Source organism: Bartonella sp. ML70XJBT, assembly GCF_028618425.1.
In the GTDB taxonomy this organism is placed as follows: domain Bacteria; phylum Pseudomonadota; class Alphaproteobacteria; order Rhizobiales; family Rhizobiaceae; genus Bartonella.
On the sequence record NZ_JAQISX010000004.1, the window covers coordinates 115,343 to 155,988 of the forward strand.

Genomic DNA, 40,646 nt, shown 5'->3' on the forward strand with positions numbered 1-40,646 from the left:
AGCAACATTTTTGGCAAGCTTAGCCAAACGTTGTGTTGCAATAACACCAGCAAGTCCCCGTTTACGTCCTCGACACATAAGATTTGTCATAGCACTCAGAGAAATTTTACGCGCTTCATCGGAAACTTCTCCTGCCGCAGTTGGAGCAAACACTTGTGCCTCATCAACCACCACAAGCATAGGATACCAATAATCACGTTCCACATCAAACAGTGCCCCGAGAAAAGCCCCCACAGCACGCATCTGTTGTTCAGTATCCAAGCCCTCCAAGTTAAATACCACCGAAACCCGATGTTGGCGAATGCGATGAGCAATACGCGTTAATTCTAATTCGCTGCGTTGAGCCTCTACAATAACATGACCAAATTTATCGGCCAAAGTGACAAAATCGCCTTCTGGATCAATCACGCAGTGCTGCACCCACTTAGCACTTTGTTCTAAAAGACGGCGTAAAAGATGTGATTTCCCTGAACCGGAATTACCTTGTACAAGAAGACGTGTCGCCAATAATTCTTCCAAATCAAGAAGCGCTGGCATCGATTTATGCAAAGCACGACTCTCTGACATCTCACCCAAGGCAATCTCAACCTTCATAACATCTCCAGTGTTTGATTTTAAACATATTAGCGCCTATTGGTTGATTCTCCATCCGCGTAGCAATTTGTAACATTTCCTCCTTTCTAACGGTAGAAATCATCGATTTTTCCCACAACTCTTGCATCTGTGTAGAGTTTGAATTATAGAACAAACTTCTGCGTAGACACCCTTGGAGGCAACGCAGAATGGAGCAATCGCTGTTTTCTAGCGCATATCTTCATATCCATGCAAAAACTGTTATTGTTTTTGAAGGATCTCCAATCATGTAAAAAGGACTTAAATTATGAGTAAAAGCTACACTCTTAAGGCCGAAAAACGCGAGCGGGTTGGTAAGGGGTCCTCCCGTGAACTTCGCCGCAACGGTCTTATCCCTGCTGTCATTTATGGTGAAAAACAACCTCCTTTGGCAATAACAGTTCCCTATAAAGAAATTTTCTACAAAATCCAAGCCGGTGGCTTTCAGACCACCATTGCAACGATTGTTCTCGACAAGAAAAAAATTATGGTCTTGCCAAAAGATTACCAATTGGACCCTGTGCGTGACTTTCCTCTCCATGTCGATTTCTTACGCATTTCAGCAAAATCTGTTGTAGAAGTGAATATTCCTGTCCACTTCCTCAATGAAGATACAGCTCCTGGACTTAAAAAGGGTGGTGTCCTCAATATTGTTCGCCATGAAATTGAATGTACCGCTCCAGCAAATGCTATTCCTGAAGCCATTGAAATTGATCTCTCCAGCTATTCTATTGGTGATTCTATCCATATTTCAGCTGTGCAACTGCCAAAAGATGTGACACCCATTATCCAAGATCGGGACTTTACCATTGCAACCATTGCAGCGCCTGCAAGCGTAGATGTCAGTGATGAAACTTCCGAACAAGAAAAGGATGAAGACGAGGCGGAAACTTCATAAAACTCAACAGGCGGGAATTTTTCCCGCCTTAATTTATGAGACGTATACTCCCCTCACATTTTGACTGAAGGTACATATGTGGCTTATTGCTGGTCTTGGTAATCCTGGTTCGCAATATCAAAATAACCGCCATAATATCGGTTTTATGGCTGTTGATATTATTTATCAGTCTTTTTCTTTTTCTCCATGGTCGAAAAAGTTTCAAGCAGAAATCTCTAGCGGTTTCATAAATAATGAGAAAATTTTTCTTATGAAACCGCAAACTTTTATGAATCTCTCGGGGCAAGCTATTGGTGAAGCTTTGCGATTTTATAAATTAGATTTAAAGAGTTTGATCATTATTTATGATGAGTTAGACCTGTCACCGGGAAAAGTCCGTGTAAAAATCGGAGGAGGAAATAATGGGCATAATGGTATTAAGTCTATTGATGCCCATTGTGGTAGCGACTATTGTCGCATACGTATAGGTATCGGTCATCCTGGAAGCAAAGAACTTGTTCATCATCATGTTTTAGGAAATTTTACCAAATCTGATCAAGAATGGTTGCTCCCTCTCTTAGATACCATTGCAAAAAATATTGCTCTCCTTATAAAAGGTGACAAATCTCTCTTTATGAATGAAGTTTCACAAACGATAAAAAATAAAAACTTACTCTAACCTTTTATTTCTCTCACCGGTAAAATCAACATTTCTCTATAGAAACTTTATATAATATATTGATTTATAAAATTAATTTTTTTAAGCTAAATAAAAATACCTGATATCATGAGATTCATTTCAAGTCTATTGATAATGAAACAATCAAGACCATTGGCTTATACCTCACAAATTGGAAAGGTATACGGATAAAAACTCTTGAAAAAGAAAGATCTATACTCTTTTGTGAGAAAGAGAAGATTGAACAGCAAACCAAAATACTCAAATGGTTCTTTCCAATCTTCTCCCTAAAATTAAAAATCATTTGGCTGAATGGTTGACTCTAGCGGATCGTAGCCATTTGATTGTTGACTGTAAACTGTAGGCACACTCCTATTGTTTTGTAACACCACGACGCGCGAACCAACGGGAACACGATCATAAAGATCAATAATATCTTGATTGAGCAAACGGATACATCCGCTTGAGATGGCACGCCCTATTGACCAAGATTCATGTGAGCCATGAATACGGAAAAGTGTATCTTTCCCATTTTTGAAAAGATAAAGTGCTCGTGCGCCCAATGGATTATCGGGTCCTGGTGGCATTCCTTTCCCCAAATGCCCATAACGTTCTGGCTCTCGAGCCATCATTGCTGCAGTAGGAGCCCAATTTGGCCAGCGACGCTTGCGCTGTACAACCCCCTCACCTTCAAATGCTAGACCTTCCTTACCGACCCCAATCCCATAGCGTAAAGCTTTTCCATTTTCACCAATAAGGTAAAGAAAACATTCTTGCGTATCAATAACCAATGTTCCAGGTGGATAAGATGTATAATAAATCACTTCTTGTCGCCAAAACTTTGGATCAATTGTTGCAAGATCAACAGCAGGTAACGGATAAGTTTCATTCGTTACAGGACCGTACAAAGCCTGTATTTCTGGTGGAATGTATCGAGCTTGTTGAAAAGAAGCTGATGACATATCTGATTGATGTGTTGTAGCACATCCAGCTAAAGCTAAAAGTGCTGCAATTAAAAAGGCACAACGAGATAACACTCTTCTATTTTCTCCGATTAATTATTTACGCAGATTTGCGTACCATGAAAAACTTAGCACACTATTAACATTAACTCGAAGTTTTCTTAATTATCAATTTTAAGAAGAACTTTAAAAAGTAAAAAAAGCAAATTATTCATTGCTGTAGACTTTTTTCCAACTTATCACAATACAAAGACTATAACTCTTCTGAAAATGTGCTATAAAAAACTTTTATCTTGACCATAAAATCAATAGAAAAGAAAGATTCTCATGGGCTTTAAATGCGGTATTGTCGGATTACCTAATGTTGGAAAGTCAACTCTTTTTAATGCGCTCACAAAAACAGCCACTGCACAGGCGGCCAATTATCCTTTTTGTACCATTGAACCCAACACGGGTGAAGTTGCTGTTCCAGATTTACGAATGGAAAAAATTGCATCAATTGCAGGTTCAAAAGAAATTATTCCTACACGCATTAATTTCGTTGATATTGCAGGGCTTGTACGCGGCGCTTCAAAAGGCGAAGGTTTAGGGAACAAATTTTTAGCCAATATCCGTGAGGTTGATGCCATTATTCACGTTTTACGCTGTTTTCAAGATGATGATATAACCCATGTAGAAGGACGCATTGATCCCCTTTCTGATGCCACAACCGTTGAAACTGAACTCATGCTGGCGGATCTAGAAAGTCTTGAGAGACGAACCGTACAAATTCGCAAACGAGCCACTGGAAAAGATAAAGAAGCTCTCACAATTCTACCCGTTATGGAAAAAGCATTAAATATCTTGCAACAGGGAAATCCTGTTCGATTGTTGCTTAAAGATATCTCTTCTGAAGAACGCCGCATCCTTGAGAACTTAAATCTTCTCACTTCTAAACCCGTCCTCTATGTGTGCAATGTAAGTGAAAATGACGCTGTTCATGGAAATAACTTTACACGAATGGTCGAAAAAATGGCAGCAGAGCAAAATGCTCAAAGCATTATCATTTCCGCTTCTATCGAAGCTGAAATTACGCAACTTAATGAGACAGAAGCTTTAGAATATCTTAATGCTTTAGAGCTCTTTGAACCAAGTCTAAATCGCCTTATTCGTGCTGGCTACTCTTTACTGGATCTTATTACTTATTTCACCTGTGGTCCGAAGGAAACACGCGCATGGACGATCAAACGTGGTACAAAAGCTCCCCAAGCAGCCGGTGTTATCCATTCAGATTTCGAACGTGGTTTCATTCGCGCTCAAACTATCAGCTACGAAGATTATATTACCTTAGGGGGAGAAAACGGTGCAAAAGAAGCAGGCAAAGCCCGTGATGAAGGTAAAGAATATATTGTGCAAGACGGTGATGTTATGTTGTTTAAACATAACACTTAAATAGTCGTCCTCTCTTAATGTTTTGTGCCTTTTAAGCAAATAAAGAATGGGGATAGGATTTACAGATATCCTTTCTATAAAATTTTAAGGATTAATATTCTGTTTGAAGTATTTTTAAGATGCACAAAACGTATAGAGTATTTTTCTTTCAAAAAAAATTGAAACTGTTCGTTCCTTTACCTTATCAAAATCATTAAGATCTAATCTCAATTTTCCTTTGAGTTCTAAAAAAACAAAAAGAGCTTCTTGCCTAAAGTTTTTACATTTCTCAAACGCTCTATATAACAAAACAGTGCCATCACATGTTATGATAGCAACTGTTCTAATTGTAGACAATGGAAACACGAAATTAGCGTGCCCAATGCCCTTCATATTTAAATGTTGGAGCGTCTTTTAAAGAATCCTTTGTGGCATTTGTAATAAGTTTCCACTTACCATAATCATTTGTCATCTGGATTGTTTCTGGAGAAACGATTACATAACTCTCCCCTATGCCAAGAAAACCGCCAACAGCAATCACAAACCCCGCAATATTATTTTCACGTAAAATAATATCTTTTACTTCACCAATATTTTCATCTTCTATATTATAGACATTGGCGCCTATAAGACTGGAAGCAACAAAATCTGTTGCTAAAGGTGTTACATAACGCACAGACTTATCGATCCCCACCTGTACAATACCCGTTGCAGAAATTATTTCAGGTTTAGAAGGTACTTCAAAAGACTGAGCATAAGTACTAGAAACCATCAAAATTGACATAAGAATAGTACATACAATTTTCTTCATTTTAACATCTCCATTTTTACTTTGCTTTTACTTTATAAAAACTCAATGCATCATAATCAGAATTGTTCCCTACACTCTTTATACTCTTTCAAGACCAGTCTCATAATTTTTTTCTTGTAGTCTTTTACCTTCTCCTTTCATTTTTCTTCTAAACTACGCCAAATACGGTTTTTTAAAATATAAACAAGCCCTGCAAAAATGATCAAAAATAAGATAACACGAAAACCGGTTTTTTTACGAATTTCCATATGAGGATCAGCAGCCCACATTAAAAATGCAGAAACATCGCGTGCATAATGTTCAACAGTTTCTGGAGTTCCATCTTCATAAGACACAACACCATCACTCAAGGGAGGTGCCATAGCTAAAGAATTACTAGCAATAAAATAAGGATTATACCAAAAACCATCAACGATTTTTGTATTTTCTGGAGCTTCCTGATATCCCGTTAAAAGAGCTGTAATATAATCTGGACCAGCAGTATTATAATGAGTAAGCACCTCAGAAATAACAGCAGGAAATGGCAAAGATACGGCGCGTGCACGTGCTATTAATGATAAATCTGGAGGAGAAGTGCCATTTAAAATAAATCTTGCTTCTTCTTCATTCGTAAAAGGAGAAGAAAAATAATCTGTTGAGACCCCAGCGCGTTTAAAAAACTGCCCTTCTCGATTAGGACCATCGCGCACTTCATATTGCCCTGCAAAAGCTTTAATCTGTTCTTGATCATAGCCAAGAGCCTTTAAATCGCGAAAAACTACATATTTTAACCCATGGCAACTAGCACAAACCTGCTTATAAACCTTTAATCCACGTCGCAACTGTGCTTTATCATAAATGCCAAATGGCCCTGAAAAACTCCATTCCTGTTTTTTGGGGACATGTAAGGGAAAAGAAACAAATTCCTCCTCTTTATCAGAAACAGTACCAGCAAAACTGTGAAAAGGAAAGCCTATCACAACTATAATCATCAATCTGATAAAAGCTTTTACCATAGTTTATTTTGTTTCTGTTTCATATCTTCAGTAATGGAAGAAGGAAGAGGACGCCCTTTTTCAAAAAGAGGAAGGAACGGCAAAATAATCAGAAAGAATATAAAATAATAAGCGGTCGCCAATTGCGTCCATAAAAGAATGCTATCATTGATTTCCCTTGAACCTAGATAGCCAAGAAACACAACATCAGCAATAAACGCCCAAAAGAAAATTTTATAAACAGGTCGATACCTTGCTGAACATATTTTAGAGCGATCTAACCATGGAACAAGAAACAAAATGAAAACCGAACCAGCTAAGAGAACAACTCCTAAAAAAGTTGATGAAAGAACACCAATATTAAAAGTGATGGCACGCAGTATGGCATAAAAAGGCAAAAAGTACCACTCTGGAACCACGCGAAGGGGGGGCTTTAAAGGATCAGCAACAGTATAATTTTCAGCCTGTCCCATATAATCAGGCATATAAAACAAAAACCAAGCAAAAAAGACGAGAAAAACAGTAATGGCAAAAATATCTTTGATAAGCGCATAGGGTGTAAAAGGAACAGTTTCCTCATCTGATTGTATTGTAAGACCTGTTGGGTTACCCTGCCCAACTTGGTGGATTGCAAAAATATGAATCCCCACGAAAAAAAGCAAAACAAATGACAACAAGTAATGAAGCACATAAAAACGGTTCAATGTTGGTTGTCCAACACTATAACCACCAAGAAGCGTCTCATGCAACCATGTTCCCACCAAAGGAATGGCTTTCAAAAGTCCAGCAACTACTGAAGCAGCAGAAATAGACACCATCCCCCAAACCAGGACATAACCAAAAAACGCTATTGCCATCATGATGACATAAATAAACATGCCTGTAACCCAAACCATCTCACGCATATTTTTATAAGAACCATAATAAAGTCCACGGGCTAAATGAATATAAACAGCGATAAAAAAGAACGACGAACCCACACAATGCCACGGGCGAAAAAGCCAACCAAACTGCCCTTCACGCCTAAAACGTTCACCCGTTTCAAAAGCCAAATGAACATCCGGGACATAATGCAGTGACAAGACAAGACCTGTCAAAAGCTGTGATAAAAGCATAACGGTCAAAATACCGCCGAATGTATAAAAATAATTAAGATTACGCGGTACAGGAAAAATAACAAATGTATTGTAAAAAAAGCGAGGGAAAGGCAAACGTTTATCAAACCAACGAGCAAGAGCAGTTTTAGGAAAATAGGGAGGAAATTTTGCCATCACTTTATCCTATTTTCAGTAAAGTATCGGAAAGAAATTGATAAGGTGGAATGGCGAGGTTATAATTAGCAGGTCCTGAACGCACTCTTCCAGCTGTATCATAAACAGACCCATGACATGGACATAACCATCCACCAAATCGTCCCGATTGGCCAAGTGTTACACAACCAAGATGTGTACAAAGATTAATAAGAATAAGCCAATTCTCACGCCCTTTACCTGCTGAACGTGAAAAATCTGTCGCTTCTTCTTCACCTTCAAGATTAGGATTGCGGGCTTGACGATCTCTTAGAAGGCTCAATTTTGTAGCACGCGCTTCAGCAATTTCTTTTGCAGTGCGGTTACGAATAACAACAGGTTGCCCACGCCATTTCACCGTTACCGACATGCCCTCTTCAATACCAGAAAGGTCAACCTCAACAGAAGAAGATGCCAAAACAGCCTCATCTGGACGCAATTGACGGATAAAAGGCCACGCAACAATCCCCATTCCAACTGCTCCTGCAACAGCTGTTACCAAAAAGAGAAAATCCCGCCTCGTCTGCTCACCCATTGCCTTAACTTCAAAGAGACACGTTCCTACAACATCTTTTTACCATACCCTCTCCTATTGCACAATGCTTGGATTAATCACCATTGTCCTACCCCATAAAAATACCTCTGAAAAAAACTTCTACTCTTTGTATGACAGATACAAAACCTAGTTTAATGATAATTTATCATTCTATAAAGTGAATAAGAAAACTAAATACCCTAGGTTTATTTCAAATCTCTGTTTCTATTCAATCAATCAAAATCTTTCCCTTACCTGATAAAACCCAAGGCCCTTAAGGGAATCCCGAATCATTAGACTCCCTTTTATCTTAAACTAATCTTTGGCCATCACTTTTTTCCTGAAACTTAAAGTACATAAAAACTAAATACAAAAATCATATATTTCTTGACCATATTTTTTGAATAACTTACGGCACTTCTTTACAAAGTTGAAAAAAATCATATTACAGAGAACATGACACTTCATATAGCTCTTTTTCAACCTGATATTGCTGGTAATACCGGAACGATTTTACGTCTTAGTGCTTGTTTTGGTTTACATGTGCATATTATTGAACCCGCAGGCTTTAACCTATCGGATCGTAATCTCAAACGCGCAGGATTGGATTATCTCGAATATGCGTCCTTAGAACGACACATTGATTGGCAACATTTTTTAAGCTCTATGAAACACTTTAACCGCCGTCTTTTGCTTTTAAGTACAAAAGCAAAAAAATGCTATACGCAGATAGACTATCAAAAAAATGATGTTTTACTTTTTGGTCGTGAATCAGCTGGCGTCCCCGATTATGTTCATGAATCTGCCGATTACACATTGAAAATTCCTATGAAACCACAGGCTCGCTCTCTCAATATCGCCATGAGCGTAGCCATAACAGCAGGAGAAGCATTGCGCCAAATTGGTTATCATGAAGGAAACTGTAATCTATAAAAATACAAAAATTCTATCAAAGCATTAATAGAATGATCAAAATACATAAACTCCGGTTTTCTAATAAATAAAAAAACATTTTTCAAAAATTTTACAAATCTTAAAAGCGCATGCTTTTCAACGATACTTTTGGAATAAAGCCTCTAAAAGCTCATAAACTACCCTATAAATATAGTTAAAGCATGTAACACCTACCATTAAAAATAAATATTCCTTAGTGCCTATTACCTCCATTTCATATCACCACCTGTGAATGATTAAATACCTTTTATATAAAAATGCATTAACATCCTCCTCTTTATGTTCATAAAAAATACAAACCGTTATCATTATTCTCTTTAATCTGTTCTTATTTCATATGAATAATGATAAACTATTGTAAATGAATATTTAAACTTAAAAAGTAAAAATAACTGTACGCTTATACCCCATATTATAAATCAATTTTTTCTAATAAAGCATGACGATCCATTAAAAATCCATTTTCAATCCATATCATTTCTAGTTCTTTAAGCTTTTGTCCTAAAAGGATACCTTTTGAAAAACCTTTTTTTATTAAATCGTTACCATTAATGGGAAAAGTTGGAATCTGCCATTTTTGAACAAGCTGATAAAGTTTGAGATAATTTTCTTTTTTTTGCAAAGCCTCGCTTTTTTCTAGAGTATCGACATGTGATACAGCAATAGATAAGGATAATTGATCTAAAACCGGTTGTCGCCCATGAAAATAAATCAGTTTTTGCACAAAATGAGCAGAACAGTTTTGGCTTATTATTTCTAACTCTGCCCATTCTTTTAACCGTGTTGTTTCCTTATGGGATAAACGCAAACGCTTTGCCATTTCATGAAGACGCACAGGATCAGGAGGGAGAAGACTTTCTAGCCGTAACAAGGGATCAATTTTCCAACCAAGAGCCTGTTCTGTTTTCACCAATGCGTGGATTGCATCAATGCCCCATTTTTCTGTTTCAGGAAAAATGAGTGACAAAATTCTGCTTTGACGCATCCACAAAAGAGCACGTGTTGGGTCAGAAGCTAAAAGAAGCTTTTTTATTTCCGCCCAAATACGCTCAGAAGAAAGTTTTTCTAAACCGTGTTTTAAACGAACACATGCCCTCAAGCCTTCCACATCAGGTCGCCCCGCTCCATACCATGCAAAAAAGCGAAAAAAACGTAAAATACGCAAATAATCTTCGCTAATACGATTTTCTGCAACACCGATAAAACGAACTGTTCGGTTCGCAATATCGCTCAAACCTCCTACATCATCATAAAGGTTGCCAGCCGCATCACAATAAAGGGCATTAATGGTAAAATCCCGCCGTTCGGCATCTTTTTTCCAATCACGACCAAATACCACTTTTGCATGACGACCATCTGTTTCAATATCACTGCGAAGCGTTGTGACCTCATAAGAACATGAATGCGCAACCACTGTTATTGTACCAAACGCAACCCCTGTAGGAATAGCTTTAAATCCTGCTTTTTCTACACGTGCGATAATCTGTTGCGGTAAGCAGGTTGTCGCAATATCAATATCACTAATAGGCTGCCTTAATAGTTGATTGCGCACCGCTCCTCCCACGATACGCGCCTCTTCCCCCTCTAAAGATAAAATACGAAGAAGTGTTTGAATATCACTTTGTTGTAACCATGCAACCTGTTTGAAGTTCTGCCTTATATTCACCCTTTAACCTTTCAAAAAAGTTGTCTTCATTACTTTCAAAAACTCTCTTCATAAAACAAAGTTTTTAAAACATCCCTTACAAAATATACCTCTTTCTTTCAAAGAAACTTTTTTCTATCTATATATGAATATGAAAAAAATAGCTTATGATGCTTCTTTTCTTCTCATTTTCTGTTACAAACAATAAGATGTCCGTTATCATACAGAGAAAATTACTATCTTTGCGACAAACGCCTTAAGGAAAAAATATGAGTCACCGTGATCCAGCATCTAATTCTGTCAAAAAGGTTAATACCAAACAGGAGGCCCAAGCCATTATTGAGGATATTGATACGGCACACCAAGAATTAGATATTATACAACAAGAAATTGACAAAGTTATTTTTGGGCAAAGTCATATCATTGAATATGCTTTAACGGCTATTTTTGCCGGTGGTCATGCTCTTCTTGTCGGTGCTCCAGGGCTTGCAAAAACACGCCTGGTGGAAACATTAGGAGCCGTTTTAGGGCTTGATGAAAAACGTATCCAATTTACCCCCGACCTCATGCCATCAGACATTATCGGTTCTGAAATCATGGATTCCGATAAAGAGGGAAAACGTTTTTTTCGCTACGTTCAAGGCCCCATTTTTACGCAGCTTCTCATGGCTGATGAAATCAATCGAGCCTCTCCACGCACACAGTCAGCTCTTTTACAGGCTATGCAGGAATATCATGTGACCGTTGCAGGAACCCGTTACGATTTACCACAACCTTTTCATGTTCTTGCAACGCAAAATCCTCTCGAACAAGAAGGGACCTACCCACTTCCTGAAGCTCAACTCGATCGTTTTTTGATGCAAATTGATATTGACTATCCTGACCTTACAACAGAGCGGCGGATCATTTTGGAAACAACAAAAGAAAAAAAATCAAATGCAAAAGCAATTTTATCCGCTAAAAAATTGCAAAAAATTCAAAATATCGTTCGCAAAATGCCTCTTTCAGAAAATGTGATCGAAGCTATTTTAAAAATTGTCCGCTCAGCACGCCCTGATAAAAACAATAGCCTTGCTAGTACTTATGTTTCCTGGGGACCGGGTCCGCGCGCATCACAAGCTCTTTCACTTTGTGTTCGTGCTCGTGCTCTTTATTATGGGCGTTTAGCCCCCTCACTTGATGATGTTGAAGCATTGGCCTATCCCGTATTACAACACCGCATGGCCCTTAATTTTTCTGCTCGTGCTGAAGATATAACCGTAAAAGATATTATCAATAACCTTGTGAAAGATGCCTTTTAAATGGCTATTGGCAAAAAAGTTTTACAAAAGTCTCCATTGTCGCTGGCAAAAGAACTGTATAAGAATGATGGCAAAATGCCATATTTCCTTTTACAAGCGTGTCATATTGCCAATACACTGATAACCGGATGGCATGGGCAACGCAAACGCGGTAATGGAGAAAATTTTTGGCAATTTCGTCCCTATATGGAAGGAGAATCCATTACTCGGATTGATTGGCGTCGCTCAGCGCGTGATGAAAATACCTATCTGCGTGAGCACGAATGGCAAATGACACAAACCGTTTGGCTTTGGCCTGATCAGAGCCCATCAATGCATTACTGTTCGCGCTTTTCTAAAATCTCTAAAGGCAATCATGCCATCATTTTAACCCTTGCCTTGGCATCACTTCTGACACGGTGTGGCGAACATATCGCTATTCCCAACTTAGTACCCCCCACAATGACATCCAATGTCGTAGAACAAATAGCATTTGCTTTAGAAAATCATTCAGATGAAAATTCATTCCCCGATTTTTCAACGATTACACGCTTTTCACATGCCATTATAATGAGTGATTTTCTCGATCATCCTGAAAAAATCATCCAGTATTTAACTCCTTTATCGACAAAACAGGTAACAGCTCATTTAATTGAAATTTCTGATCCTGCGGAAGAAAGCTTTCCCTACACAGGTCATACAGAATTTTTTGATCCTGAAACGAAAGAAAAACACATTTTTGGAAAAGCAGAAAATCTTCGTAAAAGCTATTGTAAGCTATATCAAGCACGTCGACAAGAATTAGTAAATTTTTGTGCACGACAGGGGTGGTCTTATCACGTTAGTACGACAGATCAACCTTTAACAGAAATCATTTTGCATCTTGCAAATACAATGAATGACTCTTCATTACAAAAAAGGAGGGCACTTTGAGTTTTTCTGCTCCCTTTCTGTTATTAGGGCTCTTGTTTCTACCGGTCATTTGGTGGCTGTTGCGATTAAACCCTCCATCTCCACGTAAAGAGCTCTTTCCTCCTTTACGCTTCTTACCCAAACCAACTCATCAGCAGGAAACGACAAAACATACTCCTTGGTGGTTGCTGTTGTTGCGTTTAACCATAGCCGCACTGGTTATCATAGCTCTAGCCCGTCCCACTTGGAATCAAAAGCCAATAAGCTTTTCTGGATCTCAACCTCTTGTGCTCATCATTGATAATGGCTGGGCATCTGTAAAAGAATGGAAGAAACGTATCTCTATCGCTGAAATGCTCCTTGCACAGGCAGAAAAACAACAAAAAAATATTTACCTTGTTGCAACGGCTGAAAATGATATCTCCAATGTGGAACCCCAACCAGCGAAGATTATAAAACAGCATTTAATGCATTTGCAACCGCGTCCTTGGCCTGTAAACCGTGTGCATATCTTAAAAGAACTCAGTAAAATAAACAAAGGGCAACCTCTTGATATTGCTTATTTAAGCGATGGATTACAAACAAATGAAGATGAGAAAACTTTTGCTTTACTTGAAGAATTAAAACCTAGAAATTTCTTTTGGTATTTGGCCGATATTTCCGATTTAACCGGCATAACATCCATAAAAAATGATAATGGAAACATGGTCACGCGTATTATTCGCTCAACCATACACGGTACAACGCCCGCTACACTCAGCCTTTACGATTCAAACAATCAACTTCTTGGTCAATTTACGAAAAATTTTTCTGAAGGTCAAACAACAGCACTTGTTCCTTTTGATATCCCTCTTGAATTACGCAACGATATCGCTTGGATAAAAGTCAATGACCAAAACCATGCTGCTGCAACTTTCTTAGTAGATAGCCATAACAGGATAAGCCGTGTTGCTCTTCTCTCTCCAGATACCAATGAGATGACTCAGCCTTTACTTTCTCCATTTTATTATATTATCAAAGCATTACAAGGTCATACACAGCTTATAACTTCCGATGGAAGAGAACTTTCAACAGATATTGATCTTTTGCTTAAACAAAACCCATCTGTTTTCATTATGGGCGACATGGTTAATATCCCTGAAAAAGCAGAAAAAAAGCTTTCTGATTTTGTGAATAAAGGAGGGACACTCATCCGCTTTGCAGGAGAAAAACTCAGTAGTGCAGAACATTACGATAATCTTCTTCCAGTACCGCTGCGTCAGGGGCAACGTTCTCTTGGAAGTATTATGACTTGGACCAAACCACAAAAACTTGCCCCTTTTGCAAAAAATAGCTTTTTCTTTGATCTTCCTTTTCCAGAAGATGTTACTGTCTCGCGACAAATTCTTGCAGAACCAACCCCAGATCTTTTCGAAAAAACATGGCTCAGCCTTTCGGATGGGACCCCTCTTATTACCGCAGCAAAGCGTGGGAAAGGAACACTTATTCTCATTCATATTGCCCCTGATCCTACATGGTCTAATCTTCCTCTTTCTGTTTTTTTTGCACAAATGTTACAAAAACTAATCACATTAGGGTCTTTTGAAAACACAACCCCAACACATAGAGAAAAAAGAACAAGAGTACAAAATCCTTGGCGAACCATAGCCGCTGATGGACAATTACAAGCCCCGCCCTCTGATGTTGTTCCACTGATCTTTAATGCCCAAAATCCACCCCGTCCTTCCTATCATACTCCCCCAGGACTTTACGGTGTCAAAAATGACTTTTATGCGCTTAATCTCTTAACTGATTCATCGCGCTTGATAAAACAATCATCATTACCAACTTCTCTTAATAAGAGCCCTTTATCTTATGATACAAAAGAAAAAAATCTTATCGGTTCCCTTTTAGGATTAGCCCTCTTATTATTTGCCTTTGATAATTTTCTCATTTTATGGATGGGAGGAATTTTTTCTTTTAATAAATGGCGTAATCGGTTTTTCCTTCCTCTCATCATTCTGATTGGCCTGTTTTCATATGATCCAACACTTCATGCACAAACGACAGAAAATCATCATGATAATGTGCTAGCCGCTGGTGCAACACATCTTGCCTACGTTATAACCAACAATCATGAAATTGATACAACAAGTAAAAATGGTCTAGAATCCTTAAGCCAATTTATTGCAGAGCGCACAATGCTTACCCCCGGCTCTGTTAGAGCACTTGATCTCGATAAAGATGAACTCTCCTTTTATCCTCTTATTTACTGGCCAATTGATGTTCAGAGTCCTATACCAACCTCCAAAAGCCTTGAAAAAATAAATAATTTTATGAAACATGGAGGAACCATTTTATTTGATACGCGCGATCAGATAAAGAGCAATCTTAATCTTGAAGGAGATGCCACTCCAGAAACGCAGAGATTACGAACCATCTTAAAAGGGTTAAACATTCCCTCCATTGAGCCTGCATCAACAAATCACGTTGTTGCGCGTTCCTTTTATATTATGCCAGATTTTCCTGGTCTCTACCGTGGTTCAGCTTTGTGGGTTGAATCCTCATCAACGAACAAAAAAAATAAAAATTCTCTTGCCAGCGGTGATAATGTAAGTTCTCTGCTCATCACCGCAAATAATTTTGCTGCTGCTTGGGCACTCGATGAAAAAGGCATGTGGAAATATCCACTCGTTCCCAATGATCCAATGCAACGTCTCTGGGCATTTCGCGCAGGCTTAAATATTGTCCTTTATGTGCTTACTGGAAACTATAAAGCAGACCAAATTCATGTTCCAGCACTCTTGGAACGCTTTAAAAGAGAAAGAAGGCAATGATACCACTTTTCACTTTTCAGCCTTTTTTACCTCTCTTTTGGATTCTGCTGTTAAGCGGAATATCCATTCTTTTTGTCGTTTTTGGTCTTGTTACACAACGTCAAGGGTCTTTATTTCGTCTGATGGCATTGAGCGCTCTCATTCTTGCTTTGCTTAATCCAATGATTATCAAAGAACAGCGCGAACCGCTGAAAAGTACAGTAGGCATTGTCATTGACCGCAGCAAAAGCCAAACTTTTGGAACACGCATAAACGACAGTGATGAAGCGCGCGTGCAATTAATCAAAACATTAGCGCATTATCCACAATTTGAACCACGTTTTATTGAAGCTGGAAAACTTGCTGATCATCAATATGCCCCTTCAACGAATTTGTTTAATGCTTTAACACAAGCACTTTCTGATGTACCGCCCTCTCGTTATGCAGGAACCATTTTTATTACTGATGGACAAGTGCATGACATTCCAGACCTATCAGATCTTCATCATGAAGCACCTTTTAATGCTCTGATCACAGGGCGCTCAGATGAATTTGATCGTCAAATCAAATTTATTTCGCCTCCACGCTTTGCCCTTATCAATAAACCACAAAAGCTCTCCATTTTGGTAGAAGATCAAGGAGTTCACCCCAAAAAAATACCACAGAAAGCCAATATTACACTCAGCGTTAATGGACAAGAAGTGGCCCATTATTCTGTGACTCCTGGTATCATTTTTCAAACTGAAGTTACCCTTCCCCATGCTGAAAAAAATATTATCCAAGTGACCACTGAACCTTACAAAGGTGAACTAAGTCTTGAAAACAACCGCGCCATAACAACCATTGAAGGAATCAGAGAAAATTTACGCGTTCTTCTTATTTCAGGTGCCCCTTATAATGGAGAACGAACATGGCGTGACCTTTTGAAAGGTGACTCTAATATTGATCTTGTTCACTTTACAATTTTGCGTCCCCCCACTAAAGCGGATAATACGCCTTTAAGCCAATTATCGTTGGTGGTTTTTCCTACAAGAAAGCTCTTTGTTGAAGAAATTAATAACTTTGATCTCATCATTCTTGATGGTTACCAGCATTCTGCTGTTCTACCTTTAATCTATTATGATTATATCGCCCAATATGTACAAAAGGGTGGTGCTTTGCTGATGGTAACAGGACCTGAATTTACACAAAAAAACTCACTTGCGAAAACACCTTTAATAAGCATTCTACCGGCATTACCTAATGGAACTATTATTGAAAAACCTTTTCGCCCTGCATTAACCAAAGAAGGTGAACGCCATCCTGTCACAAGAGATCTTGCAACGCTTAATCTTCCAGCTTCCCAATGGGGGCGATGGCTGCGACAAATTGCTATTCAAGATGCATATAAAGGCACAGCTCTCATGAAAGGAGCCGATGAACAGCCACTTTTACTTCTTTTCCATGTTGATAAAGGGCGTGTCGGTATGTTGCTTTCCGATGAAAGTTGGCTTTGGGCACGAGGTTTTGAAGGTGGTGGTCCTTATGCGGCTCTTTATCGCCGAATTGCTCATTGGCTCATGAAAGAACCGGAACTTGAGGAAGAAAAATTAAGTGCCACCAGCAGCCATCATCATTTAACAATTCGCCGCCAAACTCTGAAAGATCATCCAGAGCCTGCTGAAATAACTTTTCCTTCTGGAAAAAAACAAAATATCGTCCTTACTAAAGAGCAAGAAGGTCTCTTCACTGCAACTGTAGCTACTGATGAGACGGGAATTTTTATCATCAAAAATGACGATTTAACAATACTGTCTTCTGTAGGAATGCTCAATAATCTTGAATTGTTTGATTTAATTTCAACAAAAGAAAAATTAGCCCCTATTATTAAGCACACGAGGGGCTACATCGGACGTTTACACCCTAAAGGAAGAGAAAACATTCATATTCCTCCATTCAAGCTTATTCAATCAAAAACAAATCTATCATCTTCCCCAGTGCATTCAATTATTTTGAAAGAAGTGACAGAAACGCGTTTAATCAATACCTTTTATTTTTCGGTATTTTCTGGTTTTTTTGCCCTGCTTGTTTGTCTTTTACTGTTGAGCAGCATGTGGTATCGTGAAGGACGTTAAAAAATTCTGAGATTTCGTAGAGTAGTTTTAAAATTAAGCTTATCTTTTTGTGTATTTACTTATCTTTTACAATGAGAAAAGATATTTATTTATAATCCTTTTCATATTAAATTAATTATCATTATTTTCTTGCACATCCTTAAAAGAGATGCTGTATGAATAAAAACCATTGAAGGAAAGAATAAAATTCCTTTTAAGAATCTTCTTAAAACAAGGATTTTTATAAAGTTGGGATGGGATAATATAACGGTTTTGGTTTGCATCTTGTATGAGCATAAAGATATGGTTCATGAATAAACCTTATAAACGAAGCTTTTCATAACATTGAGAACTTTCGTGAAATGAGATCAACGACACTGGGAAATATCTCCCATTAAAAGCATTACATGGCAGCGCAAGACCGTAAAAATTTCTGATAAATACAATAATTCTTTTGCATTTTTTCTGAGCTATTAGATTTTTTTACGATGATGTGTAGTCGTATAAAAGCTGTTTAAAAGTCTTAAAACTTTACGACTATCATTTTAAAATTTATCCCATAATATAAAAGATATACCGGTTGCCAAGAATGGTCTGTTGTATTATGCTGACCTCTGTCATAGAAAATACAATACAGCATCAATTCTCTAGAGAATTTTCTTATATTTTCAACAAGCTATTTGTCCTTTTACAATCTTTCTTGCCTTTAAGCACCAACTTATCTTATGTTCGTTCTTTAAATCGTTTTTAATACTCTACGAGCTTTTATGTTTTATCTTGCCCATATATCGGATATACATCTTTCTCCTCTTCCCAAACCTTCCCTTTTTGAACTTTTTGGAAAGCGTCTTACCGGTTACTTAAATTGGCAAAAAAAACGTAAGAGTCAAATGGCAACAAATGTCCTCGAAACTTTAATAGATGCCTTGAATAAAACAAAGCCAGATCATCTTGTGATCTCTGGTGATCTTGTGAATCTTGCTCTTGATAAGGAATTTGAACAAGCGCACCGTTGGCTCCTTACCTTAGGACAACCTCAAGATATTTCTTTGACCTTTGGAAATCATGATGCCTATGTTCGCGGCGCCCTTCAAAAAGCATGTATGCTCTTTAAACCTTGGATCACAGGAGACGTTCCTCAAAAAAGTACCTTTCCTTTTCCTTATATGCGCATTCGCAAAGATGTTGCCATCATAGCTGCTTCTTCAGCCATTGCGACACCTCCTTTTCAAGCTTCTGGTTATTTTGGTAAAATGCAAGCGCAAACATTACCGTACTTTTTAAAAGAAGCAGCACAGCGCAACCTTTTTCGTGTTGTCATGATCCACCACCCCCCTTTTCCCAAGGCAACGTCTTGGCATAAAAAACTACGAGATACAAAACGTTTTCTAGAGGTTATCAAACATCACGGTTGCGAACTTATTCTTCACGGACATACTCATTTACCCACATTGAAGTGGGTTGAAGGACCAATTAAAAAAATTCCTATTGTTGGTGTTCCTTCCGCATCTCAAGCTTTTGGTGATAAAAAACCACCCGCAGGCTTTAACTTATTTTCCATTGAACGCTCACAAAATCAATGGCACTGCCAGTTACAACGTTATAGCATTATCAATCCCCAAAACGAGATCTCCTGTACTGAAACAATTAATCTTTAAACACTTCCAAAGTTGTCGAAACAACAAAAAACGAAAATATTTTTACTTCATACCCCTTTCATAAATCATAATTTTATTGTCCTCCTCCTCTTAACAAGACAAAGTTTCATCTTCTTTGTCGACAAATCAATTTCTCTTAGAGGACTCCATTGGCTAACCCCACTTGCATAATTAACTTTATAAATCATTGGGTTACTTACTTCCCATTCTTAAGGACGAAGATTTCGATCCTATCTGATCTATAAATAATCTAGATTCTTTTCGTACAAATTTCAGCAACCGATTGCCCCTGTTATTTATCTCACAAAGTCCTATAAATCTTGCTTTACACATCACCGCACACTCTCTCTAAAGCATCTCATAGGCAAAATCTTGATGCCCCTATAATTATGATATTTTGTAGAATATAGAGAATAATGTTTATTATGTCTCGATAAATGCCTAATTTTCTATCTATTTTTTCCTATATGTCACTTTATTATTATCTATAATAAAGCATAAAATATCCAGTAATAATAAAAAATTATAGTATGAATTTTTATTATTATTTGAGTTATCTTATGGATGTGATTTTATGCGATTTTTTTGTTATTAAATAAAATATTTTATGATAACGTAAAATAGTAAATTATCTTTATAAATTAAGCTATTGTCTAAATAAAGTAGTATCTCTCCTCAGTAAAGGAGTATTTACCAGTAGCTATTTGAAAAATAAAAGCCTCATTTTAAAATGAGGCTTTTAAATTATTTAATTCTGTAAAAAATTAAAATTTATAAGCGACACCCACACGAAAGTCGTTTGTCTTGTAGCCCATTTCAACTTTATCTTGCACAAATTTTTTCTTACCAAAATCTGAATAACGATATTCTGCACGCAAAAGAATATTATCAGTCATTGCAAAATCAACCCCTCCCCCAAGAGTATAACCAATCATGGTCTTTTTTTCATCATGCACCCAATTAGCAGGATCACTCGCTTTCTTTTCCGTATTAGATTTGTTAGAGATGATGTTGTTAAGCTGTGTATAAGCAACACCTCCGGCCACATAAGGCATCAAACGATCAAAAGAAAAACCAAATCTTACCCGTGTAGCGCCAGCCCATTTTTGTTTTAAAGTGTGATACACCACTTCATCAGAGGATGCCGAATGATCTTCATCATTACTAGTACCTACTGTTATAACTTTTGATTTTGATGATGATTCTTCGATGTGACCTTCTTGTGGCAAATTGTGATCTTTTGTATCTTTTTTATTAAACCACATGAGATCTGTATCTATACCTATAATAAAACCATTGTCGATATCAATATTGTAGCCTGTATAAATGCCACCGATAAAACCGGAAAGTTTAGGTAAATCTTCCTTTCTAATTGGAGACCATTGTCCTGCATCCTCATCTTTTAAATAACTTCCTTTAATTTTACTTGAAAAATTACCAATTTGCCCTCCAAGATAAAACCCAGTCCAAGAAAACTGTGGAGCTGTAATAATAGGTACCGGCTGTTCTGGTATCGTAACATCTGCTGCCTGTAACACAGAAATTGAAATTAAAGAAAAGATAGATGTTGAAATTAAATACTTTGTAATCATAATTGCTCCCCTAAAAGCTAATGTTATAAGTAAATAATAATAAATCGTTTCACATTTTTAGCAAAAAATCTATAGCAAAAATGACACAGTTATAAAAAATCAAAATTTATATTTAAATGTTAAATTATTTTTTAATAAATAATACTGTAAAAAATTTTAAATACTTTTTATATTTCTCTTTATTTATTTAATTAAGCTCTATTGGCTTTTATAGATTCATACTTCCCATTATTATCCAGCATTATATCAATAATTATAATATTAATTTTTAAAAAAAATGAGAGAGATAATCAATAAAACTTTTTGTCTTATTTACTTAAATATCTTCGTAATATTCGTGTTATAAGAAATCATATATAGCCATAACCTTTATAAGATTTTATCTAAATCTGTGTGACAAAAACACTCTTGCACATCTTCTTGTGTTGAAGTCCTCTCAATTCATAAATGTATCTGATAGACTACTACTTTATAAATGCAGCCATATGCTTCTATCATACCCATAAGCTAAGGCTTATAAAGAGTATTATGTAATAAAAGCCGTCATTCCATTGCTTTTTACATGAAGAATAATGCCTAGAATAAGCTCTTTTAACAGAAAAATTCTTTCATTACACTTGAGAAAAGAATAGAAAAATAATTTCACTCTCTAAAGCTCTCAAGCGTATAATGAAATATCAAATTTAATATATAAAAATGGAATGAATATTTTTCATTATTCTATAATATCTGTTTAGGTTTTATCTTAAAATTACATTCAATACTTTCATAAAACCATTATAAAAGATATTTAATATTTTATAATTTTTGTAAAAATTGAACAAACCAATTGCCCAGTTTCTGTAATTAATTTTTCAACACGAAGCAAATCAGGTTCCCCAACGCTATTTAACAAAAGATCACTTAATCCAGGTGGCATATCATTGGGATCAAGGGGATCATTTAAGCAAAGCCGTATAATTTGACTCAAATTTGTATAAAGACGATAGGCATAATGTAAATCAGCAATACATGACTGATTAAGAAAACTGTTTGGTAAGTGATCTAAAATATCTGCTGTCGTCGCCCCAATTTGAAACTCAATGACATGCGTAATAAGAGCAAATTGAGCAATAAACTCCAAATCCATAATGCCACCAGACATTGTTTTAAAATCCCATTGATTTTTTGGCGGCTTTTCTTTTGCAATCAAAGAACGCATTTCATATACTTCTTTTGCAACTTCGTTCTTATCACGAGAAATAGCAATAATTGTACACACTTCATTTTCTAGCTTTTGTAAAAAATCAGGATCTCCTGTAATGCCCCGCGCCCTTGTTAAAGCAAGATATTCCCATATCCATGCTTCATGACGATAATATTTTTTAAAAAATGGAAAAGAAACAGCAACAGGTCCTTTATTGCCTAAGGGCCGTAACCTTAAATCAACGGCATAAAGAACGCCTTGGCTCGTCAGTGTGGATAAAGCAGAAACGAAGCGCTGTGCTAAACGCGTATAATATTGAGAGATGTAAAGAGGCTTTTCTCCATCAGATATTTCTGCATCTTCATCGTGTTCATAAAGCAACATGATATCAACATCCGAACCTGCAGTTAATTCACGACTTCCAAGCTTTCCCATTCCCAATATGCCAACACGTCCTCCTTTAATACGGCCATGAAGACAAGAAAACTCCTCTTGAACGGTAGCAAATGTTTTTGTAATCATAAGATCAGCAAGCGCAGTAAAAGCAAAGCCAGCTCTTTCTCCTGTAATTGTACCATTCAAAATTCGAATCCCAATCAAAAAACGTTGCTCATCTGCAAAAATCCTTAAATGGTCCAGAATTTCCTCATAAGAGGAAACATCTTCAAGAAAATATTCAAGCTGTTTTTCTAAATAGGTTTTTGTCGGTAATTCTGAAAGAATATTTGGGTCTAACATTCCATCAAAAACATGAGATCTGCGTGTAATAATTTCCGCAAGACGTGGCGCAGCCCCCATGATCAAGACAAGCATATCTAAAAGGGATGGATTAGACTGCAAAAGACTAAAAAGCTGAATTCCTGAGGGTAAGCCCTGTAAAAAACTATCAAAACGCAACATTGCCTCATCAGCTCGTTTTGTTGCACCAAAAGCTTTTAAAAGAGCTGGTGTTAACTCTGTTAATCTCTCGCGTGCTTCAGCAGATTGCGTTGCTTTATAACGACCACAATGGAGGGTACGCATAATGCGACAAATATCACTCGCTCTTTCAAAACCTAAACGGCTTAATGTTATTAATGTCTCCGGATCATCTCCTTCTCCTGTAAAAACTAAATTGCCAGTTTCTAAACCGAGTTCTTGTTCATTCTCAAACAGTGCTGCATAGTGTTTTTCAACAACCTGAAGTGTTTTTAATAAATCACGGATAAAACTGCTCCTGTCGTGATAGCCCATTAAATAAGCAACACTCGTGAATTGAGAAATATCATTTGGAAGAAGATGCGTTTGTTCATCCGCAAGCATCTGAATACGATGTTCTACATTTCTTAGAAAAGCATAACTTTTTATAAGGCTATCTCGCGTTTTCTCACTGATCCAACCAAGCGTATGAAGTTCTGCTAACATTGCAACTGTCTGACGTCCACGTAATTGAGGAAAACGTCCACCAGCAATAAGTTGTTGTGTCTGAACAAAAAACTCAATTTCACGAATACCGCCACGACCTAACTTTATATTATGGCCATAAGCAGCAATTTGACTGTAACTTTTATGCGCATGAATTTGACGTTTGATCGAATGAATATCAGCAATCGCAGCATAGTCTAAATATTTGCGCCACACATAGGGAAAAAGCTCTTTAAGAAAGTTAAAACCTGCTTTCTTATCGCCAGCAACTGGACGTGCTTTGATCATAGCGGCTCGTTCCCAATTTTGTCCACGCCCTTCGTAATAACGCAAGGCAGTCCTTACTGGTAAAGCCAAAGGTGTTGATCCTGGATCTGGACGAAGACGAAAATCAAGACGAAAAACATATCCTTCCACAGTGCGCTCTTGAATGATACGGATTAATCGGCGCACCATTTTAGAAAATACGTCGACACTTTCAGAAAGATTACCAATATGAGGGGACATTTCATCAATGAAAACAATAAGATCAATATCAGAAGAATAATTAAGTTCTCCTGCTCCTAATTTTCCCATCCCTAAAATGATTAAACCACAGTCTTTTTCTGGATTCTCGCGGCTCAGCAAAGTAATCTTACCATGATCATGTGCTTCTCTTAAAAGAAAACGCAATGCTACACCTAAAGCAGTTTCACCCAAACGTGTCAACCAAGTACATGAAACTTCATAAGTAAAAACACCACTCAAATCAGCTAAAGCAATAAGAACATGCACCTCTCGTTTTTTGCGCCTTAAAGCAGCCATTAATGAAGCTTCATTGATAGATTTATCCTTATCAATAACCGTAATATCATCGATAATTTCGCTTATCCTTGTTTCTATATCAACGTGCAATAAAGGACAAAGATATGATGGGTTGACAATTAAAACCTCACGCAAAAAAGGAGATAAAGTCATAACTGAACGGATAAAATCAATCTGCATTCCACTCTCTGAAATGAGAGAAACAAGCGGTTCTAAACCTTCTTTTCTTGCTTGTTTTTCCATGTCCTTTAACCATTGGGAACCACTTTCATTGAGAGAGCACAAAGGGAGAAGCTGTGTTTTTAAAAAAGCTTGTTTCGTCTGATCTCCCTTGAAAAGCATTTTGCCTTCCTTTCTATTACATTACACTTTTAAAATAGTTGTTCCGTATGAAAAAAGAAAAAGTATCTTTAAGGAAATAACAAAACAGCTCTAAGTCCCGGATTTGCATTTTCAAGTAATAATTCACCTCCGTGCAGCTTCATAACTGCTTTTGCTATACTTAAGCCAATCCCAAAACCAGGTTGTGTACGGCTTTCTTCAAGGCGAACAAATCGTTCTGTTACTTTTTCACGTTTATCCTCTGCTATTCCTGGACCATTATCGCTTACAACAACTAATAAATGTTCATCACGATATTCCATTGATAAGCAAACCTTCGCTTTTCCTCTATCTTTAGATGCATATTTAATCGCATTATCGATAAGATTAAAAATTGTTTGTGCAACAAGCTCACGATTTAATTTAAGCTCTTTATCAAAAATATCTCCTAACTGAAGTAAAACACCTGACTCTTCAGCAAAAGGTTCGTAAAGCTCAACAGCATCTTCAAGGATCAGTTTCATATTCATCATTTCAAGATGCTCAATTGCACAGCTTGCTTCAATGCGTGAAATCATTAAAATCGCATTAAATGTACGAATAAGTTGATCTGATTCAGCAATAACACTCTCAAGGACCTGACGATATTCAAGCTTTGTCTTATTTCCCGAAAGTGCCTCTTCAGCACGATTTCTAAGACGTGTTAACGGTGTTTTCAGATCATGAGCAATATTATCCGATACTTGACGTAAACCAATATTTAACTCTTCAATGCAGTCTAACATAACATTAAGATTCGTTGATAATCGATCAAACTCATCTCCTACCCCAGAAACTGGTAAACGCCCACTGAAATCACCATCCATCAAGCGCCGTGATGCTGCCGTGACCTGATCAATCCTTTGTAAAGCTCTCCTGCCAACAAAAAACCATATAAGTAACGCGCCTCCCACCATTGCAGCAAGTGCAATGATTACAGCCTTACGAATAACTGCCGCAAAACGTTCGGGCTCATCCAAATCACGTCCTATAAGGATCTTCATAGCATTAGGCAAATCAAAAACAACCGCCAAAGCGCGATGTTCACTTGTTTTGCCATGTTCTCCAAAACGAGAATACAAAAAGGAGGTAGAAATAAAACCATTCTGTTGCAAAAGACCTAATTCAATACGTGCTACATTACCTGCTAAAATACGACCCATAGGATCTGTAACAAGATAAAGAAATGCCCCTGGTTGTCTTGAACGGTAATCTATCGTGCGCATTAATAAAGAAAGCCCCCCATAATTATAAGCATTTTCAATATACTTTAATTCTTCATGTAAAGCCTGTTCAGTCTGCTGTTTTAACAGCGAAGCAGAAAATGCTGTCATATAAATAGAAAGACCTGTTGCCACCAATCCAAACAATAAAATGTAAAGTGCTGAAAGCCTTAGCGCAGTCGTGCGCATTATATTCATCAAACGATTCATGCTTTGTTATCTGGTGCCTTCAGCATATATCCAGCGCCACGCACCGTATGAAGAAGTGGAACATCAAAGTCTTTTTCAATTTTAGCTCTCAAGCGAGATATATGAACATCAATGACGTTTGTTTGTGGATCAAAATGGTAATCCCAAACATTTTCCAAAAGCATCGTGCGTGTAACAACCTGCCCCGCATAGCGCATTAAATATTCAAGTAAACGAAATTCTCGTGGTTGCAATAGAATGTTTCTATCACCCCGTTTTACCGTATGCGCTAACCGATCAAGCTCAAGATTGCTTACACAATAAACAGTTTCTGCTTCTTTAGGATTCTTCCGCCTTTGTAATACTTCAACACGCGCAAGAAGTTCAGAAAAAGCATAGGGCTTTGTCAAATAATCATCCGCCCCTGCACGCAATCCCGTCACACGATCATTGACTTGCCCTAAAGCTGAAAGGATGAGAACGGGTGTTTCATTGCCTTTAGCACGCAATTGTGAAATAATAGAGAGCCCATCACGATGCAAAAGCATTCGATCAACAACCATAACATCATAATTTTCTGTTTCAGCTAAAGCGTATCCCGTATCACCATCATAGGCAACATCAACGGAATGTCCTACTTCCAAAAAAGCTTTTTCGAGATAATGTCCTGTTTCACGATCATCTTCGATAACCAGTATTTTCATAAAACACATCTCCGTTATTGTTATAAAATTGCATTGTAGGACAGAAATCTACAAAATCTCTGCCCCACTCATAATAAAGTGCTATTTTTTGAAAATTGGAAGAGCGACAAAACGATTTTGATCATTTGTTCGTACTTGTAGGAGAATAGCTTTTCGCCCTAACTTTTGGGCATTCTTAATTGTATCGGTAATATCAGAGGTCTTTTTAACAGATTTATTATTCACTGTCACAATAACATCACCTGGACGGATTCCCTTATCAGCAGCATCTGAATCCGAATCCACATCCGTTACAACCAATCCTAAACCATCCTCAGAAGGAGCAACAATTAACCCATAATCTTCTAATGTTTCATCTGAATCACCACGCTCATTTAAATATTTTGAACTTTCTTTCTTACCTTCATCTTCAGGCATTGCAGCAAGTTTAACTTTGATTTTTTCCTCCTTACCGGATCTAAAAATCTCTAAAGTCACGGTTTCTTCCGGACTCATATTTGCAATACGCTTTGCCAAGTCACGAGAATCATTAATTTTTTCATTATTCACTGAAATAATGACATCGCCTGCCTTGATACCAGCCTTTGCTGCCGGTCCTTTTAATGGATCAGTAACCAAAGCACCTTTCGCTTCTTTCAAACCTATCGAATCAGAAATTTCCTTCGTTACTGGCTGAATCATAACTCCAAGCCAACCACGTTGAACTGAACCTTTTTCGATAAGTTGTTGCACGACCTGTTTCGCTGTCCCTGCCGGAATAGCAAAAGCGATTCCAACATTGCCTCCTGAAGGAGAAAAAATCGCCGTATTAACACCAACAACCTTGCCATTCAAATCAAAAGTTGGACCTCCAGAATTTCCTCTATTAACAGCAGCATCAATTTGAATAAAATCATCATAACTACTGGTGCCAATATCTCGTCCACGGGCCGAAACAATACCTGCTGTCACAGTTCCTCCAAGGCCAAATGGATTACCAATAGCAACAACCCAATCACCAACGCGAAGCTTTGAATCATCACCAAAATCAACATAGGAAAATTTTCTTTTGTCATTTACTTTTAGGACTGCAAGGTCAGTTTTTGGATCCTTCCCGATGAGTTTTGCATTCAATTCTATACCATCATCAAGAACAACAGTATAACTTGTACCCTCAGAAATCACATGATCATTGGTCACAATATAACCATCAGACGAAATAAAAAAACCCGATCCAAAAGCGATAGGACGGAGTCTTTGTGAATGAAGGGGAAATTTATTTTTAGGTTTATCAAAATCATAAAACTCTTTAAAAAGCCTTTTTAAAGGATGTTGATCTGGTAATTGATCAATCCCTGGACCACTAAAAAAGTTGCTAAAGAACCAATCTTCTTTCTTTTTATTACTCTTTACTTGCACCGCAACAACCGCTGGTTTTACTTGAGTAACGATATCTGCAAATCCCTGTTGTTGCACTAACGAAGTAAATACAGAACTTGCATGAGCCTTTGTCGTCCATAAGCTTGATGCACATCCACTAAAAAACAGTGCACTCTCCAATACTGCGGAAAAACTTACTGCGACAAATGTTTTAAAGAAAGTTTTTTTTAACATTTACTCTATGCTCCTATTCAATCATACTTTCTATCCCAATCTAATCACCTATAAAATACCAGACCTTACCGTTTTCTGTCTAAATTGTTAAAGTTTTGTAAGATTTTAGTATTCACCAATATCATTTACAATAAGGTTGATTGCTCATTGCAGATGAGCTAAATTCTTTGCTCTATGGAGTATCTTTTTGACTACAATAGCGTTTTTGACTGTTTTCCCCCGTTGCATTTACAATCATTATTTTCTCACGCTTATACCGTTTTAACTGGAAAAATATGGTACTTGCACCAATGATGATAATCATCAAAGGCGAAAACCATAAAAACCAAGTTGTTTTATTCAATGGCGGTTTTAAGAGAATGAATTCACCATATCGCTCAACAAGAAAGTCAATCACTTGCTGATTGCTATAGCCCATTTTTAGTTTTTCCCGAATTAAAACCCTTAAATCACGTGCTAGAGAAGTATCTGAATCATCAATTGATTGATTTTGACAAATAGGACAACGTAAATGCGATGAAATATCGCGCGCGCGCTTTTCAAGAACTGTATCCTTTAAAATCTCATCCGGCTCTACTGCTAGAGCTAATCGAAAAGGAAATATTACGATTAAAAAACATAAAAGCCAAAGATTTTTTTTCATCTTAATGTCTTCTCCCAAAATTTAAAGCAAAAAGTACCCTCTTGTAGGCTCCAGTGCGAAACCAATATCCCAGAAGAGAAAAACAGCCTCCCATAGCCATCATGAATGCCCCTAACCAAATACATATTATATAAGGCTTCCACCATATGTGCACAACAAGACCCCGATTATCGAAATGTCCCGGCACAATATAGAGCTGCGATAAGCCATAATTTTGAAGACCAACTTCCGTTGTTGATGTATTTTGGCTTGAATAAAATCGCTTTGAAGCTGTTATATGACCCACGATTTTTTTATTTTTATATATTTTAAAATAAAACTCCATTGCCGAATAATTCGAACCAAAACGATTATCCATGGTATCAAAATGAAGTGTTTTATCTGCTATCGTCACCCACTCTCCTACGTTCATGGTTAAAATACGTTCTTGACCAAAATTGGCCACACAAATAATACCAAATAATGTAACGCCTAGTCCCATATGTGCCATTGCTGCACCAAAAAACGACCATGGCAATCCAAGAAATCTCTTAACGCGTACTGAAAAAGCTTTTTTGCCATATCCACTCTTTCCCCACAGATCCGCTAAACTGCCTAAAAAAACAAACGCCGATAGCCCAATGCCTAAAACTGTGAGAATATCACGCACAGATGTCGTGTAAAATATTATAAAACAGACGATACCAACCAAAATAAGAACAAACCACAACCGTTCAAAAACTGCGAGAAAATCACCGCGTTTCCATGTCATCATTGAACCAAACGGAACAAGTAACAATAGCAAAAGCATGAGCGGCCCACAGGTAAGGTTGAAAAAAGAAGCCCCTACAGAAATTTTTTGCTCTGTTAGCATCTCAATAAAATAAGGATAGAGCGTACCAATCAGTACTGTTGCTATTATTGTTGTCAGTAACAAGTTATTTAAAACAATAAATCCTTCGCGCGAAATTGGTTGAAAAAATCTTTCTGTTTTTAAAAGAGGAATGCGTAGGGCAAAAAGAAGAAAAGCTGCTCCCGTAAAGAAAAATAAAAGTGCAAGAATTGCTTGCCCTCGCGCTGGATCAACAGCAAAACTATGAACAGATATTAAAAGACCAGAGCGAACAAGAAACGTTCCCATAAGAGAAAGAGAAAAAGTAAGCAGCGCTAAAAACAAAGTCCAACTTTTCAATATTCCTCGTTTTTCGAGAACAAGAGTAGAATGTAAAAAAGCCGTTCCTGAAAGCCAAGGCATAAACGAAACATTTTCAACAGGATCCCAAAACCAATATCCTCCCCATCCCAGCTCATAATAAGCCCAATAGGAGCCAACCATAATCCCCAATGTCAAAAAACACCAAGAAAGTAAAAGCCAAGGACGAACCCAACGCGCCCAAATCTTATCAATATGCCCCATAATCAATGCCGCAACAGCAAAAGAAAAACAAAGCGAAAAACCAACATAACCTAAATAAAGAAGGGGAGGATGAATCGCTAATGCGATATCTTGTAAAAGAGGATTGAGGTCATTTCCCTGTAATGCAGGTGGTTTCACACGTAAAAACGGGTTGGATACAAAAAGAATAAATAAAAGAAAAGCGCTTGTAATCCAACTTTGGCAAATTAAAATGAGTGCCTTAAAATCTTTTGGTAAATCTTGACTAAAGAAGGCCATCAATGCACTAAAAAAAGCAAGACTTAAAACCCATAATAACATAGAGCCTTCGTGGTTGCCCCAAATACCCGTAATTTTATAGAGCATCGGTTTTTCTGAATGAGAATTCTCAACAACATTTAAAACAGAAAAATCAGAGACAACATGAGCATAAATCATCACTAAAAAAGAAAAGAGTAATAATGTGAAAGTGATATATGTTAGAGGGATAGCTGTTTGCATTAACAAACGCTCTTTCCTCCAAAAACCTAAAGCAGGTAAGAAAGCTTCTAATAAGCTTACGGAAAATGCTGCGGCTAAAAAAATATGACCCAGTTCGACAAGCACAATCGAATTATTTCTCCACACTGTAATGTTTTTTCAATCGATCAGCGGTTTCTTTAGGCCTATAAGTTTCATCATGTTTTGCTAAAATACGCGTCCCTATAAAAAAACCCTGTTTATCGAAATGCCCTTCTACAATCACCTCCTGACCTTCACGAAAAAGATCCGGTAAAACACCCTTGAAAACCACTTTTTTATGTTTTGTGTTATCCGTTATAAAAAAAATAACGCCACTCTCTTCAACATATTGAATGCTCCCCTTTTCAACAAAACCGCCCAAACGCAAAGGGCGCCCCATTAAAATATCTTCTCTTGTAATTTCAGAGGGCGTTCTAAAAAAACTGACTGTATGACGTATTGCATATATGATGAGACTTGCTGCAATTGCCATAACCAAACAACACAATAAGATGATCAGTAAGCGCTTTTTTTTTCGCTTCTTTAAAATAAGTTTCAACGAAGCAGAATTCTTTAAAGATTGATTGTTCATAGACACTCTACGAAAAAATTTTAAACACGTTCTATAAGCATCCATATTTTATTTTTTAAAGAGCTTTGCACATCTTCTCTATAGGTGCAACTTTTTATCTAATACCCCACCTTTGCCAACACGTTTATCAATACCTTTCTTCTTTTTTAGTTTTTACACCAATTTTTATTTACTTTATAACAACTTGTACTGAGCTCTTGACATTCTGCATTTCTGCTCTTCAACCTCCACAACCTATCCCTTCCTCTTCCAGAATAATTACTTCTCCTATCTTTCTAATTGGTAATGATCACTTTTCTTTGTCTGTTCACTTGATGAGCCAAGTAACTGAATCATCATTTTTTCAACCCGTGAGCGTCCTGCAAAGTTTTTAGGCATTGTATCAAGAAAGCTTTGTAAAAACTGCACTGCCTGCGCCGTTTTTCCGGCTTGATGAAATGCTTCGGCCAACAAGAGGCGCGGATAAAAATCTGTTGGCGCTAAACCTGCTGCTTTTTGAAAAGCTCTTTGTGCCTCTTGCGTTATCATTCCCCCTTCATAACCAACCAATGCTAAACCATATCCTACAAGCCTTGGTGCTGTTTCTCCATTCAAACGAAGGGCATCTAAATAAGTATTCACAGCTTCTTGAAAATGGCTTTCTTCGAGATACCCTACCGCTAAGGCATCTGCTAATTCACCATCATAAGGGGAGCGGAAAAAAAGCACTTGTAGACGAACAAGCTTTTCTTGCTTACTGAGAAGTTTAGGATTCTTATCCATTAATTCACTAAAAAAATAACTTTTTACTTCTGGATTTCCTGTCAGACCATAGATACTCCAAGTCATAAGAAGAACAAACAAAATACTCAGAGTTTTAAGAATATTTCTTTTTTTATAATGCCTATAAAGCTTAAGAGACTCAACCGTATGGATATGGCTTCTATAACCATCCATGGTTTGAACTTGCCAGTTTTTCTTTACCGCATCGTCAAAACGTAGTGAAAGAAAAAGAATAATTGCCAGAAAAGCGAGAAAGGATGCTGCAAAAATGAGAAAGAGCATATTATTTTTTCCAATACAAACAGAAGATAACGCGCTTATCTTTTGCCCTCTTCATGAAAAGAGTGATGTGAAATAATAAAAATTTAGCTTTTTATGAAGAACATCATAAAATCTATTATTCATTTCTCTCAATAGATCACTTATATCAAGAAAATAAAAACAAGCCTTTGTTTTCATAGTTTGATTATAAATACGGATCTTCTGAAATGTCTCCCTACCTTTTTGTATTGGCTAAATATTTCTTCATAAACTCTATAGATATTTTCTGCTTAAAAAAATTATTATTCTCCCATTTTGGGTAATAAAACTTTTGTAGACAACCCCCCCAAGATAGAACGCGATAAAAAGAGAGTGCCACCATATTCATTGATCATATCTGAAACAATTGCTAACCCTAAACCTGCCCCCGGTTTACTTTCATCAAACCGCTTCCCTCTTTTTAACGCTTCATCAATTTTATCTTCTGTTAAACCAGGACCATCATCTTCAACAAGGATACTAAAATATTTTTCTTCTTCAAGGTTTTCTTCTAAAAAACAAGAGATCAATACCTTTGTGCGAGACCACTGAGTAGCATTTTCAATCAAATTCCCTATAATTTCTTCTAAATCTTCCTTCTCTCCAGAAAAGATAATATCATCAACTTCCATAATAAATTCAATTTGTTTTTCAGGATTAAGCTTTTTCATAACCCGCACTAAACGATCCATCACATTGCGAACAGATGTATGATAGACAATACTATCGCATTGTGCTGCAAGCCGCGCCCGCTGAAGATAACGATTGATTTGAGTTTGCATGATTTGCGTTTGCTCTCTCAACAAATGAGCCTTTTCTCCACGCATCTTATCTGTCTCATTTATAATCACGGATAGAGGTGTCTTCAATGAATGTGCGAGATTACCAACCTGTGTGCGAAATCGCTCAATAATACGCTGATTATTCTTAATGAGAGCATTCATTTCCTGGGCAAGCGGCATCACTTCACTGACTAAATTGGTATTCACATAGTGAACTCTTCCTTCGCGAATATCATTCAATGACCGTCGAATAAGCTTCAACGGCTGAAAACTAAAGAAAATAAGAGCAATATTAATCAAAACACTTCCGAGACCAAAACTCCAAAGAAAAATTTGCAAAGTTCGCTTAAATTCTTTAACTTGAGCATACGCTTCATCAATATTCCCAACAAGTCGAAAACGCGCAATATGATTTTTATTATCAAGAACAACATCACTCTCAATCACTTGTAGCTTTTGACCATTGTTCCCCTTTATCCGATAAGAGCGAAAGAATTTATTGTCAAAAGGTATATCGACATCGCTGGGTGTAAATATCTCTCCTGTTCCCAATGATGGGGAGGTCAATCTTCCTTTTAAATTATGGGATATCGCAACAATTTCCCAATACCATCCCGTTGTTGGATCAGCATACCGAATGTCATCGATTCCAGCCCCTCCTCTCAAAATGCCATCTGGTGATACCGTTACTGTTGCAATTAAACTGTAGAGTTGAGCAGAAAGGATACGCTCTAGGCTCTCTTCAGTTGAACGTTTATAAAATAAAATACTTACTGCAGAAATCGATAAAAGAGAAATAACAACCCATAGCGTTGATAAGATCATAACACGTAAACTGAGCGATCGCGTAATGACAAAAAAAAACCTCTGAAACCAATTATCCTCTTTTAAAACATTCATTCATCACCTAGCATTCTCACGCGATACCCCATTCCTCGGATAGTCTCAATCAAATCCACACCAAGCTTCCTACGTAACCGACCTACAAAAACTTCCACCGTATTTGAATCCTTATCAAAATCCTGATCATAAAGATGTTCAGTAAGTTCCGTTCTTGAAATGACCCTATCACAATGATGCATCAGATACGAAAGAAGCCTGAATTCATAAGATGTTAGTTTAATCAATTGATCATCCACAAAAACACGAGATGTCTTCGTATCTAACACAACATTCCCACAACATAAGGCACTTGTTGCATGTCCTGTCGCACGACGAATTAGCGCTCGCAAGCGCGCCATTACTTCCTCCAAATGAAATGGTTTCACAACATAATCGTCAGCTCCAGCATCAATACCAAGCACCTTATCAGACCAACGATCTCGTGCCGTTAACATTAAAACAGGCATGGTGCGCCCTTCTTGACGCCACTTTTCAACAACACGAAGCCCATCAATCTGCGGCAAACCTATATCAAGGATTACCGCGTCATAAGACTCTGTGTTGCCTAAAAAATAAGCCTCTTCACCGTCAAAAGCACTATCGAAAACATAGCCTGCACGTTTTACAGCTTCTGCCAACTGATGGTGAAGATTCCGATCATCTTCAACGATTAAGATACGCATCAAAACACCATCTGCCAAGGACTAATCAGCAGGAACGAAAGTCTCCACACGGCGCAATTTTTCACCATTACGAGCTGGGATAACAACCACAATTGCACACATATCCCTTCCATCCTGAACAACTAGTTTTGAACGGACGAGAACCCCTCTCTCCTGAGTTGCAACCTTCTTACCCACCTCAGCACAACCAGCAGCCATAACAGAATCTGTTCCTAAAAAAGCTACTATTATCACGAACAATAAAACTTTTTTCATCATAGATATTTCAAAAACCTATCTTCTTATCTTATGATAAGATCAAAAAAAATAATGTCTTTTTTTGGGGCAATTTAAAAACCACAAATGAAAAATAATTTATCCTCTATCTTACAGAAGAATGTATTAATAATAATCCAAATTTTTAAAAATTCAAAATAAAATATTTTTAATAATAACAAGAAAGTTTATTGGATAAAATAATAAAATTTTAATACACAGTCTTACGAACAATGCATAGTTCTCCAATAAACTCTTTCTTTGTATCACTATAGAAAAAAAATACTTCTACTCCATATAAATTTTATAGATTTATTTTGTTGTATTGCTTTGCTATAGGCTTTTTTAAAATGTTTAATTTTTTTAAAAAAAAGAAAGGACAACAGCATAAACCATTTCACAGCCCTGCTCTCATCGAATTAGATGCACGACTAGATACAGCGCTTTATCACATTCGTTCTGCCAACAGTTTTTTTTGGAAAAAAGCAAAAATCATCTCTCAAAATTTTCATCTTCAAGGATGGAAACGCTTTATCGTTGAAGTTCTCGATGAAATATTAACATTAGGATTGATAGGCTTCACTCTTTTCACCATTTTGGGCATTTCTGTTTTTAAACTAACCCAAAAAGACTGGTCTTCTCCACAAAATTTTTCCATTCTTTTTCTCGATCGCTATGGAAATCCCATTGGTCACCGTGGTGCACTGCTGGCAACCTCTGTCCCCGTTGAAGAAATGCCTGACACCGTTATTAAAGCGGTTCTCGCTACAGAAGACCGTCGTTTTTTTGATCATTGGGGCATTGATTTTCAAGGACTTACACGAGCAATTTCACAAAACATGCAAGCTAAAGGTGTCGTGCAAGGTGGTTCAACTCTTACACAACAATTGGCTAAAAATTTATTCTTAACAAATGAGCGAACCATAACACGTAAAATCAAAGAAGCTTATCTTGCTCTTTGGTTAGAGGCAAATTTTAGCAAAAAACAGATTTTGCAACTTTATCTTGATCGTGTCTATATGGGAGGAAATAATTTTGGTATTGCAGCAGCAGCAAAATTTTATTTTGGAAAAAACATACGTCATGTCTCTTTAAGTGAATCGGCTATGTTAGCAGGGCTCTTTAAAGCCCCAACAAAATATGCCCCTCATAGTCATCTCTTTGCGGCTCAAACACGTGCCAATGTTGTCCTTTCTAATCTTGTTAACAGCGGTTTTATGACGGAGAGCCAGATTATCAACGCACATCGCCACCCTGCTAGGGCACTTCCAAAAAGAGACAATAATCAGCCTGGCTATTTTCTTGATTGGGCATTCGAAGAAGTTAAAAAAATGCGTGATCAACTTCCAAGTCATCATTTAATTATTCAAACAACCCTTGATCCAGAACTTCAAAAAGTAGCAGAAGAATCAATTGCCTATCATTTACATCAATATGGTCAACAATATCGTGTAACACAAGCCGCCACTGTTATACTTGACAATAACGGTGCTGTATGTGCAATTGTTGGAGGACTAGACTACAAAAAGAGTCAATTTAATAGAGCAACACAAGGTGGCCGACAACCTGGTTCTTCATTTAAACCTTATGTTTACGCAGCCGCATTAGAACGCGGTCTTTCACCTTCAACCATTGTTTTAGATGCCCCCATTAATTGGGGAGGTTGGACACCCAAAAATAATTCTAGTCATTATCTGGGAAAAATTGATTTAGCAACAGCTTTAGCCTTTTCTATTAATACAGTCCCTGTTTATCTCACATACCAATATCTTAACCGCGATACAAAACCCATCATAGATCTCATCAAGAATATGGGAATTAATGCACATATTTTATCACACAAAACGATGGTTCTTGGTACTTCCAACATGACTCCCATGGATCAAGCAACTGGCTTTAATGTCTTTGCAAATGGTGGAATAGCTGGTAATCGTCATGGATTCACACAAATCAGAACACTCAATGGTGATTTAGTGTGGGATTTCGAGCATAACGGAAAAAAACTACACAGAGTTCTCAGCAGTCAATCAGCAGCTTATATGAACCAAATGATGGTGGGTGTCACAACACGAGGGTCCGGTAAACGTGCTGCTCTACCCATGACACTTGTTGCTGGAAAAACTGGAACATCACAATCTTATCGCGATGCTTGGTTTGTGGGTTTTACGGGTAATTATACTGGTGCAGTATGGATGGGAAATGATAACTTTTCACCCATGAATCGTGCCTTTGGGGGAGGCGTTCCCACCATGATATGGCATCGCATCATGCTCGCAGCACACCAAAATATCATGCTCAAACAGCTCTACGGTGTTAAGGATTCTCTGCTTCCTTATCAGCCTCAAATACCCTCCTCCCATACAGATTCTGAATTTCTCCCCCCAATACCCTCTAGGCTTTCTCCTGAAATATTGAATATCGTGCGCTTGATTAACAAAGATCTGAAAAAGACTTCTGCAATTTCTTTGAAAATGAAAATAACTGGAGATTCAACATTTTGAATTCAAAATATTCACTGATACTTTTTAATATTACCATTTTCTTTTTTATCTTTGTTTTTTCCATTTTATGCGGAATACTGAGTGTCGATTATGTGCTCAATTCCTTTCCTCATTTTGGACGCTTTACAATTGAAAAATGGAGTGCTTACCCACAAGTAGGTACCACCGATATGGATCCTTACACCCGCGCCCGCACTGCCAAACAAGGCATTGTTTCACTTGGACGTACTGAAGGTATTCAATTCCAGATTTGGCAAGATAATCAAGGACGTCCACTCCACCCCCACTGTCATTATTTGCTCAAAGGCAGCATCCCAGAAACCAGGCTTTTTACCCTTTATACAGCTGACAAATCCCTTAAACCCTATACTTCATCAAAAGAAATACCTTTTGAACTCCATACGAACGCTATTACTTATGAGCATGACGGCACATTGCGTATCCATATCTCACATACACCGCAAGCTGGTAATTGGCTTGCAACCGTTAGTCAAAAAGAATTCGGGCTTATCCTTACCCTATACGATACCTCAATCATCTCAGCAACGGCATTACAAAAGCTCACACTACCCTCAGTAGAGCAAATCCCATCAGGACAAATAAATTGTGACTAGATTCATTTATATCGCACTTCTTGCAATCATTGGCGCTATTATCGTTCATATTTGCGTTCTCTTTCTCATCCCCACTTGGGCACAAAATAATATATGGACAACCCTTAAAAAATCTGGACCCCCTTATCAATTTGTTGATTTTACTCCCGATAATCCTATTCAACAATCTGCTGATCCACTCTTTCTTCTTAAAGTCTGCAGATTTAATCTTGAAAATGGACCTGTCCATTTAAAGGCTTTGAAAACACAACAATTTTGGTCACTGGCAGCCTACACACACAACGGAATTATTTTCTATAGCCTTAATGACCGAACAGCCCCTGATGCGACACTCGACCTTATCATTGGAAAACCCATACAAATAATAGAACTCAAAAAATCAAGACCTAAAATAAATGCTAATTCCGTTTTAGTTGCTAAAAATTTGAATGAAGGTTTTGTCATTTTACGTATTTTTGCTCCCTCTTCTCTAGCAAAAAAAGAAAATGAAGTTTTCCTTTCATCAGCAACCTGCCGCATATTTTATGAATAAAAACGGACTAACCTCTCATTTGGACAACACCTTACTTTCTATACAAAATAAACAAAGCCTATCAAAATGGTTATCTTTTTTCTCTATTAATCGAATACTCGAATTCAAGTTTTTCTGATTGTAGATCCCTAAATTTTTTATTGAGATAGAATGAAATCTCTATTGCACATCATCATATCCTATTGGATACGCATTATCTTGACAGAAAAAACTCCCTGTAATCAGAAGAGAAAAATCAAGAGTAAAGTTCTAGAAAAATATGCTGCTAACAACTGTAAACTTGCTATTTGAGTTTTTTCTTTTTATTTACAAAAGTTTCCATAACGTTCGCATCAATGACATGATAAACTATAGAAGAAATTCTGATTACCTTCAATGAAGTGCAAAAATAATCGCTGGAAACTTATAAGACATTATGCATCCTTGACCTCAAAAATAAGTGCTTTACTTTTGTCTTATAAGTAAAAACTTTTGTAAGATATGTCATCTGAACAAACTTTGCTTATAGTTTACAATTGAGGGGAAAAAACTTCATGAAGAAGAGATATGTTCGGTTCGTTTCAAGAGCAGCAGTATGGTCCCCTCGATTTGGGGGATTAGCGTTCTTTATTTTATTATTTTCAGTCATCTTACAACGTTTTTCCATCATTCATGTAACCGACTTTATAATTTTGATCAGTATCTCTACTGGCTGTGTGATTATTTCTCTTTTTCTCGCTATTAAAGCACTTCATAGTCTGTGGGTCTGTGGGGCTCTAGGGGGAATGAAAGCTTTAAAGGGAATTATTTATTCACTTATAACTGCAACACCATTGGTATTATTTTTGGGACTTTGGTTTACCTTGCCTGCTCTTTACGATATTTCTACCGATACACAAAGACCACCGGCTTTTTTTCGCACAATGCGCCCCAGTGATGCTTTACCACTTAAAAGTGTTTTGATTGAACAAGCAACATTACAGATGTCACAATGGCCAGAAATGTCGGGGCGCCGTTATGATGGCGCACCTGAACGCATTCGCGAATCCGTTCTGAATGTTTTGGCTGCGTATGATTGGCCTGTTGTGGCTCAAAGAAAGTTTAAAGGCGAAGAAAATGAGATTTATATTGAAACGAGAGCTAAAACTTTTTACCTCGGTTTTATTTCAGACATTGTGATCCGCTTAACTGATGAAGGTGATACCACCTTTGTTGATATGCGTTCTGCTTCTCGTTATTTGCCAAGAGATTTGGGGACTAATGCTGCCTTTATTATCGATTTTATGGATGCCCTTGATACGGAAATCGCTTCACTTCCTCTTTCCCAAGATGATGGATAACAATCAAAAGATATAAGCTACTTTATTTCATAAAAACAGCTTATTTTTCAATAAATTATGATATATAAGAAAATAATCACTTTTTAAAAGCTATACACTGAGCATTCTTATACAAAAGACAACAATCTCAAACCGAACCAATCTTGAAATAATTAAAAAGTCAAAAATAGGAAATAAAAAACAAAAATATTTATTATACTAATATTAAAGTCTATGTCTAAATGTAGTCAGTAAATCTTTTTTAAAGATTAGTATCATATAAAAATGAGCTTTTATTATTTATTTAATACGTTATTAAATAAATTAAATTTATAGAATATACTCATAAAAAATATTATAAAAATAATTATAAAAATTAAACTTA

General features: G+C 37.1%; 32 protein-coding genes (1 of these 32 cut by a window edge). 13 read left to right on the top strand and 19 right to left on the bottom strand.

All coding sequences use genetic code 11. The features are described 5' to 3' along the window. Positions 1-594, bottom strand: the 5' portion of a protein-coding gene (locus PVV65_RS03220; protein WP_273754456.1) for an ATP-binding protein. It extends 906 nt beyond the left edge of the window; the window shows 594 of its 1,500 coding nt (coding positions 1-594); its start codon is at positions 592-594; the stop codon falls past the left edge of the window. Between the two features lie 286 nt (positions 595-880). Here PVV65_RS03220 and PVV65_RS03225 point away from each other — a divergent pair, with 286 nt between their 5' ends. After that, complete coding sequence (locus PVV65_RS03225; RefSeq protein ID WP_273754457.1) at positions 881-1,510, top strand: 50S ribosomal protein L25/general stress protein Ctc; 630 nt, start codon at positions 881-883, stop codon at positions 1,508-1,510. Positions 1,511-1,586: 76 nt separating this feature from the next. Continuing rightward, positions 1,587-2,168 (top strand): aminoacyl-tRNA hydrolase, encoded by a 582-nt coding sequence (pth, locus tag PVV65_RS03230; RefSeq protein ID WP_273789193.1) that lies wholly within the window; start codon positions 1,587-1,589, stop codon positions 2,166-2,168. A gap of 293 nt (positions 2,169-2,461) precedes the next feature. On the opposite strand, the gene PVV65_RS03235 is transcribed toward pth, so the two are convergent. Continuing rightward, entirely contained in the window at positions 2,462-3,205 is a 744-nt protein-coding gene (locus PVV65_RS03235; protein WP_273754460.1) for a L,D-transpeptidase, read from the bottom strand. 252 nt (positions 3,206-3,457) lie between these two features. On the opposite strand from PVV65_RS03235, the gene ychF reads away from it, so the two are divergent. Further along, the gene (ychF, locus tag PVV65_RS03240) at positions 3,458-4,561 is read left to right on the top strand and encodes a redox-regulated ATPase YchF (RefSeq protein ID WP_273789194.1); all 1,104 of its coding nucleotides are present in this window, start codon (positions 3,458-3,460) and stop codon (positions 4,559-4,561) included. Positions 4,562-4,910: 349 nt separating this feature from the next. Here ychF and PVV65_RS03245 read toward each other — a convergent pair whose 3' ends face one another. From PVV65_RS03245 to petA, 4 genes are all read right to left on the bottom strand, one after another. Then, positions 4,911-5,351 carry a PRC-barrel domain-containing protein gene (locus PVV65_RS03245; RefSeq protein WP_273789195.1) on the bottom strand — a complete coding sequence of 147 codons (441 nt, stop codon included), beginning with the start codon at positions 5,349-5,351 and terminating at the stop codon, positions 4,911-4,913. Between the two features lie 137 nt (positions 5,352-5,488). Next, positions 5,489-6,346, bottom strand: coding sequence for a cytochrome c1 (locus PVV65_RS03250; RefSeq protein ID WP_273789196.1), 858 nt, complete (start codon positions 6,344-6,346; stop codon positions 5,489-5,491). After that, positions 6,340-7,596, bottom strand: a complete 1,257-nt coding sequence (locus PVV65_RS03255; protein ID WP_273789197.1) for a cytochrome b N-terminal domain-containing protein — start codon at positions 7,594-7,596, stop codon at positions 6,340-6,342. The genes PVV65_RS03250 and PVV65_RS03255 overlap by 7 nt, the downstream gene beginning before the upstream one ends. A gap of 4 nt (positions 7,597-7,600) precedes the next feature. Further along, on the bottom strand, positions 7,601-8,149 hold the full coding sequence (gene petA / locus PVV65_RS03260) for a ubiquinol-cytochrome c reductase iron-sulfur subunit (protein ID WP_273789198.1): 549 nt from the start codon (positions 8,147-8,149) through the stop codon (positions 7,601-7,603). Between the two features lie 456 nt (positions 8,150-8,605). Between petA and PVV65_RS03265 the strand changes: the two genes are divergently transcribed. Next, positions 8,606-9,082, top strand: a complete 477-nt coding sequence (locus tag PVV65_RS03265; RefSeq protein ID WP_273789199.1) for a tRNA (cytidine(34)-2'-O)-methyltransferase — start codon at positions 8,606-8,608, stop codon at positions 9,080-9,082. A gap of 433 nt (positions 9,083-9,515) precedes the next feature. Here PVV65_RS03265 and PVV65_RS03270 read toward each other — a convergent pair whose 3' ends face one another. Beyond that, the gene (locus tag PVV65_RS03270; RefSeq protein ID WP_273789200.1) at positions 9,516-10,769 is read right to left on the bottom strand and encodes a CCA tRNA nucleotidyltransferase; all 1,254 of its coding nucleotides are present in this window, start codon (positions 10,767-10,769) and stop codon (positions 9,516-9,518) included. A gap of 248 nt (positions 10,770-11,017) precedes the next feature. On the opposite strand from PVV65_RS03270, the gene PVV65_RS03275 reads away from it, so the two are divergent. The 5 genes from PVV65_RS03275 to PVV65_RS03295 all read left to right on the top strand — a co-directional run bounded on the left by PVV65_RS03275 (position 11,018) and on the right by PVV65_RS03295 (position 19,486). Further along, positions 11,018-12,049 (top strand): MoxR family ATPase, encoded by a 1,032-nt coding sequence (locus tag PVV65_RS03275; RefSeq protein ID WP_273754468.1) that lies wholly within the window; start codon positions 11,018-11,020, stop codon positions 12,047-12,049. Beyond that, positions 12,050-12,961 carry a DUF58 domain-containing protein gene (locus tag PVV65_RS03280; RefSeq protein WP_273789201.1) on the top strand — a complete coding sequence of 304 codons (912 nt, stop codon included), beginning with the start codon at positions 12,050-12,052 and terminating at the stop codon, positions 12,959-12,961. It abuts the gene before it with no gap. Continuing rightward, complete coding sequence (locus PVV65_RS03285; RefSeq protein ID WP_273789202.1) at positions 12,958-15,756, top strand: DUF4159 domain-containing protein; 2,799 nt, start codon at positions 12,958-12,960, stop codon at positions 15,754-15,756. The genes PVV65_RS03280 and PVV65_RS03285 overlap by 4 nt, the downstream gene beginning before the upstream one ends. After that, positions 15,753-17,849, top strand: a complete 2,097-nt coding sequence (locus PVV65_RS03290; RefSeq protein ID WP_273789203.1) for a hypothetical protein — start codon at positions 15,753-15,755, stop codon at positions 17,847-17,849. The genes PVV65_RS03285 and PVV65_RS03290 overlap by 4 nt, the downstream gene beginning before the upstream one ends. A 746-nt stretch (positions 17,850-18,595) precedes the next feature. Next, the gene (locus PVV65_RS03295; RefSeq protein ID WP_273754472.1) at positions 18,596-19,486 is read left to right on the top strand and encodes a metallophosphoesterase; all 891 of its coding nucleotides are present in this window, start codon (positions 18,596-18,598) and stop codon (positions 19,484-19,486) included. A gap of 764 nt (positions 19,487-20,250) precedes the next feature. Here PVV65_RS03295 and PVV65_RS03300 read toward each other — a convergent pair. The 12 genes from PVV65_RS03300 to PVV65_RS03355 all read right to left on the bottom strand — a co-directional run bounded on the left by PVV65_RS03300 (position 20,251) and on the right by PVV65_RS03355 (position 35,319). Beyond that, positions 20,251-21,078, bottom strand: a complete 828-nt coding sequence (locus tag PVV65_RS03300) for an outer membrane protein (protein WP_273754473.1) — start codon at positions 21,076-21,078, stop codon at positions 20,251-20,253. Positions 21,079-21,868: 790 nt separating this feature from the next. Next, a complete protein-coding gene (locus PVV65_RS03305; protein ID WP_273789204.1) occupies positions 21,869-24,814 on the bottom strand; it encodes a bifunctional [glutamine synthetase] adenylyltransferase/[glutamine synthetase]-adenylyl-L-tyrosine phosphorylase in 2,946 nt (981 codons plus the stop codon). 68 nt (positions 24,815-24,882) lie between these two features. After that, complete coding sequence (locus PVV65_RS03310) at positions 24,883-26,265, bottom strand: HAMP domain-containing sensor histidine kinase (protein WP_273754475.1); 1,383 nt, start codon at positions 26,263-26,265, stop codon at positions 24,883-24,885. Beyond that, positions 26,262-26,948, bottom strand: a complete 687-nt coding sequence (locus PVV65_RS03315) for a response regulator transcription factor (protein WP_273754476.1) — start codon at positions 26,946-26,948, stop codon at positions 26,262-26,264. Before PVV65_RS03315 ends, PVV65_RS03310 begins: the two co-directional genes overlap by 4 nt. A gap of 81 nt (positions 26,949-27,029) precedes the next feature. Further along, positions 27,030-28,541, bottom strand: coding sequence for a Do family serine endopeptidase (locus PVV65_RS03320; RefSeq protein ID WP_273789205.1), 1,512 nt, complete (start codon positions 28,539-28,541; stop codon positions 27,030-27,032). Between the two features lie 172 nt (positions 28,542-28,713). Next, positions 28,714-29,184, bottom strand: a complete 471-nt coding sequence (locus tag PVV65_RS03325; protein WP_273789206.1) for a cytochrome c-type biogenesis protein — start codon at positions 29,182-29,184, stop codon at positions 28,714-28,716. 1 nt (position 29,185) lies between these two features. Next, positions 29,186-31,165 (bottom strand): heme lyase CcmF/NrfE family subunit, encoded by a 1,980-nt coding sequence (locus PVV65_RS03330; RefSeq protein ID WP_273789207.1) that lies wholly within the window; start codon positions 31,163-31,165, stop codon positions 29,186-29,188. A gap of 7 nt (positions 31,166-31,172) precedes the next feature. Further along, on the bottom strand, positions 31,173-31,652 hold the full coding sequence (ccmE, locus tag PVV65_RS03335; protein ID WP_273754480.1) for a cytochrome c maturation protein CcmE: 480 nt from the start codon (positions 31,650-31,652) through the stop codon (positions 31,173-31,175). A 267-nt stretch (positions 31,653-31,919) separates the two neighbouring features. Beyond that, positions 31,920-32,696, bottom strand: coding sequence for a tetratricopeptide repeat protein (locus PVV65_RS03340; RefSeq protein WP_273754481.1), 777 nt, complete (start codon positions 32,694-32,696; stop codon positions 31,920-31,922). A gap of 281 nt (positions 32,697-32,977) precedes the next feature. Next, positions 32,978-34,396, bottom strand: coding sequence for an ATP-binding protein (locus PVV65_RS03345; RefSeq protein WP_273754482.1), 1,419 nt, complete (start codon positions 34,394-34,396; stop codon positions 32,978-32,980). Beyond that, positions 34,393-35,061 carry a response regulator transcription factor gene (locus PVV65_RS03350; protein ID WP_273789208.1) on the bottom strand — a complete coding sequence of 223 codons (669 nt, stop codon included), beginning with the start codon at positions 35,059-35,061 and terminating at the stop codon, positions 34,393-34,395. Before PVV65_RS03350 ends, PVV65_RS03345 begins: the two co-directional genes overlap by 4 nt. Positions 35,062-35,082: 21 nt before the next feature. Continuing rightward, positions 35,083-35,319, bottom strand: coding sequence for a hypothetical protein (locus PVV65_RS03355; RefSeq protein ID WP_273789209.1), 237 nt, complete (start codon positions 35,317-35,319; stop codon positions 35,083-35,085). Between the two features lie 347 nt (positions 35,320-35,666). Between PVV65_RS03355 and PVV65_RS03360 the strand changes: the two genes are divergently transcribed. The 4 genes from PVV65_RS03360 (at position 35,667) to PVV65_RS03375 (ending at position 40,282) form a co-directional block, all read left to right on the top strand. Further along, on the top strand, positions 35,667-37,817 hold the full coding sequence (locus PVV65_RS03360; RefSeq protein ID WP_273789210.1) for a transglycosylase domain-containing protein: 2,151 nt from the start codon (positions 35,667-35,669) through the stop codon (positions 37,815-37,817). Positions 37,818-37,834: 17 nt separating this feature from the next. Next, a complete protein-coding gene (locus PVV65_RS03365) occupies positions 37,835-38,431 on the top strand; it encodes a DUF1214 domain-containing protein (RefSeq protein ID WP_273789217.1) in 597 nt (198 codons plus the stop codon). Further along, positions 38,424-38,963, top strand: coding sequence for a hypothetical protein (locus tag PVV65_RS03370; protein WP_273789211.1), 540 nt, complete (start codon positions 38,424-38,426; stop codon positions 38,961-38,963). The genes PVV65_RS03365 and PVV65_RS03370 overlap by 8 nt, the downstream gene beginning before the upstream one ends. A 533-nt stretch (positions 38,964-39,496) precedes the next feature. Next, on the top strand, positions 39,497-40,282 hold the full coding sequence (locus PVV65_RS03375; protein WP_273789212.1) for a DUF1499 domain-containing protein: 786 nt from the start codon (positions 39,497-39,499) through the stop codon (positions 40,280-40,282). The last annotated feature ends 364 nt before the right edge of the window (positions 40,283-40,646 follow it).

Bases quoted from the DNA above. Each gene is read 5' to 3' on its own strand.
- PVV65_RS03255 (WP_273789197.1), bottom strand. From the start codon at position 7,596: ATGGCAAAATTTCCTCCCTATTTTCCTAAAACTGCTCTTGCTCGTTGG.
- PVV65_RS03290 (WP_273789203.1), top strand. From the start codon at position 15,753: ATGATACCACTTTTCACTTTTCAGCCTTTTTTACCTCTCTTTTGGATT.
- PVV65_RS03275 (WP_273754468.1), top strand. From the start codon at position 11,018: ATGAGTCACCGTGATCCAGCATCTAATTCTGTCAAAAAGGTTAATACC.
- pth (WP_273789193.1), top strand. From the start codon at position 1,587: ATGTGGCTTATTGCTGGTCTTGGTAATCCTGGTTCGCAATATCAAAAT.
- PVV65_RS03225 (WP_273754457.1), top strand. From the start codon at position 881: ATGAGTAAAAGCTACACTCTTAAGGCCGAAAAACGCGAGCGGGTTGGT.
- PVV65_RS03250 (WP_273789196.1), bottom strand. From the start codon at position 6,346: ATGGTAAAAGCTTTTATCAGATTGATGATTATAGTTGTGATAGGCTTT.
- PVV65_RS03265 (WP_273789199.1), top strand. From the start codon at position 8,606: ATGACACTTCATATAGCTCTTTTTCAACCTGATATTGCTGGTAATACC.
- PVV65_RS03315 (WP_273754476.1), bottom strand. From the start codon at position 26,948: ATGAAAATACTGGTTATCGAAGATGATCGTGAAACAGGACATTATCTC.
- PVV65_RS03375 (WP_273789212.1), top strand. From the start codon at position 39,497: ATGAAGAAGAGATATGTTCGGTTCGTTTCAAGAGCAGCAGTATGGTCC.
- ccmE (WP_273754480.1), bottom strand. From the start codon at position 31,652: ATGAACAATCAATCTTTAAAGAATTCTGCTTCGTTGAAACTTATTTTA.
- PVV65_RS03245 (WP_273789195.1), bottom strand. From the start codon at position 5,351: ATGAAGAAAATTGTATGTACTATTCTTATGTCAATTTTGATGGTTTCT.
- PVV65_RS03360 (WP_273789210.1), top strand. From the start codon at position 35,667: ATGTTTAATTTTTTTAAAAAAAAGAAAGGACAACAGCATAAACCATTT.
- PVV65_RS03345 (WP_273754482.1), bottom strand. From the start codon at position 34,396: ATGAATGTTTTAAAAGAGGATAATTGGTTTCAGAGGTTTTTTTTTGTC.
- PVV65_RS03325 (WP_273789206.1), bottom strand. From the start codon at position 29,184: ATGAAAAAAAATCTTTGGCTTTTATGTTTTTTAATCGTAATATTTCCT.
- PVV65_RS03355 (WP_273789209.1), bottom strand. From the start codon at position 35,319: ATGATGAAAAAAGTTTTATTGTTCGTGATAATAGTAGCTTTTTTAGGA.
- PVV65_RS03310 (WP_273754475.1), bottom strand. From the start codon at position 26,265: ATGAATCGTTTGATGAATATAATGCGCACGACTGCGCTAAGGCTTTCA.
- PVV65_RS03305 (WP_273789204.1), bottom strand. From the start codon at position 24,814: ATGCTTTTCAAGGGAGATCAGACGAAACAAGCTTTTTTAAAAACACAG.
- PVV65_RS03350 (WP_273789208.1), bottom strand. From the start codon at position 35,061: ATGCGTATCTTAATCGTTGAAGATGATCGGAATCTTCACCATCAGTTG.
- petA (WP_273789198.1), bottom strand. From the start codon at position 8,149: ATGGGTGAGCAGACGAGGCGGGATTTTCTCTTTTTGGTAACAGCTGTT.
- ychF (WP_273789194.1), top strand. From the start codon at position 3,458: ATGGGCTTTAAATGCGGTATTGTCGGATTACCTAATGTTGGAAAGTCA.
- PVV65_RS03340 (WP_273754481.1), bottom strand. From the start codon at position 32,696: ATGCTCTTTCTCATTTTTGCAGCATCCTTTCTCGCTTTTCTGGCAATT.
- PVV65_RS03280 (WP_273789201.1), top strand. From the start codon at position 12,050: ATGGCTATTGGCAAAAAAGTTTTACAAAAGTCTCCATTGTCGCTGGCA.
- PVV65_RS03320 (WP_273789205.1), bottom strand. From the start codon at position 28,541: ATGTTAAAAAAAACTTTCTTTAAAACATTTGTCGCAGTAAGTTTTTCC.
- PVV65_RS03300 (WP_273754473.1), bottom strand. From the start codon at position 21,078: ATGATTACAAAGTATTTAATTTCAACATCTATCTTTTCTTTAATTTCA.
- PVV65_RS03295 (WP_273754472.1), top strand. From the start codon at position 18,596: ATGTTTTATCTTGCCCATATATCGGATATACATCTTTCTCCTCTTCCC.